Raw genomic sequence first — 51,955 nt, forward strand, 5'->3', positions numbered from 1 at the left:
CGGTCATCGGCTCGCTGGTCAGCGGCATGGACCGCAGCTGGTCCGGGTCCGCCTCCGTCCGGTAGGCGAAGGCCAGGTCCAGGCGTCCCGCCGCGACCTCCTCCGCCAGCGCCGCGGAGCCCCACTGCCGCAGCCGGATCTCCACGTCCGGGTGGAGCCGCCGGAACGCGGCGAGCAGCTCCGCCACGTTCACCCCGGCGATGCACTGCTCGGTCCCCACCGCGAGGGTGCCGCGCAACACGCCCTGCACCGCGGCCACCGCCTCGTGCGCCGCCCGCACCTGGGCCAGGACGCGCTCGGCCTCCGCCAGCAGCGCCCGCCCGGCCTCGGTGAGCGTCACCCTGCGGGTCGTCCGGACGAACAAGGGCGTCTGCAGCTCCCGCTCCAGGGCGCGGATGGACGCGGACAGACCCGACTGGGAGACCATCAGCCGCTCCGCCGCGCGGGTGAAGTGCTGGTCCTCGGCGACGGCGACGAAGTGCTGGAGGTGGCGCAGTTCCATGATTGAGAACCCTAACCGCTGAATTCCATCGGATTCTTCTGTTGGACCACTGCCCGCAGGTCACGGCAGAGTGGAGCGGTGGTCCAACGGAGCCGCCGAGACCGTGCCAACCCCCTGGAGTCGCGTTGTACACCGCACACCCCGACCGTTACGCGGACATGCCCTACCGGCGCACCGGACGCAGCGGCCTGAAGCTCCCCGCGCTCTCGCTGGGCCTGTGGCACAATTTCGGTCCCGACCGTCCGGCCGAGACCCAGCGCGCCATCCTGCGCCGCGCCTTCGACCTGGGCGTCACCCACTTCGACCTCGCGAACAACTACGGGCCGCCGCCCGGCGCGGCAGAGTCCGCCCTCGGCGAGGCGCTCGAGGCGGACTTCGCGCGCTACCGCGACGAGCTGGTCATCTCCACCAAGGCCGGCTATCTGATGTGGCCGGGCCCGTACGGCGAGTGGGGTTCGCGCAAGTACCTGCTGTCCTCGCTGGACCAGAGCCTGAGCCGCATGGGCCTGGAGTACGTCGACATCTTCTACTCGCACCGCTTCGACCCGGACACTCCCCTGGAGGAGACGATGGGCGCCCTGCACTCGGCGGTCCGGCAGGGCAAGGCGCTGTACGTCGGCGTGTCCAACTACTCCGCGGAGCAGACCCGCGAGGCCGCCCGCATCCTCGCGGAGCTGGGCACCCCGCTGCTGATCAACCAGCCGCGCTACTCGATGCTGGACCGCCGCCCGGAGGACGAGGGGCTGATGGACGCCCTGGACGAGCTCCAGGTCGGCTCCATCGCCTACTCCCCGCTGGAGCAGGGCCTGCTCACCGCCCGCTACCTCGACGGCATCCCCGAGGACTCCCGGGCCGCCAGCGACAGCCCCTTCCTGAACACCGACGCCGTCACCGAGGACCTGGTGGGCCGGCTGCGCACGCTCGACGAGATCGCCTCCTCCCGCGGCCAGAGCCTGGCGCAGATGGCGCTGTCCTGGGTGCTGCGCGGCGGCCGGCTGACCTCGGCCCTGGTCGGCGCGAGCAGCCCGGAGCAGCTTCAGGACAGCGTGGCGGCCACCCGCAACCTCGACTTCACCGACGACGAACTGTCCCGGATCGACGCGGTCGTCAGGCGGTAGGCACGTCGTGGCCCACCGGCGCCGGGTCCCGGTCGCGGCGGCCCGGCGCGCGTTTTCGGCCAGTCGAAGCCGTGAATATGCCAGGAGACTGGCCGGAAACACATGGTGACAGTGTTTCAGCGGTGAACATACTCGACAGCGAGAGCGCTTCACACCGCGCGACGGCGCCCTCACGCACAGCATGCGAGCCACGCACGGGCAGCCGGCCCGTACGGCAGGCGGGCAACGCAGCGGGGGAGGGAACGTGCACGACGAATTCCTGTGCCATGTCACCGCGTACGGAGTCTGCGACGGCCGGCGCATCGGCGTCCCCCTGGGCACCTACCGGGCACCCACCCTCGCCCTCGCCCTGTGGTGGCTGCGCGACCGCGCCTCCTGGATCGCCGAGCGCCTCGACCCGCAGCCCGACGCCGAGCACTTACCACCGGGGGCGCTGGTTCCCGTTTCCGACAGTGTCCCCGACGTACCCGCCGTGCTGCGCACCTGGTGCGGCGACGTCGCCCGGCAGGAAGAGGTGGCCGAGGCACTCGCCGCCGGACGGATGGTGCGCATCGCCACCGGCGACGAGACCACCGAGTACGAACTGCTGGCCGAGTCCGTGGACGCCCTGCGCATGCAGCGCGCCGCCCGTGCGCCCGGCGTCCCCGTCGCCTGACCGTCTCCTCCCGGCCGACCGGTTCAGGGTCTTGTCCCGCCGCCGCGCCGGCGCGCCCAGTGGGCCGCCGCCGCCCCCGCGAAGCCGGTGACCAGCCCCCACAGCAGTGCCAGGCCCAGGGCGCTCCACAGCCGCGGCCTCAGCAGCACCTGCCCGGAGAACCCCTCGCCCAGGTCGCCGACGCCGAGCACGGACAGACCGATCCGCGCGGAGACGTGGGCCACGAGGCAGATCATCAGCACCGTCAGGGTCAGCGCCACCGCCGTGTGCGCGGCGTGCCGTCCCGGCCGGATCCGTGCCGGGGACCGGAACGCCGCCTCGAACGCGGTGGCCGGCAGCAGCACCGCGGCGGCGGCCGGCAACCACCACCACGCCCGGCCGTCGTGCTCGACGAGCGTGCCCAGGTTCAGCGTGGAGAGGTCCGGGGTGCGCAGCACCTCGTCCAGCACACGCGGCATCGGCAGCCCGAAGGGCCCCTCCACCCTGCCCTCCCAGGCGGCGCCGAGACCGATCGTCAGCGCCGGCCAGACCACATTGGGCAGCCCGAGCAGGATCACGGCGAACGTCTCGGCCGGGTGGTCCCGGGTGGCCGCGACGACCAGCGCGACGACGAGACCGACGGCCAGGGACGCGGACAACAGGTGCACCATCGCCCGCGCCGCCGGACGTACCGAGGTCTGCAGGCGCAGCATCCCGGCCGGCAGCGGGGCACCACGGGACAGCAGCAGCGCCACCACCAGCACCCCCGCCAGCCAGACCAGGCCGGTGAGGACGGTCAGCGGCACATCGGCGGAGAACCCGACCACCGGCGTCAGCCCGAACAGGTCGCCGAGGTCGCCGAGCGGCCCGTCGCCGAGGGAGATCTCGAAGGTGCGCCGCGCGGCGAGACCCAGACCGAGGAGCGCGAGCAGCCACAGCACGGCGATCCTCCCCGCCCACCCGGCCAGCCCGGGCACTCCGGCGACGGCCCGGTGACGCAGCGGGCGCAGGAAGCAGCAGGCGACGGCCGACGCCCCCACGAGGGTGACGGACAGCGGAATGACCGTCAGGCCGCCCTCCGTGCCGGCCAGGCCGCCGGCGTCCCCCGAGAGCTCGACCGTGCCGCCGACGGCCATGACCACGGTCGCCGCGAGCACCGGGGCGAAGGACCCCGCCGGCAGGCCCGCGGCACCGGCCGCCCACAGCCCGAGCGCGGCGACCACGCCCATGGCGATCAGGGCGCCGGCCACCGCGACGAGGGCCTGCGGCCAGCCATGACGGGGGAGCGGACGGCCGGAAGGCGTGCGTGGGCTCACGTGTGCACGCTAGACAGCCACGGCCGCCCCTGCCTGCCGGGAGGTCCGTCCGCGTCGCACCGGCACCCGGCCCGCCCGTGCGACGCCCCGGCCGCCCTCTCGCCGCCCGCGCCCGCCGTGCGGCCCGCCGTGCGGCGGACGCGGGCGGGGGAGACGCGATCCGGCCGGGTCCCGCCGTTCGGATCGGGTCGCGGGGAGCGACGGCGTCCCGCCGGCCCCGCGTCCGCGGCGTGATCCGGACGACGGGCTAGCCGTGGCGGTGCCCGGACCGGATCACCAGGGCGTGGTCGCCGAGCCCCAGCAGACGGCCGGCCGGCAGCTCGCCCGACGTCGTCAGCACCGCCTCGACACGGCCGGTGACCGGATCGAACGCGGCGTCGAGCACGGTGCCCCGCTCCTCACCGCACTCCGTGAGCACCCTGCTCCCGATCGGATCACGGGCGGGCGGGGCCCCGGCCCGCCCGCCGGCCGAGCGCACGATCAGCATGTCCGGGCCGACGGCGCGCAGGGCGCTCCAGGCCACCACGGCCTCCCTGCGCAGCCGCCCGCGCCCTATCCGGACGTGCGTCACCGACCCCGACGCCGCGTCGACCGTCAGGGCGCGCACCACCCCGAGACGGTCCGCGTCGCCCGGCGTCAGCACGGGCAGCCCGCGCACCCGCGAGAACAGCATCATCACGCCACCCCCGTGCCGCGCTCGTGGCGGGCGCCGACCCGGGCCACGAAGCCCGGCAGGTCATCGGTGACGTACGTCGTCGCGTGCGCGGGGATCACCAGCGTGCGGCCGGTGACGCTCAGGACCTCGCCCCGCGGCACGTACACGCGGTGCCGGCGGTGCCGGGAGCCGTGCACCAGTTCCCGGTGCGCGGCGAGCCGGAAGGCGACCAGCCGGCCGCTGGTGCCGCCCTCGACCAGGACGTCCAGCACCGTGCCCACCGCGTCGCCGTCGTCGGTCAGCACCTGCGCCCCGAGCAGCCGCCCCCGTACGGCGTCCCGGCGCGCCACCGACACGGGCAGGTCGAACAGCGCCCCCTCGTCGCGCACCATGACCGCGTGCCGCCCGAGGCAGTGCACCGCCGGCCAGGGCAGATCCTGCGGCAGCGGGCCCGACAGCAGGGTCCGGCCGGTGAGGGTGAAGCCGGCGATCCGCACCGCCGACGGGTCGAAGACGGTGTCCTTGACGTGGGCCACCGCGTCTCCGCCCAGCGTCACCACGGGCAGCGTCGTCAGGCTCCGTACCGCCGTCAGTCCGTTCATGGCACGCCCTTCCGCCGGGATCCGGCGGAACCCGGGTTCCCGCCCGGCGAGTGAGGACACCGATCAGGTGGACTGGACCGCGGGACCCGGGGTACGAGGACTGGTGCGGATCGTCCGGACGGCCTGGCTCGCAGAGAGAAACGCATGAACTATCACCTGGACGGGGCAGTGATACCGATCGGTTTCGACGTGCCCGTGGAACCGCTGCGGCGGGCGGCACACTTCACCGGGGAGCCGGGATGCATCGCCGAGGCGCGCGCCTTCGCCGCGCACTTCCTCGAGCAGCTCAGGACCGAGTGGTGCGCCACGGTGGACGAGCGGGCCGACGGTGCCGTCCTGCTGGTGGTGAGCGAACTGGTGACCAACGCGGACCGGCACAGCACCGGGCCGTACATCCTGGAGCTGGAGGGCACGGACACCTCCGTCACGGTGGCCGTCTACGACAGCAGCGCCACCCTGCCCCGCGTCTTCCCCCGTGACCCCGAGCGCATCGGCCGGCACGGCCTGGAGATCGTCCGGGCGCTGGCCCGGAACATCGACGTGGAGCGGGTGCCCGTCGGCAAGCGCGTACGCGCGGTACTGAGCCTCGGCACCGGCTGAACGACTCGGCCCGGCGACGGCTTCGCCGCCCGCCGGGCCTCTCGGGGACCGCCGGTCAGGCGCAGCCGAGCTCGCCCAGCATGCCCTCGCGCAGCCGGGTGATGATCCGCTTGATCAGGCGGGACACGTGCATCTGGGAGCAGCCGAGGCGTTCGCCGATCTCCGCCTGGGTGGCCTCCTCCACGAACCGCATGTGGATGATCTCCCGGTCCCGGTCGCTGAGTTCGGCCATGAGCGGGGCCAGCGAGTGGAAGTCCTCGACGAGCCGCAGCCCTTCCTCCTCGACGCCGATGAAGTCGGCGAGGACGGCCTCGCCGCCCTCGGGACCGTCACCGGTGAGGGCGGCGTCCAGCGACGAGGAGTTGTACCCGTTCGCGGCGATCTGCCCCTCGATCACCTGCTGCTCGGTGATGTTCATCAGCGTGGCCAGCTCGGCGACCGTGGGTTCACGGTCCAGTCGGCTGGCGAGTTCCTCACGGGCCTTGGCCAGCTCCACCCGCAGCTCCTGGAGACGGCGCGGCACGTGCACGGCCCACGTGGTGTCACGGAAGAAACGCTTGATCTCGCCCACGATGTACGGCAGCGCGAAGGAGGTGAACTCGACCTCGCGGGACAGCTCGAACCGGTCGATGGCCTTGATCAGCCCGATCATGCCGGTCTGCACGATGTCGTCCATGTCGTCGCCGCGGCCGCGGAACCGTCCGGCCGCGAACCGGACGAGGGACATGTTCATCTCGATGAGGGTGTTGCGCGCGTACTGGTACTCGTGCGTGCCCTCCTCCAGTTCCGTCAGACGACGGAAGAACTGCCGGGACAGCTGCCTGGCGTCGCGGGGGGCGACGGCACGCGGGTCCACCACGTCCGTCAGGTTCCCGTCGTCCGTCCCGGCCTCGGTGTGCTGATCGACTACCTGCGCCTGCGACCGGATCACGACGGTCTCCATTGCCTCTCCCCACGAACGTCACGGCTGACCCGCGCCCGGGCCCTACGGGCTTGCGTGTACCCAGGTCGCACGGACACATTCACACCCTGCTCCGAGCGGCTGAAAAGGCGCCGCGCGGACGCCGCCCGTACGACCGATGGTACGGGCCGGCGGACCGTGCGGCAGCACGAGCCCGTTCCGGGGCGCCGCACGGGTCCCTTCACTCAGGGCGGAATGCCGCTCCCTTCCGTTCGGGGCCTGATTTCCTAGGCTGAGGTGGTGACCAACGCTGAAGAGGTGACCCACCGAGTGCCCGACCACGCCCGTGTCATCCCCCTGCGATCCGAACCGGCCGCGCCGGCCCCGGCCCCCGCGCCCCGCGAGCCCCTGTGGCGCGACCTCGTCGGCGACGTCCTGCGCCGGGAGCGACTCGCCCAGGAGCGGACGCTGAAGGACGTCGCCGATGCGGCCCGGATCTCCATGCCCTACCTCTCGGAGGTGGAGCGCGGCCGCAAGGAGGCATCCTCGGAGGTCCTCGCGGCCGCCGCCCGGGCGCTCGGTCTCGGTCTCGGCGACCTGCTGTCGCGGGCCCACGGCGAGCTGGCCCGCGTCACCGCCCCCCGGATCGTCACCGCCCCCCGGATCGTCACCGCCCCCCGGACCGGCACCGGCCGCGGGACGGCCGGCTCCGCGCACAACGGGCTGTGCCTGGCCGCCTGACGTCCGCCGATCGCGTGGCCCGGCCGCCTCACATTCCCGTCAGGCGCCGGGTCAGCACCTCGTCGGCCAGGCCGTACGACACGGCCTCCCGGGCGCCGAAGACCTTGTCGCGGTCCATGTCCGCCCGCAGGGTCGCCACGTCGTGACGCGTGTGCCGGGACAGCACCTCCTCCACCTGGGAGCGGATCCGCACCATCTCCTTCGCCCGGAGCGACAGGTCCGAGGCCGTGCCCCGCGCGCCGCCCGTGGCCGGCTGCCCCAGCAGTACGCGCGCGTGCTCCAGCACGAACCGCCGCCCCGGATCACCGCCGGCCAGCAGCACGGCCGCCGTGGACGCCGCCTGCCCGACGCAGAACGTCGAGACGGGCGCCCGGACGAACGTCATCGTGTCGTAGATCGCCATGAGCGAGGTGTACGAGCCCCCGGGCGAGTTGATGTAGATCGCGATCTCGGTGTCCGGCGCCGCCGACTCCAGGTGGAGGAGCTGCGCGATCACCACGTTGGCGACCCCGTCGTCGATCTCCGTGCCCAGGAAGACGATCCGCTCGGACAGCAGCCGGCTGAACACGTCGTAGGACCGCTCGCCCCGAGGCGTGTGCTCGACGACGTTCGGAATCGTGTACGTCCCCCTCACTGCAGCCCCGCCCTGCGCCGTGCGGCGGCCGGGCGGACGTCGGCCAGCGACTCCACCACCCGGTCCACCATCCCGTACTCCCTGGCCTCCTCGGCCGTGAACCAGCGGTCCCGGTCCCCGTCCCGGGAGATGGTCTCGGGGGACTGTCCGGTGTGCTCGGCGGTGATCCGCTCGATGGTCCGCTTGGCGTGCAGCAGGTTGCCGGCCTGGATCTCGATGTCGGCGGTGGTGCCTCCGATGCCCCCCGACGGCTGGTGCATCATGATCCGCGCGTTCGGCAGCGCGTACCGCTTGCCGGCCGCGCCGACGCTCAGCAGGAACTGCCCCATGCTGGCCGCGAACCCCATGGCGAGGGTCGACACGTCGTTCGGGATCAGCCGCATCGTGTCGTAGATCGCCAGACCCGCGTGCACGGATCCGCCGGGGCTGTTGATGTACAGGCTGATGTCGGTGCGCGGGTCCTCGGCGGACAGGATCAGCAACTGCGCGCAGACCCGGTTGGCGGAGACCTCGTCGACCTGGGTGCCGAGCAGCACGATCCGCTGCCCGAGCAACTGGGTGGCGAGGTGGTCGTCGAACCGGTTCGGCGGGGTGTCGCCGTCCTCGGCCCGGGGCAGTGGTGCCGGCCCCGGGCCGGCGGTGAGTGGAGACATCGGCGCTCCTGGTGATCGCTCGTCGGAACGCGGCCGGGAGGACCGCGTTCCTCCACTCTCGACCGGCCGGCGGGGCGGGCGGGGACCTCTCTGCCCGTGGCAGATTCGCCACGGGCGAAGCGCTCACCCGGCCCGCTCCTCCCCCGACTCCCGGAAGGACGCCGGGACATCGCCCGCCACCGGACGCCGACGCGGCCCCGGGCCCCGGCCCGTGGTGCCGCCGTCCGGACCACCGCGCGGCCGCACCGATGAGTTCCGGGGCGCGGACCGGTCGACACCGGTGACAGCGTTCCACGCCCAGGAGGTACTCATGACCACCGATGGATTCACCACGTGTCTCTGGTTCGACGGCCGGGCCGAGGAGGCCGCGAACTTCTACGTCTCCCTCTTCGAGGACTCGAAGCCGGGCCGGATCCTGCGGAACACGGAGTCCGCCCACGGCACGACGGGCTCCGTCCTCACCGTGGAGTTCACGGCCAACGGCCAGAGGTTCGTCGCCCTCAACGGGGGTTCCCGGTTCACGTTCAGTGAGGCGATCTCCTTCCAGATCGACTGCGCGGACCAGGCGGAGGTCGACCACTACTGGGAGAAGCTCGTCGAGGGCGGCGGCGAGCACGGCCCCTGCGGCTGGCTCAAGGACAGGTTCGGCGTCTCCTGGCAGGTCAGCCCGGTGCGGCTGACCGAGATGATCGGCGACCCGGACCGGGAGAAGGCGGACCGGGCGATGAAGGCCATGCTGTCCATGCGCAAGATCGACATCGCCGCGCTGGAGAAGGCGTACGCGGGCGAGTGACGCCCGGCACCCCGGATCCCCCGAACGGACGTGCTCCGCGCTCACCCGGGTGATCTCCCGCGCGATGCGCGGGATCCCGGGTGAGCGGACGGGGCGGGGCCTGCGCCTCCCGGGCTCTCCACCGCGAGGGAGTCCCCCGGGCACAGCACCGCCGGCGGACCCGCGGGGCGGGCGCCGCGCCCGGCCATGGCATGATCGGGCGCATGCGTGAACGTGTTGTGGCCGCGTGCGACGGGGCTTCGAAGGGAAACCCGGGGCCCGCCGGCTGGGCCTGGGTGGTCGCCGACGCGTCCGAGGCGCCGGTCCGCTGGGAGGCGGGAGCGCTCGGCAGGGCCACCAACAACGTCGCCGAACTCACCGCGCTGGAGCGGCTGCTGGCGGCGACCGACCCCGCCGTGCCGCTCGAGGTCCGGATGGACTCGCAGTACGCCATGAAGGCCGTCACCACCTGGCTGCCCGGCTGGAAGCGCAACGGCTGGCGCACGGCGGCCGGCAAACCGGTCGCCAACCAGGAACTCGTCGTACGCATCGACGACCTCCTGCAGAATCGCTCGGTGGAGTTCCGCTACGTCCCCGCCCACCAGGTCGACGGCGACCGGCTCAACGACTTCGCCGACCGCGCGGCCAGCCAGGCGGCCACCGTCCAGCAGGATGCCGGCAGCGAACTGGGCTCGCCCGAGCCGCCGCCCGCCCCGGACCGCCCCGCGGGCACCGCGGCCAGGCGCGCATCCGGTGGTGCCAAGGCGTCCCGGCAGCGCGGCGGCTCCTCCGCCCGCACGATCAAGGCCAAGTTCCCCGGCCGCTGCCCGTGCGGGCGGTCCTACGCGGCCGGCGAACCCATCGCCAGGAACGACAAGGGCTGGGGCCACCCCGAATGCGCCCGGGCGGCCTGAGCCGCGCCGGGGCGCTCACGGGACGGAGCCGCCCGCCGGCCGGTCCCGCCGGATGACAGACTGAGGTCATGGACGAGCGCACATTCGACAGGTCGGGTCAGCACGCCTCCGTGGTCGGTCTCGGCACATGGCAACTGGGGGCGGACTGGGGAGACGTAGACGACAAGGAAGCCCTCGCGGTGCTGGAGACCGCCGCCGAGTCGGGCGTCACCTTCTTCGACACCGCCGACGTCTACGGCGACGGACGCAGCGAACAGACCATCGCCTCCTTCCTGAGCGGCCGGCCCGATCTGCACGTGCTGGTCGCCACCAAGATGGGCCGCCGGGTCGACCAGATCCCCGAGAACTACGTCCTGGACAACTTCCGCGCCTGGAACGACCGCTCGCGCCGCAACCTGGGCGTCGACCGCGTCGACCTGGTCCAGCTGCACTGCCCGCCGACCCCCGTCTACTCCACCGACGAGGTGTTCGACGCCCTCGACACCCTGGTGGCGGAGGAGCGCGTCGCCGCCTACGGCGTCAGCGTGGAGACCTGTGCGGAGGCGCTCACCGCGATCGCCCGGCCGAACGTGGCGAGCGTGCAGATCATCCTCAACCCGTTCCGCATGAAGCCGCTGCGCGAGGTGCTCCCGGCCGCCCGTGCGGCGGGCGTCGGCATCATCGCCCGCGTCCCGCTCGCCTCCGGGCTGCTGTCCGGCAAGTACACGAGGGACACCGTCTTCCCCGAGAACGACCACCGCACCTACAACCGGCACGGCGAGGCCTTCGACCAGGGCGAGACCTTCTCCGGCGTCGACTACGCGACCGGTGTCGAGGCCGCCGCCGAGTTCGCCGCGCTCGCTCCCGAGGGATGCACCCCGGCCCAGCTGGCACTGCGCTGGATCATCCAGCAGCCCGGCGTCACCACCGTCATCCCCGGTGCCCGCTCGCCCGAGCAGGCCCGTGCCAACGCGGCCGCCGCCCGGCTGCCGGAGCTGTCCGGGGCGACCCTCGAGGCGATCGGGGACCTCTACGAGCGGCGGATCAAGGACCAGGTGGAAGCCCGCTGGTAACGGCGGGGAACGCGGCCGGCCCGGGGGAGGACGGCGCCGTTCGGGGCACCCGGGTGTGCGGGCGGAACGATGTCGCACACCCAGGGAGGCGCCGTGCCGGATCCGGAGCGGGGCGAGAGCGGGCGCAGAGGGCGCGACGAGACCGAGGAGGAGAGGGCGGACCGGATGTGGCAGGAGCTCATCCAGGAGATCCGCGTCGCCCAGATGGGCGTTCAGATCCTCTTCGGCTTCCTGCTGACCGTCGTGTTCACCCCGGTCTACGCCACTCTGTCCGACACGGACCGGACGATCTACATCGTGACGGTGGTGGTGGGCGCCTGTGCCACCGGCGCGCTCATCGGCCCGGTGCCGCTGCACCGGCTCGTCGCCGGGCGGCGCATCAAACCGCAGGCGGTGCGGTGGGCCTCCCGGCTCACCCTGCTTGGCCTCCTGCTGCTGCTCGCCACCACCAGCTCCTCGCTCCTGCTCATCCTGCGGGTGGCCACCGACGACGACTTCGTCCCGTACCTGGTGGCCGGCGTGGTGTGCTGGTACCTCCTGTGCTGGCTCGGCCTGCCGATGTGGACCCGCTACCGTCACACGACGCGGTGACGGCGGGCGGGACCGGGGTCAGCTCCCGGCGAGGATGTCCTCGAGGAAGTCGTCGACGCGGACCTTCTCCCGGCCCGGCGGCACCGTCCGGCGGGTTTCGAGCAGGAACTGCCCGACGGTCTCGGCCCACGCGAACACCACCGCGTGGTGCCGGCCGCCGTCGGCGTGCGTCTCGCCGAAGAACTCCATCCGCAGCTCCCGCCCCACACCCCGGGCCTGTGGGCTCAGCCGCACGTCCCCGATCCCGACCGGGCGGACGAGCCCCTCGGTGAGCATCTCCCGGTCCAGCTGCCAGCGCGCGAGGACGCGGCCGTCGTGACTGAAGACGACGGTGACGGCGAACGGATCGGACGGGTCGTAGCTGAGGTGGGCGAGCACGGGAAAGCGTTCCGTGTCGCCCGCCTGGAGCTCCACCACCAGGGTCTTGTGCACGAACGAGCTCACGAGGGGCCTCCGGGAAGTACGGCGTAGAGCCCTCTAGTACCCCCGATCCTCACAAGATGCGCAGTACGCGCGGATGAATCGCCCGCGCTCCACAACCGCCCCGGCGTCAGCCGAACGCCTCCCGCAGGGCCGGGAGCAGTGTCCTCTCCGACCAGTCCAGGTACCGGGGCTGCGACTCGCCGCCGATCTGGACCAGGGCGATCTCGGTGAAACCGGCCTCGGCGTAGGGGCGTACGGCCTCGACGAAGTCCGCCGGGTCGCTGCCGCACGGGATGGATCCGGCGATGTCCTCGGGCCGGACGAAACGGGTCGCCGCCTCGAAGGAGGCCGGATGGGGCAGCTCGGAATTGACCTTCCAGCCGTTGCCGAACCAGCGGAACTGGGCGTGGGCGCGCTCGACGGCGGCGTCCCGGTCGGGGTCGTAGCACACCGGGAGCTGCCCGACCCGCGGTTTGCCCTCCCCGCCGTGCCGGTCGAAGGCGTCGAGCAGCGCGGCCTCCGGCTCCGTGGCGATCACCAGGTCGGCGAGCCGGCCCGCGAGGGCGCAGGAACGCTCCCCGGACACCGCGATGCCGATCGGCGGCGGCCGGTCCGGCAGGTCCCACAGCCGGGCCGACTCGACGTCGAAGTGGGTGCCCCGGTGGTTCACGTGGCCGCCCTCGAACAGGGCGCGGATGATCCCCACCGCCTCCTCGAACATCTCGTGCCGCACGTCCACGGACGGCCAGCCGCCGCCCACCACGTGCTCGTTGAGGTTCTCCCCCGAGCCGAGGCCCAGCCGGAACCGGCCCTCGGACAGCAACTGCACCGTCGCCGCCTTCTGCGCCACCACCGCAGGGTGGTAGCGGAACGTCGGGCACGTCACGTACGTCATCAGAGGGATGCGCGAGGTGGCCTGAGCGGCGGCGCCGAGCACGCTCCAGGCGTACGGCGAGTGCCCCTGCGCGTCCAGCCAGGGGAAGTAGTGGTCCGAGGTCACCGAGAAGTCGAAGCCCGCCGCCTCGGCCCGCACCACATGGTCGACCAGCTCCCGCGGCCCGGCCTGCTCGGTCATCATCGTGTATCCGATACGCACCATGCCGCCCGGGTCCCCGCCCGCGGCCGGGGAAAACGGCGGATCACCCGTCGGGAGGACCGGGCAGGACCCCCGTACGCCCGCCCGCCCGTCCCCCGGGAGGACCGGCGGATGGCGCGGCGGGACCCGCCGAGGTCCGGCGTCCGGGGGCTCAGCGCAGCTCGAAGCGGTCCGTCCAGGCGATCATGTCGCCGGTGGTGGCGTTGCCGCCGCACACCACCAGCCCGAGCCGGGCTTCCCCGCCGACGCGTTCCAGCACCTGCCGCGCGGCGGGCAGCAGACAGCCGGCGGCCGGCTCGGCCCACACCTTGGCGTGGTCCGCGAGGTCCAGCGAGCCGCGCACCGCCTCCCGGTCCGGCACCACCAGCACCTCGGTGACCAGCGCCGAGACATGCTCGTACGTCAGCTGCGACACCGCCGGGGCGCTGAGCGTGGAGACGATCGACCCCAGCTCCACCGGCACCGGGCCGCCCGCCGCCAGCGCCGCCGACATCGCCTGGGCGCCCTCCGTCTCCACGCCCCAGATCCGCACCCCGGGCCGCAGCGCCCGCAGGGCCGCCGCCACACCGGCGATCAGTCCGCCGCCCCCGATGCTCACCAGCACATCGGTCAGTTCACCGGCGTCCGCGGCGAACTCCAGCCCGACGGTGCCCTGCCCGGCGATCACCACCGGGTCGTCGAAGGGGTGCACCAGGGTCAGGCCCTCCTGCTGCAGCCGGGTCATCAGCGCGAAGGCGCCGTCCATGCCGTCGGTCAGCCGCACCGACGCACCGGCGGCCTCCGCGATCTCCACGGCCCGCACGGGCGCCGAACGCGGCATGACCACCGTGGCCTTCACCTCGAGGGCGGCGGCCATGACCGCGAGCGCGATCCCGTGGTTGCCGCCGCTCACCGCCACGACCCCGGCGGCCCGCTCGGCCCCGCTCAGCGACAGCAGCTTCGCCGCCGCACCGCGCACCTTGAACGAACCGGTGCGCTGCAGCAGTTCCAGTTTGGCCGTGACCGGGGCACCGAGCAGTGCCGACAGCCCGGGGCTCGGCACGGTCGGGGTCCGCACCACATGTCCGGCGATCCGCTCGGCCGCGGTCTCGATGCCGGCGATCTCGATCACGACTGCCACCTCTCCGGGCCCGGCGCGGGGCGTGATCCGCGCCGGGACACACCCTGACCCGGGCCGGCGGCCGAGGTCAACACCGTTCCCGACCGGCGGGCCGGCCGGGGTCAGTGCTGCTGGGGCTTCTGCGGTGCCGCCTCGCTGGGCCGGACGACGACGCAGCCCTCACCCCGCAGCACCAGCTGGACGGCCTCCCCCGATCCGCCGCGCAGCATCGACCCCAGCGACTGCGACCGGTGCAGCGAGGTGCTCAGGCCCGCGGTCCAGCCGACGACCGCGTCCGTGTCCACGTGGACCGGGTACTGCGGCGACACCGGAATGACCAGCGGATTTCCCTCGCAGACCAGTCCCAGTCGGCCGTGGCCGGTGAAAACGCTGTTGAACAGGCCGCCTCCGGTGATGCCGGCGCCCTTCACGGTCGCGATGCGGTACGCCAGCGTGGAGTCGAAGCAGAGCACGTTGCGGCCGTTGACGGTGAACTCGTCGCCCGGATCGACCTCGACGACGAAGCAGTTCTGCGCCTCGTGCGCGAACCAGGCCTCGCCCTGTCCGCGCACCGCCATCAGCGGCAGCCCCTCCCCGGTCACCGCGCGTTTGAGCATGCCGCCCACGCCCTGACCCTTGCGCTCGAACTGGAGATCGCCGCGGTAGGCGACCATCGCGCCCTGCCGGGCGAGCATCTCGCCGTCGACCGTGTAACGGAGGCACTTGGCGTTCTCGACCGTCATGCCCGGCGCCGTGGCGGGCCGCACCATGTGCTGACTGGAAAACAGGTCACCCTTCATGGAGGCATCCTCGCCCGGACTCCCCGCCTCCGCCAGGAGCACGGGGGACGGGATCCGGCGGGCCCTGGCCGTCGGGCACCGAAGAGCCGGGTCCGGTACGTGTCGCCGGACCCGCCGCCGGCGGACCCCGGGGGCGGCGCGGGTGAAGGCCGGGTCGCACACGGTGCGGCGGGCCGCTTCATGGCGCAGGCGGTGGCCGGCGAAGCGGGAGACCGCCAGGGGGCCGCGGACGCCGGCTCCCCTCGGGCGTCATGACGGCGGCGTGGGGAAGACTGGACCACGCGAAGCGGACACGACACCGGGAGGAACCGCATGACGCGCCCGATCACGGCAGGGGTCGACGGAACCGGGGAGAGCCTCGCCGCGCTGGCCTGGGCGGCGCGGGAGGCGGTCCGCCGGGACCTGCCGCTCAGGGTGGTGCACGCCTGGCGGTTCGAGGCGCACGACGGGGTGGACACGGGGGACCGGGCCGCGCAGCGGCAGTGGGTGCGCGACGCCGCCGACGAGGCGGCCCGCACCGTCCGCGAGCGGCATCCGAAGCTGGCCGTGACCGTGGACGTGCCGGAGGGCGACGCCGTGGACATGTTGAGCGGTGTCGCCGCGGACGCGGAGATGCTGGTGCTCGGCTCGCGCGGCCACGGGCGGATCATGGGCTTCCTGGTCGGTTCGGTCGGCCAGCAGGTGATCGTCGGGGCGGAGCGCCCGGTGGTCTTCGTGCGGGCCGGGGACCGGCCGTCGAACGAGGTCACCGGGCACGAGATCGTGGTCGGGCAGCAGGGCGACCCGAAGGACAGCGCCGCCGCCCTCGGTCTCGCCTTCGAGACCGCGTCCCGGCGCGGCGCCACCGTGCGCGCCGTGCGGGCCTGGACCCTGCCGCCGGTCTTCTCCTACAGCCCGGCCTCGCTCCGGCTCCTCGACGAGGCCGGGGGCCTGGAGCCGTACGAGCGCAAGGGCCTGGCGGCGGCGCTCGCGCCGTGGCGGGAGCGCTATCCGGACGTGCACGTGGTCGAGCACGTGGAGATGGGCAGCGCCGGCCAGGTGCTGCTGTCGGTGGCGGGCACGGCCCAGCTGATGGTCGTCGGCCGCCGCGCCCACCGCACGGCCGTGGGCGCCCGGATCGGCTCGGTGGCCCACGGTGTCCTGCACCTCGCGGACTGCCCGGTGGCGGTCGTGCCGCCCGCCTGAGCCGCCGGACCGTACCGGGGACCCGCGGGTCAGTCGGCCGTCGGCTGCAGGGACCTGCGGACCTTCGGCAGGATGTTCTCGATGTAGTCCTCCACGGCCGTGTCGAGGCCGATGTCGTGCTGCGCCCGCTCCGACAGGTACCAGCGGTGCTCCAGGAGCTCGTGGTAGATCTCCGCGGCGTCCATCGGGCCGCGCAGGTCCGGCGGCAGGGAACGCACGGTGGGCCGGAACACCTCCCGCACCCAGCGGTGGGCGAGCACCTCGGGACGGGCGCCGTGGGGGTCGTTCGGGGCGTAGTCGTCCTGGGTGGCCATCCAGCTCTCCAGGTCGTTCAGCAGCCGCCTGGCCTGGTTCTCCTCGGCGTCCAGCCCGGTCAGGCGCAGCAGTTGCCGCTGGTGGTGGCCGGCGTCGACGACCTTGGGCACGAAGGTGACCGTGTCGCCGTTGGAGGCGTGCTCGATCTGCATCTCGGCCACGTCGAATCCGAGGTCGTTGAGGCGGCGGATGCGGCGCTCGATGTAGTGGTACTTGCCCGCCGGGTAGACGGAGGTGCGGGTCAGCTCCTGCCACAGGCCCCGGTAGCGGGCGCAGATCTCGGTGCCGAAGTCGATCGGATCGACGGAGGGGTGCAGCGCCCCGGAGGCCTCCAGGTCGAGCAGCTCACCGCTGATGTTGACGCGCGCGAGGTCGAGGTCGTACTCGCGCTGGCCGACGGTCAGTTCCGGGTGCAGGTCGCCGGTCTCGGCGTCCACGAGGTAGGCGGCGTAGGCGCCCGCGTCCCGCCGGAACAGCGTGTTGGACAGCGAGCAGTCGCCCCAGGCGAAACCGGAGAGGTGCAGGCGCACCAGGAGCACGGCGAGCGCGTCCATCAGACGGTGCATGGTCGCCGGGCGCAGCGTCGTCTCGAACATCGACCGGTAGGGGATCGAGCCGCCGAGGTGCCGGGTGATCAGCACGCTCTCCAGCGGCTCACCGGCGGTGTCGGTGCGGCCGGTGACCACGGCGAGCGGGTCCACCGCCGGGATGCCGATCCGGTCCAGGTCGCGCAGCAGCTCGTACTCGCGCAGCGCGGGCCGCCGGGCGAGCTCCTTCACCGCGATCACCTCGTCGCCGGCCCGCGCGTAGCGCACCACGTGCCGGGAGATGCCGCGCGGCAGCGGTACCAGGTACCGGTCCGGCCACTCCTCCAGCGGCAGGTGCCACGGCAGTTCCAACAGGAGCGCGGGATGCTCCGGGTTGGTGGCGTTGATCTGCAGTGCCATGGCGGGGTGTCCTCGTCTCGTGGGCGGTCCTCACCTCACCCTATTGCGCCCGCTATTGCGCTCGCTCCCGGGCCAGCTCCGCCGCGTCCGCCACGGACCCCTCGTGCAGGGGACCGTGGCCGGGCAGCAGCAGGTCGCCGTCCAGCTTCGCCAGTACGTCCAGCGAGCCCAGGGCGGTGCCGCGCTCGTGGTGGAACATGCCGGGCAGCAGCTGCGGTCCCCGGACGCGGGAGGTGGGGTGAGCGCTCACCAGCGCGTCGCCCGACACCACCACCCCGCTGCCGGGGAGGTGGAAGGCACAGTGCCCGTCGGTGTGGCCGGGCGTCGGCACGGGCACGGGCCGGCCGGGCAGATCGAGCACGCCCGGCGCCGGGAACGGCTCGGGCGCGGTGACCGCCGTGTCGGCGGTCCCGCCGGCCCGCAGGGCGTGCACCGCCCAGGGCACCACGCCGGGACGCCAGGCGTTGCGCAGCACCTGCCCGACCCCCACCTGGTGCAGGAAGTCCCGGCGGGCGTGCGGGACTTCGGCCTCGTGGGTGTAGACGGGCGTGCCGTGGGCGGCCCGCAGGTACTCGGCTGATCCCAGGTGGTCGTTGTGGGCGTGGGTGACGAGCACGGCGGTCACCGCCCGGGGAGAACTCCCCACCTGCGCCAGGGAGTCCAGGAGGCGTTCGCGGTCGCCGGGATAGCCGGTGTCGATCAGCGTGACGGCGTCCCCCTCGGTCAGGATCACCCAGTTGGTGCTCGGGCCGTGCACCAGGTAGGTGCCGTCCGCGACGTGCCGCACTTCTGCTCGCATGGTCGTCCCGCGTTCCGTCGTTCCTGTCCGGCCCGTTCGGACCGTCCGGTGGAAGAAGGAAAGCAGGCCGTCGCGCGGGCGCGGACGGCGGGTCAGTTCACGCCGTGCGGGCGGAACTGGACGCTGATGCGCGGTCCGGTGGCGCGGGTGCTCTTGGGAACGGCGTGCTCCCAGGTGCGCTGGCAGGAACCGCCCATCACGACGAGGTCGCCGTGCCCCAGCGGGCGGCGCACCGTGTCCCCGCCGTCCATGGGGCGCAGCAGCAGATCGCGGGGCGCGCCCACGGAGAGGATGGCGACCATCGTGTCCTCTCGCGCGCCCCGCCCGATCCGGTCGCCGTGCCAGGCGACGCCGTCCCGGCCGTCGCGGTAGTAACACAGTCCGGCCGTGGTGAACGGCTCGCCCAGTTCGCCGGCGTAGTGCGCGCCGAGCGCGTCGCGCGCCTCGGTCAGCACCGGGTGCGGCAGCGGTTCGCCGGCGCGGTAGTACGACAGCAGCCGGGGCACGTCCACGACGTGGTCGTACATCTGGCGTCGCTCCGCCCGCCACGGCACCTCCGCGGCCAGGTGCTCGAAGAGCGCGTCGGACCCGCCGAGCCATCCCGGCAGTACGTCGATCCAGGCGCCGTGGCCCAGCCGGGTGCGGCGCAGCCCGTCGAGCGGGCCGAGCCGCAGCTCGTCGGCCTGGTCGAAGAGCGATCCCTGGAGCGCCGGGGGGCGGTGGTGCCTGGTCATGCGGCCAGCGTATCCCTTGATTCGAAAATATGTTCCAGATCGTCCGGCGTGCCGCATCTCCGGCTCCCGGAGCCTGTCGCATGCACCGGTGCATCGGATACGTTCCCGTATCGGACGGGGGAGCGGACATGGCCGTGGGCGGTACGACCGGGCGCGTCACCAGGCGCCGGCTGCACCCGGGGCGCCTTCTCCTCCGACTTCGCCGGCCTGGACGAGCTGTTCTTCGCGCTGTACGCCGAGCGCGCCCGGGCCCGGCCGAAACAACTGCCGAACGCGCTGCTCTCACCCCATGACAGGAAGGGACGGTCGCCATGGACGCCGACGTCATCGTCGTCGGAGCGGGCCTCGCGGGCCTGGTCGCGGCCCACGAACTCACCAGCCGGGGCCGCCGGGTCGCCCTGGTCGACCAGGAGAACGCCGCCAACCTCGGCGGCCAGGCCTTCTGGTCCTTCGGCGGACTGTTCCTGGTGGACTCACCGCAGCAGCGGCGCCTGGGCATCAAGGACTCCTTCGACCTGGCCTGGAGCGACTGGCGGGGCAGCGCGGGCTTCGACCGGCTGGACGACGAGGACAGCTGGGCGGTGCGCTGGGCACGCGCCTACGTCGCATGGGCGGCGGGGGAGAAGCGCTCCTGGCTGGACGGGCACGGCATCACCTTCCTGCCCACCGTCGGCTGGGCCGAGCGCGGAGACCTCCGCGCGGACGGCCACGGCAACACGGTGCCCCGCTTCCACATCGCCTGGGGCACCGGTACCGGCGTCGTCGCGCCCTTCGCCCGCTACGCCCGGCAGGCCGCCCGCGACGGACTGCTCACCTTCCACCACCGCCACCGGGTCGACGAGCTGGTCGTCGAGGGCGGTGCCGCGCGCGGTGTGCGCGGCACCGTGCTGGCCCCGGACGACGCGCCGCGCGGGGTCGCCTCCGGCCGCGAGGCCGCCGGCGAGTTCGAGCTCACGGCCCAGGCCGTGATCGTCACCAGCGGCGGCATCGGCGCCGACCACGACATCGTCCGCCGGTACTGGCCCGAGCGGCTGGGCACCCCGCCGCGCGAGATGGCCACCGGCGTTCCCGCCTACGTCGACGGGCGGATGCTCGACATCAGCGCCCGCGCGGGGGCGCGTCTGGTGAACCGGGACCGCATGTGGCACTACACCGAGGGCCTGCGCAACTGGGACCCGATCTGGCCCGGCCACGGCATCCGCATCCTGCCCGGACCGTCCTCGATGTGGTTCGACGCCCTCGGCCGCCGCCTGCCCGAGCCCTGTCTGCCCGGCTACGACACCCTCGGCACGCTGAGGCACCTGCGCACCACGAAGGACATCGCCGGACACGACCACTCCTGGTTCATCCTCACCCGGAAGATCATCGAGAAGGAGTTCGCGCTGTCGGGCTCCGAGCAGAACCCCGACATCACCGCGCGGGACCGGGCCGGCTTCCTGCGCGAACGCGTGCTGGGCAAGGGCGCCCCCGGGCCGGTGGACGCCTTCCTGCGCAAGGGCGCGGACTTCGTGACCGCCCCGGCCCTCGAACAGCTGGTCGAGAAGATGAACGCCCTCACCGACGAGCCGCTGCTCGACGCGGCCGTCGTACGCCGCCAGATCGAGGCCCGCGACCGGCAGCTGGCCAACGCGTACAGCAAGGACGCCCAGGTGCAGGGCATCCGCAACGCCCGCCGTTACCTCGGCGACCGGCTCGGGCGCGTCGCCGCCCCGCACCGCATCCTCGACCCGGCGGCCGGACCGCTGATCGGTGTCAAGCTGCACATCCTGACCCGCAAGACGCTCGGCGGCATCCAGACCGACCTCGACTCCCGGGCGCTGGGCGCCGACGGGCGGCCGGTCGAGGGCCTGTACGCGGCGGGCGAGGTGGCGGGCTTCGGCGGCGGCGGTGTCCACGGCTACAACGCCCTGGAGGGCACCTTCCTCGGCGGCTGCCTCTTCTCGGGCCGGGCGGCGGGCCGGGCGGCGGCCGACCGGACGGCGTAGGACACGCGGTGCGGCCCGCCCCTCAGTCCTCGAGCAGGCGGGCCGGCACCTCCGCGTGACCGTGCTGCGGTGTCCTGGACGCGGTCAGCAGCGTCACAGGGCCCTCACCGGCCGGTTCACGCACAGGGGCGAGGAGTCCGGCGGCCTCCGGAGCGGCCAGTTCCGCCTCGTGGCGCTCGCGGAACTCCTCGTAGGGCCGGTCCTCCGCGTGGTACCAGCGGCGCAGTCCGGCCGACGGGGTCGGCCCCTTGGGCCACTCGTCGACCCGCGCCGCGTCCTTCGCCGGACCGCGCGGCCACAGCCGGTCGACCGGCACACGGACCCCGCCGTCCGGCTCGGGCGCCTCGTAGGCGCGGCGCACGCGCACGCTCATGACCGGTCCCTCCCGGCGGTGTTCCGCGAGCCTGCCGCGGCGCGCGGGGCCGGGCGCGGCGAGCGCTCAGCCACCGCCGGAGGCCCGCCGGGCCCCGACGCGCCGCTTCAGCGCACGCCGTTCCGTCTCGCTCGTGCCGCCCCACACCCCGATGGACTGCCCCGTGTCGAGCGCCCATTCCAGGCACTGTTCCCGCACGGGGCAGTTCCGGCACACCGCTTTGGCCTGTTCCGTCTGTACCAGGGCCGGTCCTGAGGTGCCGATCGGGAAGAAGAGGTCGGGGTCCTCGGTCCTGCAGGCCGCGCTGCGGCGCCAGTTGTCCATCGAAAGTCACCTGCGATCGGGAGAGGTTGCGCACCCTTGCGGATGCCTGCTCCCTGTCGGGTCACCTGTCGACGCGCGGTGAAACAACGGACCGCACGGGTGCGTCACCGTTCGCGCATGCCCCAGGGGGAGCCGTACGCGGTCGGCGGGCCGGGGGAGGAGGCCCCGGTCGGCGCGCGGGGCGTCCCGCTCCGGTCCGAGCGGTATCCCGCTTCGAGGCGGCTCAGTCCCGCAGGGCCCGGGCGGCCGCTGCCGCGACCGCGTCGGCCACCACCGCCAGGGCGGGGGAGTCCAGCCTCCACTGCTGCCAGTACAGGGACACGTCGACCTCACGGTCCGGGGCGAACACCGTGAGGCGGCCGGCGCGCAGCAGGGGGTCCGCCTGGGCCTCGGGGACCATGCCCCAGCCCAGGCCCGCGGCGACGGCCTCGACGAAACCCTCCGAGGTCGGTACGTGGTGGCGCCGCACGCCCGCCTCGGCGCGTCCGCGGGTGAGCCGGCGCACGAAGCCGTCCTGGAAGTCGTCCCGCCGGTCGAACACCACCACGGGCGCCCCGGGCAGCGCGTCCGGCAGCGGCCCGGTGAGATGCCGCACGGCGAAGTCCGGGTTCGCCACGGGGAGATAGCGCATCCGGCCCAGATGCCGTACGGAGCAGCCCGGCACCGGATCCGGCGACGAGGTCACGGCGGCCATCACCGTGCCCTCCCGCAGCAGGGCCGCCGTGTGGGCCTCGTCCTCCCGGCGCAGTTCGAAGCAGAGCGGCGCCCCGGCCGGCAGACGGGTCAGGGCCCCGAGGAACCAGGTCGCCAGCGAGTCGGCGTTCACCGCCACCGAGACCCGGGTCGGCTCCCCGGCCCCGCTCAGCCCCAGCTCGGCGTACGCGTCCCGCTCCAGCCGGGTGACCTGGCGCGCCAGCCGCACCAGGACCTCGCCCGACTCGGTCGGCCGTACCGGCTTGGTGCGCAGCAGCAGCACCCGCCCCGTGCGCTGCTCCAGCGCCTTGACGCGCTGGCTCACCGCCGAGGGCGTGACGTGCAGAACGGCGGCCGCCGCGTCGAACGTGCCCTCGTCCACCACCGCGAGCAGGGTCCGCACCTGGTCCAAGGGAAGATCCGCCATCACGAGGGCTAAGGGTACGTAAGAATCCTGAGCTGTACTGCACCGTGGTGGGCGCCGTAGCGTCCTCGCCATGACCAGCGCGCTGACCACCGCCGCCGCCGGATTCGGCACCGGCCTCTCCCTCATCGTCGCCATCGGCGCACAGAACGCCTTCGTCCTGCGCCAGGGCGTCCGCCGCGACGCCGTGCTCGCCGTCGTCGGGATCTGCGCGCTGTCCGACGCCGCCCTCATCGCCCTGGGCGTCGGCGGCGTCGGCGCGGTGGTCGTGGCGTGGCCCGGCGCGCTGACGGCGGTCGGCTGGATCGGCGGCGCCTTCCTGCTCGGCTACGGCGCCCTGGCCGCCCGCCGGGTCTTCCGACCGGCCGGCACCGGACTGCGCACGGAGGGCGAGGCGCCGGGCTCCCGCCGCCGGGCCGTGCTCACCTGCCTCGCGATGACCTGGCTCAACCCGCACGTCTACCTCGACACGGTGTTCCTGCTGGGCTCGATCGCCGCCGACCACGGCCCGCTGCGCTGGACCTTCGGCCTCGGCGCGGTGCTGGCCAGCCTCTGCTGGTTCGCCGCGCTCGGCTTCGGCGCCCGTCTGCTGAGCCGCTTCCTGGCCCGCCCCACCGCCTGGCGCGTACTGGACGGGCTGGTCGCCGCCACCATGGTCGTCCTCGGCCTCACACTCGTCGCCGGAACCTGAGACGCGGCTCCCGCCCCGTCCGCCGGTGCTGCGACAGTGAACCCCGACCACAAGATGTACGCACCAAGCAGGACGGTCGTGGACACCAGCGAGAGCGCTCATCCCCGTCATCGGGCTGCCCGAGCCGTATCTCGTCGACGCCCTCGCGCTGTGCGTCACGGTGCGGACCGTGTACCGCCTGCCCGCGCTGCCGGCCGGGGCGGCCGTCAGGGGCGGCAGCGCGGGATCGTGGAGGGCTTCCGCTGCATCCCCGGACACACCGTCCTGCCGCTGTCCTTCCTCGCCGACATCGTCGCCATGGCCCTCGGCATGCCCCGGGCCCTGTTCCCCCAGTTCGCCTCCGAGACCTTCGCCCCCTACGGCGAGGGGTCCGCCCCGGGGCTGCTGTCCGCCGCGACCGACGAGATGCGCGGCCGGACGCAGGGCGTCTTCACCGTCGTCGTGGCCGGCGGGCCCCGTCCGGCCGACGTGCTGCACGGCACCGCGGGCTCCGCCGTCGGCCCCCGCACGGCCGTCGCCGGCGGCGGGATCCTGGTCGTCGTCGTGATGCCGGGCCTCGCCGCCGCGGTGCCCGCACCGCGGCGCTACCGGGTGTGAGGGCGGTTCACGACCCCCCGCCGTTCACAGCCCCCCGCCGCGCCGGCGCACCGTGTACTGCTCCATCAGCTTGCCGCGCGTCGTCTCCAGCCGGTGGGCGAGGACCTCGGCGACGCTGCGCACCAGCGTCAGCCCGAGCCGCGGATCGTCCTCGCACAGCCGGAGCACGGGCGCCGCTGCGAACTCGTAGGCGCGCACCGGGCTGAAGGCCACCGCGCCGAAGTCCCACCGGTGCGGCGGGAACAGCCAGGACCAGCCCAGCAGGTCGCCCGCGCCCAGGCCGGCCACCGTCACCCGGCGCAGGTCGTTCACCCGCTGGTCCAGCGAGACCGCGCCGGAGCGGATCACCCAGAAACGGTCGGCGGTGCCTCCGGCCTCGAAGATCCGGGTGTCCTCGGGGAAGGACACCTCCCGCGCGAGCGCCATCAGGCGCTCACGCTGCGGTGGGGGGAGGGCGGGCAGGAGTTTGATCGCTTCGGTCATGGGGCGGGGCTCCTCGCCGGGCATCGGTTCCGGTGCTTTCCCTACGTTCATTTCAGCCGCTGCCGCCGTCCGGGGCACCTCGGCGGACGGGAACGCCCCGAGCACGAGGAAGCCCCGGCCGGGCGGGGGAAAGCCGTCCATCCCTGCGAAGACCGGCACCGACGGGCCGGTGGTCCCCGGCACCGTCATGCACCCCGGGCGCCCGGCACGCGCCGGCGCCGGTCCGTACGCCTCCCGGGCCCGAGGCGCAACCGCCCGGTCAGTCCTCCGCCGCGTGCCGGCCCGGCGTCAGGATCTCGTCCAGCACCCGCAGCACGACCTCGTAGGCCACCCGGCGCACCTCGGCCTCCCGCTCGGTCCCCCGACCGCCGGGGTCCGCCGGACCCGGCTCGGCGCCCGGGTCCCGCCATGCCCGCTCCTCCTGGGCCGCCCAGGCTCGCGCCCGCTGGATGCGCCGCAACAGTTCACCGGAATCCACCACATCGGTCATACGGTTCCGCCTACCCCGGTGCGCCGTTGGAATGACCGGCATTCCGCATACGGACAGGAGGTTTGGCGTTACCCGGACAGGTGAGCCGAAAAGGGAGGTCCGAGGCATTCCGCATTGACTTGTCACCGAGCAGGGAGCCGCACGATGTGTGAGAAGTACATGACCGGATACGACGTCGAACCGCCGGTCGCCCGCACGGCGGGGCCGCCGTACCCGTCACGCCCGGCCGAGGTGCGCGAGGCCGTCACGCGGGCGGTGAGCGAACGCTGCCGGGCCACCCACACCCGCTGTGACACGGACGCCCTCGCCGACGCCCTGCTCGTCGCCTCCGAGCTCACCACCAACGCGATCCTGCACGGCGGCGGAATCACCGATTTCCAGATCGACGTCAGCGGTCCCGCGGTGCGCCTGTCGGTGAGCGACCGCAGCGGTGAGCTGCCCGTCGCCCTGCCGCCCGCCGACCACCGGGGACGCCGCCGCCCGGGCGGTCACGGCTGGCCCATCGTGTGCCGGCTGTCCCGCGACATCCGGGTGTCCGATCTGCCCGCCGGCGGCAAGTGCATCACCGCCGTCGTACCCCTGGCCTGACCGGCCGGACGGGTTCCCGGCAGATTCCGCGAATAAGCGGAGTTTGTTCCACCGGGAGTGGGGCAATCGGAGTTTCGTGCTTCGGACCGGAGGCGCGCCGGCGGGAGAGGTACGGCCGCTGTGGACCCTCCGGGTGTCCCGGCGGCGACCGCCCCGCGGTAGATCCCCCCAACCACCGTTCGGGAGCGAACCCGCATGCTCATTGACACGCCCACCCATCGTCCCGATTCCTCCGGCACGACGGCCGCCGCGCAGCGCCGGCGGCACGACGACGCCCCCGACACCGCCGTCCTGTTCACCCGGCTGGCGACACTGGAGGACGGCCCCGAGCGGGACGCGGTCCGCGACGAGCTCGTCACCGCCTGGCTGCCCATGGCCCACCGCATCGCCGGCCGTTTCCGCGACCGCGGCGAGTCCGTCGAGGACCTGCGCCAGGTGGCGGCCCTGGGACTGGTGAAGGCCATCGACCGCTTCGACCCGGAGCGCGGAGCCTTCGAGAGCTATGCCGTCCCCACCATCACCGGCGAGGTCAAGCGGCACTTCCGCGACCGGATGTGGGCCCTGCGCGTGCCCCGCCGGGTGCAGGAGCTGCGCAACAAGGTGAGGATGGCCCGGCGCGAACTCACCCAGAACCCCGGCAGTCCCGAGCCGTCCGTCTCGGACATCGCCGCCCACACCGGGCTGACGGAGGAGGAGGTCACCGCCGGGATGGAGGCACTGGAGAGCTTCAGCACCCTGTCCCTGGACGCGGAACTGTCCTCCGACGACGACGGCTACAGCCTCGCCGACACCCTCGGCGCCTCGGACGACTCCTTCGACACCGTGGTGGACCGCGAGTCCGCCAAGGAGGGGCTGCGCCGGCTCCCGGAGCGCGAGCGCGCCATCCTCTACATGCGTTTCTTCGAGGACATGACCCAGAGCCGTATCGCCGACCGGCTGGGGATCTCCCAGATGCACGTCTCCCGCCTCATCAGCCGCAGCTGCGCGCGGGTGCGCGCCGAGGCGATGGGACAGCGGACGGGCCGGCGCGGCACCGGCGGACACTCGGCGACGGCGTGAGAGACGCCCGCCCGGACCAGGAAGCGACCCACATGCTGAAGCCCCACCCCCTCGTGCTGCGCCGCCTCGTCGAGGAGTACGAGGCCCTGACGGCCACCGGGACCGCGATGGCGGGCGGTCCGGCCGCCCGGGACGCGCGGATCCGCGACCTGGCGTACACCCTGTGCGTGTCGACCGGCACCCGGGACGTAGGGCACGCGCTCGGCACCGCACACCGCTGGCTGGCGGGGGCCGGGGCCCACCTGCCCGCGGCCGCCCGCCGCGACGCCGGTACCGGGACACCGGCCGCCGTATGACCCGCGGCGGGCGGGGAACCCGGGTGCCATGAGCGATTCCGAGTTCCCCCCGGAAGACCGGCCCGTGGACGTCTACCTCGACCTGCTGCGCGTCCGGATGGACCGCGAGGACTACCGGCTTCTGCTCCGTGTGGTGGAGCCGGTGCTGAAGGCGATCGACGAACACCGTATGGCCGGCCTGGACCTCGCGCTGGACGACGGCGACGAGGAACTGCCCCAGGAGGTCCGCGACGAGGCCGCCCTCGTCATCGCGACCGCCGTCACCGGCCGCCTGGACAACGAGGTGGTCGAGCTGGAGGTCGACGACTCCGGACCGGTCCGGGTGGTCACCGACGCGGCGACCGCCGCGGACCCCTCCCGCCTGGACGAGATCGCCGACTTCATCAGGGACCGCCACCGGCAGAACGAGGAACTCCGCGGCATCGCGGAGGCCAGCGGCCTGCCGACCGATTTCTGACCGCCCGTCGGCCGGCTTGCAGCACCCGCGCCTTTCCCGAGGACGCGCCGCTCCTTCGGGGAGCGCGCGTCCTTTCGGGACCCGCCCTCTCCAGGACCCGCCGCCGGACACCTCCGCGGCGGGTCCTGGCTCATCGCCCGGGCGTCTTCACCGGCACCCCCAGCGGCCGGGCCAGTCCCACCACGGCCTCGTCCAGGCGTTCCAGATGCCGCAGCACCCGGTCGGTGACGCGGCCGTAGCGGACGCCGCCGTCGTCACCGAGCAGGGAGGCGATGCTCGCGCCCGTCTCCACCGGCACGGTGACGTCCTCGTCCGCGACCCGGGCCGCGATCGTCCGGATGTTGCGCACCGTGCGTCCGGCCGCCCCGCGCAGCCGGGGATCCGCGGCGATCGAGGGGTGGGTCGGCAGCAGCTCGGCCGTCGCCGCCAGCGAGCGCGCGTGGTACGCGCAGGTCTCCAGCAGCGCCACCACGTACCGGGCGGTCGTGCGCCGGGCCCGCAGCGGGGTGACCGGGTGGGTCAGCGGCTGGGTCGCCGCGCGCAGGTCACCCAGCGCCTGGTCCAGCTCCCGTGCCTTGTCCAGCAGCTCGTCGGCGGGACCGCCGCTGAGCTGGCCCACGGCGGCCTCGCTGACCTCCGCGAGCCGCTCCAGCACGGTGACCAGCAGCTCGTTGGTGCGCCGGTCGGTGTTCACCGGCAGCACCAGCGCCGCCGCGACCACCCCGCAGGCCGCGCCCAGCGCCGTCTCCTCCACGCGCAGCACCAGCACCTCCCAGCTGTAGGTGTGCAGCAGGGTGTACAGCAGTCCGAGCATCGCGGTCACGAAGAACGACATCAGCGTGTAGGACAGCGGCGCCGTGTAGAACATCGCGAAGATCAGGACCAGCACCAGGACGAACGCCGTGAGGGTGTGCCCGCCCACCAGGCCGGCCAGCACGATGCCGGCGACGACGCCGAACACCGTGCCCAGCAGCCGCCGGTAGCCCTTGACCAGGATCTCGCCCGTGGAGGCCGTGTTCAGGAACACGATCCAGCAGGTCAGCACCGCCCAGTACCAGCGGTCCGTGGACAGCAGCTCACCGCCGACGATGGCCAGCGTCGACCCCACGGCGACCTGTACGGCAGCGCGCGTGGTGGGCCGTCGCAGCCCGCCCGGCGACTCGTCCGGCGCGCTCTCCCCGCCCGCGTCGATGGCGGCGTCCTCGGCGTCCAGCTCCTCCCGGGAACGAGTCGTCGCCGGAGTGTCGTCCGACTCGTCCTGCGGACCCTCCAGGGCGACACGCAGTCCCATGACGGCGCGGGCGGCCTCGCCGACGGCCCGGAACACGTCGCGCACCGCCGGTGAGGCGGGCGGCAGGTTCTCCTCGTCCCGGTAGCCGAGCAGCCGGTTGCGCACGTGGGCCAGGGCCGTCCCCGCCGCCCCGGTCCGCACCACCAGCGCGCGCAGCGCCGACAGGTCGCGGCGCAGCAGGGCGGTGGCCTCGTCCGGGCCGGCCGGCCGGACGGCCCGCGGGGCGGGCGCTCCGGGCAGATGCAGGGTGAGGGTGTCCGCCCGCTCGGCGCTGCGCGCGGACAGCAGCAGCAGACCGAGCCGCTCGGCGGCGATCTCGGCGTCCGCGACCCGGCGCTGCACCAGCCGGGCCGTCGACTGGTCGGGCGTGCCCTCCTCCAGGCGGGTCTGGATCATCAGGGCGGTCTCGTGCAGCCGGGCGGTGCCCGTCCGTACGTCCTCCAGCGCCTTGTCCACCTCCTCCGGCCCGGCGTCCAGCAGCGCCAGCTGCGCCGAGACGAGCTGGGCCAGCCGGGCCCGGAAGGCCTGGCGCAGCCGCTCGAGCACACCGGCGGGCGTGACGGGGACGACGGCGAACCGCACCAGGGCACTGCACCCGAAGGCGACGGCCAGGGCGGCCCACAGGCCCGGCAGCTGCCCGGCGGAGGCTCCGACGAACAGGGACAGGAAGTAGACCTGGAAACCGATCAGACCGAGCGCGGTCCCGCGATCGCCGAACCGGCGGCCGTAGACCGCGCAGAAGATGAGGACGACGAAGAAGACGTCGCCCAGGACCACCCGCTCGCTGAGCACCGCGCCCACCGACACGGAGACCAGTGCCACCGGCAGGCCGAGGGCCAGCGTGCGCGCCTGGGCGCCGCGCTGCCTCTCGCGGATGGCGAAGGTGGCCGCCATCGCGGCCATGGCCCCCGCCACCAGACGGGTGACGTCCGACCCCAGCGAGCCGAGCACCGCCAGCGTCAGCGCGATGGCCCCCACCGTCCGCAGCCCGGCCGTCAGCCGCAGCAGCCCGGGATCGGACGCCGCCAGGCGGTCCCGCAGCCGTGCCCGCACCAAGCGTCCCGCCCCTCTCACCCCGCCGCACTCTCTCCCGTCACACCCGTCGGCCGGGTCCCGGATCGCACGTCGCGGGCCGGCCCGGACCGCCCGGTCACCGGGCCGCCCGGCCCGCTTCCCCGACGTGCGTGCGCACCTGCTCCGGCGTCAGATACACGTCGCTGAAGTCGAAGTCCCGCAGGTTGCCGGGCTTGTGCGCCTGGAACCCGGTACGGACGAAATCGTCGCCGGCGACCGCGTTCAGCAGCCAGTTGGTCATCACCCGCGTCTTGGCGACGCCGGTGCGCAGCGCCGACCAGTGGTAGCCGCGGGCCACCGCCTGGGCGGGCAGACCGCGCAGTTCCAGGCCGAGCGGCTTGGACACCGCGTCGGTGCCGCCGAGGTCCACCACCAGTCCGAGGTCCCGGTGCACGTACGGCCGCTTCGGCCGGCCGCGCAGGGTCGCGATGACGTTGTCGGCGACGTGCCTGCCCTGCCGCAGCGCGTGCTGCGCGGTCGGCGGGCACACCGCACCGTCACCCTTGGCCTCGTCGGGCACCGCGGCGGCGTCGCCGAGCGCGAACACCCCGTCGTGACCCGGCAGGCACAGGTCCGCGGTGACCGCGAGCCGCCCCCGCACGGTCTCCGCGCCGAGCGTGGCGATGAGCGGACTGGCGACGACCCCGGCGGTCCAGATCAGGGTACGGGTGGGCACCACCCGGCCGTCGGTGAAGGTGACCTCCTCGGGGCCCGCCTTCGCGATGGAGACGCCCAGCGAGATCTCGACGCCCCGCCGGGTCAGGATCTCCTGCGCGCTGCGCCCGAGCTTCTCGCCGAGCTCGGGCATGAGCTTCGGCGCGATGTCGATCAGGTGCCACTTGATCAGCCCCGGGTCCAGCCGGGGGTAGCGCTTGACGGCGGCGTGCGTCAGCCGCTGGAGGCAGGCCGCGGTCTCGGTGCCGGCGTAACCGCCGCCCACCACCACGAACTGCAGCCGCGAGGTCCGCTCGGCCGGATCGTGACTGGCGTCCGCCAGATCGAGCTGCGAGATGACGTGGTCCCGCAGGTAGGCGGCCTCCGCCAGCGACTTCATGCCGAAGGCGTGGTCCGTCAGCCCGGGGATGTCGAAGGTCCGGGTGACACTGCCGGGGGCCAGCACGATGTAGTCGTAGGGCTCGTTGACGGTCTCGCCGTTGATGGCGCGGACGACGCAGACCTTGGACCTCAGATCCACTCCTATGGCCCCGCCCGGGATGATCCGGGTGCGGTACTTCTCGCTGCGCCGCAGCGAGAGCGCGACCGACTGCGGGGTGAGCACCCCGGAGGCGACCTGGGGGAGCAGGGGCAGATAGAGCTGGTAGGAGAACGGCGTCACCAGCGTCAGCTCGGCCTCGTCGGGGGCGAGCTTGCGTTCCAGCCGCCGCACGCACTCCACACCGGCGAAACCTGCGCCCACCACCAGGATCCTTGGTCGTGTCACGGTGTCCATCCCTTCCTGCGGCTCCAGGCGGTCTGCCTCGAACATCGACTCCACACGCGTGCCCCTGTTCGGCACCACGATGCCCGCACCGGCGCGGGAACGCACCGGGAGGCTCCGGGCCGGCCCGCGCGGGAACCGGTCAGCCGCGCAGGTGGCACAGGAGCAGGCAGACGTCGTCGTCGCGCTCGGAGTCGCTCAGCAGCGGATGCAGGATCCGGTCCGCCGCGTCCTCCAGGTCCGCGCCCAGCTCCGTGGAGCCGAACGCCCCGAGGGCCGCCGCGAGCCGCTCGATACCCGGGTCGATGCCCCGGGCCCGCCGTTCGACCAGCCCGTCCGTGTAGAGCGCGAGCGTGGAACCCGGCGCCAGCCGCTCGGTGTGATCGGCTATCTCCTGCCGCAGCGGGATGCCGAGCATGGCGCCCGGCTTGGCGTCCAGGACGCGCACCCGGCCGTCGGGCAGCCGCAGCACCGGCGGGGGATGCCCCGCGGCGGCCCACGTGAGCGTGTGCTCCTCCGGATGGAACCGCGCGATGACGGCGGTGGCGAACAGGTCGGGCTGCAGGTGGTTCAGGAACTCGTGCAGCCGGGTCAGCAGCCGGCCGGGGCTGCCGCCGTCGACGGCGTAGGCGCGCAGCGCGGTGCGCAGCTGGCTCATCATCATCGCCGCGTGCAGCCCGTGTCCGGTCACATCGCCGACGACGGTGACCAGGCTGCCGTCGCGCTGCCGGAACGCGTCGTACCAGTCGCCGCCGATGTTCAGTCCGTAGGTGGCCGGCAGATAGCGCGCGGCCAGACCCAGGCCCGGCACCGCCGGCAGCTCCGTGAGCAGGGCGCGCTGCAGCGCCTCGGCGATGTCCCGGTTGTGCTCGAAGCGGCGGGCGTTGTCCAGGGCGATGCCGGCCCGCCGGGCGAGCTCGATCAGCATCACCGCGTCGTCCGGGTCCCAGCGCCCGCCGGGCGGCGACAGGGTCAGCACCCCCAGCGGCGCGCGGCGCGTCACCAGCGGGACGCACAGCAGCGGCCGGGCGGGGTCCAGGGGCGACGGCGGCCCGTCGTCCACACCGGGCAGCCCGCCGGGGTGGTCGGCGGCGTACTGCGGACGCCCGGTGCGGGCCGCGCGGACCGCCGCGGCCGGACGGGCCGCGGGCCGGTGCCGCTCGTCCTCGTGGTCGAACAGCCACACGTCGACGCCGCGGGCGTAGCGCGGCACCAGCAGGTCCGGCAGCCGGCGCGCGATCTCCTCGTGGTTCAGCGAGGCGTTCAGGGCGGCGCTCGCGTCCGCGAGGAAGGTCAGTCTGCGGCGCGCGTTCTCCGCCTCGTTGCGCGCGAGGCGCTCGGCGGCGAACGCCTCGCGCTGCGCCCGCCCCGCCGCGTCCAGCTCGGCGTGCAGCGCCAGCACGCCCTGGTTGGTCTGGTGCAGCTCCACCCGGTGGAAGGCGACCAGCTCCTCCTGCTCGGCGAGCCTGTCCAGCACCACGGCCGTGTCCTCGTCGGCGCTCAGCAGCGCCTCGGACAGACCGGCGGGATCATCCGGCACCGTGCCGGTGTCGGACACCCCGTCCGGCTCGGGGCAGGGGACGGTCACCGCCCACGGGGTGCGGTCGGCGGCGCCCTCCGCAGGGGAGGGCGTCAGCACGGCGTGCAGCTCCCCCGCCCCGGCGGGCGGACCGGACGCGGTCAGGGTGAGCACCCAGGTGCCGCCCTTGGCGAGGGACTGCCGCAACCGGCCGCTGAGCGCGGTGGCCAGCCGGGCCCGCTCGACGGTGGGCACCCCGTACGCCGCGGCCGTCCGCGCGACGCCGATACGGGCGCGGGCCGCGTCCGTCACCGTCTCGATCCGCCAGATGCGCGTCATGGGCGCTCCGGCGGTACGGGGGCCAGCACGGCCACGGTGGTGTCGTCCCGCACCGGGCGCGCGGAGCTGCCGGCGTCCCGGACGGTCACGGCGGCCGTCACGGCCGGGTCGGCCGGCGGCCGGTCCAGGTCCGGGGGCGGCGTCCAGCGGCCGGGCAGTCCGTCGGTGTGCAGGACCAGCAGGCTCTCCGCGGTCCAGGCGACCTCCTCCTCGCGCACGGTGTGCGGCCGGTGCACCCCCACGATGCCGGGCCGGGACAGCAGGGACCGCCAGCGGTCGCCCTCCCGCAGCCGGGCCGTCACATTGCCGATCCCCGCGAAGCGGAGCCGGCCGGACCAGATGTCGAGCTGCGCCACGGCGACGGCCGCGCCCCGGGTGCCGACGAGGGCCGAGTGGAGCCTGCGCAGCGACTCGGCGGGCGGGAGAGCGGCCCAGTGGCGCAGCGCCTCGGCCGCCGCGGTCGAGGCGCGGGCCGCCTCGCTCCCGTGGCCCAGGCCGTCGGCCACCATCAGGGTCAGCCGGTCGCCGGACCTCACCCAGGCCCAGGCGTCCCCGGAGAAGTCCGCGCCGGCGAACGGGACGTTGACCGCGCCGGCGCGCACCCCGGGCGCCGGCGACGAGCCGTCCACGCGGGCCGCGTCGTCGGCGGCGGGGCCGACGCGGGCCACCGCCACGGTGCCACGGCCGGGCACGCTGTGCACGTCGAAGTCGTCGGCGAGGCGCCGGCAGGTGCCGAGGCCCGCGCCGAGCGAGCCGGCCGTGGAGAAGCCGTCCCGCCGCGCGCCGGCCACGTCGGCGATGCCCGGTCCGTGGTCGATCGCCGTGATCTGCACGACCCGGCCCGGGTCTCCCTCCCGCGGCACGGCCGGATCCACGACGTCGACGAGGACCTCGCCGGCCCGCGCGTGCTTGAGGAGATTGGTGGCCAGCTCGGTCGCGACCAGCGAGACGGCGGCGGTGCGCCGCTCGTCCAGGACGGCCAGGGCCGCGGCGTCCTCCGCCGCGACCCGGACGTCGCGCACCCGGGTGGAGTCCTGCACCGGCACGTCCCAGACCCTGGGCATCACACGCCCCCGCGCTGCCGGGGCGGCCGGGAGACCCAGGAGGTCACCCGCACCGTGGTTCCCGCCCCCGGAGCGCTCTCGACCGCGAAGTCGTGCACCAGGCGCCGCGCGCCGCCCAGTCCCAAGCCCAGCCCGCCGCCGGAGGTGTAGCCGTCGCTGAGCGCACGGTCGAGGTCGTCGATGCCCGGTCCCGAGTCGCTGAAGGTCAGCCGCAGTCCGTCGGTCCCGCCGTCGGTGACGTGGGTCACCTCCATCCGGCCGCCGCCGCCGTGCACCAGCGTGTTGCGGGCCAGCTCGCTGGCGGCGGTCACCAGTTTCGTCTGGTCGACCAGACCGAAGCCGAGCAGGGCGGCGGCCTGCCGTACATGCTGGCGCAGCCACATCAGGTCCATGTCCGACCGGATGGGCAGACGGGCCTCGACGCCCGCGGCGGCGTGTGTCACGGACCCTCCTCGCGTCTGCCGCCGGAGCGGGTCGGCACGACGGGCTGCGCGAGGAGTTCCAGCGCCGCCTCGGTGGTCAGGGCGGTCCGCAGCCCCGGCAGGGTCAGACCCAGCTCCACCAGGGTGATGGCGACCGCCGGCCGCATGCCGGCCAGCACGGTCCGCGCGGCCAGCAGCTCGGTCTGGGCCGCGATCTCGGCCAGCACCCGCCCGAGGAAGGAGTCGACGATCTCCACGCCGGAGATGTCGATCACCACACCCGCCACCCCGCTGCGGGCGATGGTCTCGGCGAGATCGTTCTGGAGCTGGTGGGCCGTGCTGTCGTACAGGTCTCCCTGCAGGGTGACCAGCAGCACGTCGCCGAGTCTGAGGACCGGCACGTGTCCCGCGACCGGGCGGGCGACGTCCTCGCTCACCGGCGGACCGCACCGTCGGGCGCCGCGTTCACGATGTTCGCCCCCAGCTCGTGCAGGCAGTACCCGAGCGCGTCGGCGAGCGTCGCGCGGGTCTTCACCGTGCCGAGGTCCAGACCCAGGTGCACCATGGTCTGCGCGATCGCCGGACGGATGCCGGACACCACGCACTCCGCGCCCATCAGCCGGGCCGCGGCGACCGTCTTCATCAGGTGCTGGGCCACCAGCGAGTCGACCGTCGGCACACCGGTGATGTCGAGGATCGCGAACCGGGCGTGCTGGTCGACGACCGCGTCCAGCAGGGTCTCCATCACCCCCTGGCTGCGGGCGCTGTCCAGCGTCCCGATCAGCGGGACCGCCACGATGCCGTCCCACAGCTTGATCACCGGGGTCGCCACCTCCAGCAGCTGGAGCCGCTGGCGGTCGATCATGGCCTGTACCTCGCTCAGCGCCGTCTGCATGGTCACCAGACGCAGCGTGCCCATCAGCACGTTGAGTGTCGTCGCGCACTTCCGCAGCCGCTCGGGGGGCTCCGTCCCGAGATCGGCGACCAGGAGATTCTCCACCGGCGCGGTCAGCGCGGCCAGTTCGGCCGACACCTGGGTGGTCGACAGCCCGGCACGGGCGCGGGCCGCTCCCATCCGGGCCAGCTGCTCGCGCACACCGGTGAAGCCCGCGGCGTCAGGATCCTCGACCCGCTCGGAGTCGGCGACCAGGGCCAGCGCGTCGACGACCTCCTTGCCCGCCTCCACCGCTTCGTCGCGCGAGAGCGTGAAGACGGTACGGAACAGGGGCTCGTCCGCCCATCGTTGGGCTATCTGCTCGCGCCGGCGCCGCAGGAAGTCCCTGACCGCGTGCGTCGGTGTTCCGGTCGATCCGCCTTCTTCGTGCTCCGGCACCTGTCGTTCTCCTCCTCGTCGTCCCTGCCGCGTCGCGCCGGGTCCGCCCGGCCGCGGGATCGCGCGTTCCGTTCAGGCTTCCGGTCCGGCGGGATCCTCCGCCGGCCGGTCGACGCGCTCCAGCGCCTCGTCGAGGCTCTCGGAGACGGGGACGGTGATGCTCACGCCCGTCAGGTCGAGGATGCGGCGCACCGCGGGGACGGGGGAGATGATGTGCACGCTCCCCGGCAGATCCCGCGCCTGCTGGTAGACCCGGAGGATGATGTTCATGCCGGACGAGTCCATGAAGGGGACCGCCCGCAGATCGAGCAGGAAGTGCCGGCGGCCGTGATGGAGCTGGTTCGCCAGGTGGTGCTGGAACTCGGTCGCCGTATCGACGTCCAAGTACCCCTCCACCGTGAGCAGGGCCACATCCTCACGCGGAAGGGTCACCTCGACGGACAACGGGTCCTGGGCAATGGGCACGAGTACCTCCAACACGGTGATCAAGCTCTTCGTCGCGCAGCCGCGCGTACCCCCGAATCGCCCGTTCATGCCTGGCCCGTGCCCGCGACGGTGCTTCTCCTCCCAGTCGGCTCCTAGTCCACCCGGATCCCCACGATGCAGGTGTCGTCGTCCGTGTCCGACCTGCTGTACGTGAGCAGCCGGTCCAGCCGCTGGTCGAGCGTGCCCGGAGCGTCGGCGGCGGTGGTGAGCAGATGGGTCAGGGACTCCTCCACGGAGCGGTCCCGGCGCTCGATCAGACCGTCCGTGTACATCAGCAGGTTGTCCCCGGGGGCCAGTCGCAGCTCCCCCTCCTCGTACGCCGCCTCCGGTACGGCACCGAGCAGCAGCCCCCGCACCAGGGGCAGCGCGGCGGCCTCGGAACCCCGCACCAGCACCGGCGGCAGATGACCCGCCCGGGCCCACCGCAGCGTGTGCGAGGCCGGGTCGTACAGGGCGCAGACCGCGGTGGCGGTGACGCCGCCCGTCAGATGGTGCGCCACGATGTTCAGCCACGACAGCAGCTGCCCGGGGCCCGCCCCGGTGACGGCGAGACCGCGCAGCGCGTTGCGCAGCACGACCATGCTGGTCGCCGCCTCTATGCCGTGGCCGGCGACATCGCCCACGCACAGCAGCACCAGCCCGGACGGCAGCACCACGGCGTCGTACCAGTCGCCGCCCACCAGCTGCTCCGCCTCCGCGGGCCGGTAGCGGACGGCCACGTGCAGGTCGGGCACCTGCAACGGCGCCTGGGCGGGCGGCATGATGGCGCGCTGCAACTGCAGTGCCAGCCGGTCGCGCTCACTGGCCTGCTGCTCGGTGTGGGCCAGCTGGTCACGGGTGGCCGCCAGCGCCACCTCCGTCCAGTGCTGGGCCGAGATGTCCTGGTAGGCGCCGCGGGTGGTGAGCAGCCGGCCGTCGGTGTCCAGCACCGGCTCGGCGACGACCCGGATGTGCCGGGTCACCCCGTCGGGCCGTTGCAGCCGGAACGCGGCCGAGGCCGGGCGCCGGTGGTGCAGCAGCGTACGCAGGAAGCGGCCGATGGTGACCGCGTCGTCGGGATGGGCGTGCGCGGGCAGCTCCTCCAGCGGAACCGGAGTGCTGGTCTGCGGGCGTCCGTACAGGTCGAACAGCTGACCGTTCCAGGTGATCTCCCCGGTCAGCAGGTTCTCCTCGAAGCCGCCGATCCGGCCGAGCCGCTGGGCGTGCTGGAGCAGGCTCGCCAGGCGGGCCGTCTCGTCCTCGATGCGCCAGATGAACAGGATGCCCGCGCCGTGCCGGCTCACGCTGATGTCCGCGACCGCCGACAGCGGCACCTGGTCGACGAGCGCGGTCAGGTTCATGCGCCGGGCCCGGAACGGCTCGCCCGTTGCGTACACCCGTTCGATCCGCTGGAACAGCTCGCTGCCCCCGGCGGCCATCGGGTACGCCTCCAGCAGCAGCGCACCGCTGACCATGGCCCGCGGCCGGCCCGCCGGGTCCAGGAAGCGGCTGTTGACGTGCTGGATGCGGAAGTCCACCAGGTTCCCGGAGGCGTCCAGGTGCGGCACGAGGACGAGCGTCGGGTCGTACAGCCCGTCGGCCAGGTCCATGAGTTCCGCGGCGTCCGGCAGCACCCGCGGCGGGTGGTCCGAACCGGCGGGTCCCGTGTTCGTCTCCAGGGTGTGGGCGCACAGCTCCGCCAGGGCCTCCACCTGGCGGACGATCTGCGGGGGCTGCTCCGGCAGCGGCTCGGGCCAGACGATCTCCAGCACGCCGTACACGCGTCCCCCGGTGCCGGCGGGCACGGCCACCCTGCCGCCGTCCGGGTGATGGTGCCGTCCGACGCTGGGCAGGCCCTTGTCGGACGACGACCTGATCCACAGGCCGTCGCGCTCCTCGAGGCCGCACCGGGCCACCGTCGCCACGTCCGGCGGCACGTAGTACCAGCGCGCCGCCTCGGCCGGGGAGAACCCGGCGCTGCCCGCCAGGGTGAGCGACCCGTCGGCGCCGACCGACCAGATCGCCACGGCGACCGCGCCCAGCGGGCGCAGCGCCTGCTCGAGCAGGGACTCCGCCACGGCCTGCGTGTCGTTGGCGGCCAGCGCCCCGCTCTCGGCCGCGCGCAGCCGTACGGCGGCCGGCTCGGCGGCCGGCTCGGTGTCCGGCTCCGGGTTCGCCTCGGCGGCGGCCCGGGTGGCGGCCAGGAAGGCGTCCGTCACCTCCGACATCCGGTCCCGGGCGGCCTGGTTGATGACCTCGACCGCGAACTCCAGCGGGTTCGTCCCCGCCTGCTCGGTCAGTTCGGAGAGCTGGCGCGCGGCCTGCGCGGGACCGCATCCCAGGCGCTCGACGAGGATGCCCTTGGCGAGCTCGATCAGCGCCCGCCCCTCGGCCTCGGCCTGCGCGGCCCGTACCTCACGGCTGAGCCGCTCCACCGTGGCGGCCAGCCTGCCCACGGGGGAGCGGGCGGACACCCCCGCGGGCCCGGCGGAGGAAGGCTCGAGCCGCGACCGGTCCGGATGCTGGTCGACGCTCATGCCGACAGCCAGCGGCGGACGCGGGTGATCAGGTCCTCGGCGTCGACCGGTTTGGTGACGTAGTCACTGGCCCCCGAGGCGAGGCTCTTCTCCCGGTCGCCGGGCATCGCCTTCGCCGTGACGGCGATGATCGGCAGCTCGGCGTACTGCGGCATCGCGCGGATCTCGGCCGTGGCCGCGTAGCCGTCCAGCTCGGGCATCATCACATCCATCAGCACGAGCGCCACGTCCGGGTTGTTCACCAGTGCCTCGATGCCCTTGCGGCCGTCTTCCGCGTGCAGCACGCGGAAGCCGTGCAGTTCCAGGATCCCGCTGAGCGCGAAGAGGTTGCGCGCGTCGTCGTCGACGACGAGGACGGTACGGCCCGAGAACGGGCCGTCCACCACCGTCTCCGGTGCCGCCGACTGCGTCTCGTCCGCCCGCACCAGCGACAGCACGTCGCCGGGCTCCTCGGCGGCGAGGTGCAGCACGATGCGTTCGCGCAGTTCGTCGAGGCTGGAGAGGAACTCCAGCGCCGTGCCCTCGGAGCGGGAGCGCAGGACCTTCTCGACCGCCGCGTCGGCGGGGTGCCCGCTGTGCACCAGCACCGGCACGCTCGCCAGGGCGGCGTCGCCCCGCAGCGCTTCCAGGAAGCGGGTGACCTCCTCCTGCGGCATGCCGAGGTCCAGCACCACGCAGTGGCAGGGATCGGCGGCCAGCGCACCGGCGGCCTCCTGGGCGCCGACGGCGGTGATCACGTCGACCGGGAGCCGGGAGGAAGCGTCGCCCCGGCCGTGCGAGACGTCCTGGACGACGCTCTCCGCGACCAGGGTCAGCAGGCCCCGGGGCCGCTCCTCCAGGACGAGCAGGCGCCGCGGACGCGGTCTGGACCCCGCCCCCGCCTCGATCGCCGGCGGCTGCCCGGAGGGCTCGCCCGGGATCACCTCGCCCGCGATCCGGTCCTGCGCGGGGGCGGGCCGCAGCACGTTCTCGAACTCCGGCCGGGCCACCGGCAGGAACAGCGTGAACGTGCTGCCCTGGCCCGCGACGCTCTCCACCGTGACCGCGCCGCCGAGCAGATGCGCGATCTCCCGGGTGATGGACAGACCGAGCCCCGTACCCCCGTACTTGCGGCTCGTCGTGCCGTCCGCCTGCTGGAACGCGCCGAAGATCGCCTCCAGGTGCTGTTCCGGGATGCCCACACCGGTGTCCCGCACCCGGAAGGCCGCCACCGGCCCGCCACGCAGCACGCCGCCGGGCACCTCGTCGTCCGGCGCGGGTTCGATCCGCAGCTCCACCCCGCCCCGCTCGGTGAACTTGACCGCGTTGGACAGCAGATTGCGCAGCACCTGCCGCAGTCTGGAGTCGTCGGTGAGCAGGTCGGCCGGAGCGCCCGGCGCCGTCGTCACCGTGAAGTCCAGGTTCTTCTGCATCGTCATGGGCCGGAAGGTGGCCTCGACGTACTCGATGAGCCGGCGCAGCTCCACCCGCTCGGGGCTGACGTCCATCTTCCCGGCCTCGACCTTGGACAGGTCGAGGATGTCGTTGATCAGCTGCAGCAGGTCCGAGCCCGCCGAGTGGATGATCTGCGCGTACTCGACCTGCTTGGGGCTGAGGTTGCGCGAGGGGTTCTGGGCGAGCAGCTGGGCCAGGATCAGCAGGCTGTTCAGCGGGGTGCGCAGTTCGTGGCTCATGTTGGCCAGGAACTCCGACTTGTACTTCGAGGCCAGCGACAACTGCTGTGCGCGTGCCTCGAGTTCCTGCCGGGCCTGTTCGATCTGCCAGTTCTTCGCCTCGATGTCCCGGTTCTGCGAGGCCAGCAGCGCCGCCTTGTCCTCCAGCTCGGCGTTGGAGTGCTGGAGTTCCTCCTGCTGGGCCTGCAACTCCGCCGAACGCTGCTGCAGTTCGGCGGTGAGCCGCTGCGACTCGACCAGCAGCTCGTCGGTCCGGGCGTTGGCCACGATGGTGTTGACGTTGACGCCGATGGTCTCCATCGACTGCGCCAGGAAGTCCTGGTGGACCTGGGTGAACGGGGTCACCGAAGCCAGCTCGATGACTCCCAGGACCTGGCCCTCGACCACGATGGGCAGCAGCACCAGCGCGGTCGGCACCACCCGGCCGAGCCCGGAGGAGATGGTCACGTAGTCCGGCGGCAGCTCGTCCACCACGATGGTGCGGCGGCTGCGCGCGGCCTGGCCGACCAGGGTGCGGCCGAAGGCGATCCGGGCGGGACGGTCCTCGTCGTCGGGGTAGCCGTAGGAGCCGACGAGGCGCAGCTCGGGGCCCTTCTCGCCGTCCTCCGCGAGATAGAAGGCGCCGTACTGGGCCGACACCAGCGGCACCAGCTCGTCCATGATCAGCTCGGCGACCACGGGCAGGTCGCGGTGTCCCTGCATCAGCCCGGAGACCCGGGCGAGGTTGGTCTTGAGCCAGTCCTGTTCCTGGTTGGCCCGGGTGGTCTCGCGCAGGGACTCCACCATCGCGTTGATGTTGTCCTTGAGCTCGGCGACCTCGCCGGAGGCCTCCACGTTGACGGACCGGGTCAGGTCGCCCTCGGCGACGGCGCTCGTGACCTCGGCGATGGCCCGGACCTGGCGGGTCAGGTTGCCGGCCAGTTCGTTGACGTTCTCGGTCAGCCGCTTCCAGGTGCCGGAGACCCCCTCGACCTCCGCCTGGCCGCCGAGGCGTCCTTCGGTGCCGACCTCGCGGGCGACGCGGGTGACCTCCTGGGCGAAGGCGGAGAGCTGGTCGACCATCGTGTTGATGGTCGTCTTCAGCTCGAGGATCTCGCCGCGCGCGTCCACGTCGATCTTCTTCGACAGGTCGCCCAGGGCCACGGCGGTCGTCACCAGCGCGATGTTGCGCACCTGGCCGGTGAGGTTGTTGGCCATGGAGTTGACGTTGTCGGTGAGGTCCTTCCAGGTGCCCGCGACACCGGGCACGTGGGCCTGGCCGCCGAGGCGTCCTTCGGTGCCGACCTCGCGGGCGACGCGGGTGACCTCGTCGGCGAACGCCGACAGCGTGTCCACCATCGTGTTGATGACGTCGGCCAGCGCGGCGACCTCACCGGCGGCCTCGACCCTGATCCGCTGCGACAGGTCGCCCCGGCCGACCGCGGAGGCGACCTGGGCGATGGAGCGGACCTGACCGGTCAGGTTGGACGCCATCACGTTGACGTTGTCGGTGAGGTCCTTCCAGGTGCCGGAGACGCCCCGCACCTGGGCCTGGCCGCCGAGGCGTCCTTCGGTGCCGACCTCGCGGGCGACGCGGGTGACCTCGTCGGCGAAGGCGGAGAGCTGGTCGACCATCGTGTTGATGGTGTTCTTGAGTTCGAGGATCTCGCCGCGGGCGTCCACGGTGATCTTCTGCGACAGGTCGCCCTTCGCGACGGCCGTCGCCACCAGGGCGATGTTGCGGACCTGGCCGGTGAGGTTGCCCGCCATGAAGTTCACCGAGTGGGTGAGGTCGCGCCAGGTGCCCTTGACGCCCTGCACATCGGCCTGGCCGCCGAGGCGTCCTTCGGTGCCGACCTCGCGGGCGACGCGGGTGACCTCGTCGGCGAAGGCGGAGAGCTGGTCGACCATCGTGTTGATGGTGTTCTTGAGTTCGAGGATCTCGCCGCGGGCGTCCACGGTGATCTTCTGCGACAGGTCGCCCTTCGCGACGGCCGTCGTCACCTGCGCCACATTGCGGACCTGCGCGGTGAGGTTGCCCGCCATGGCGTTGACCGAGTCCGTCAGATCGGCCCAGGTGCCGGAGACCCCCGGCACGTGCGCCTGCCCGCCCAGCGCTCCCTCGGTACCGACCTCGCGGGCCACGCGCGTCACCTCGGAGGTGAACACCGACAGCTGGTCCACCATGCCGTTGAAGACCTTGGCGATGTCTCCCATGAGGCCGTCCCCGCCGTCCGGCAGCCGGGTACCGAAATCCCCGTCCCGTACGGCGGTCAGCCCCGCCAGAAGTTGCCTCAGCTCCCGGTCCCCCGGAGACGCCTCGGCACCCCTGGTGCTCTTGCTGGTCATGGCACCCTCGTCCCGGCGAAGTCGATGCGCGTTTCCGCAGTTCACGGATCTGCTTGGTAGGAAAATACGTCGAAGGCTAACCCAGGTCGCGGTCGCCCAACAAACACGTGACATCCTGGAGACCGTACGCGAACCCCGCGGCGCGCGATTTCCGGTCCGGGCCTTTCGAATGCGCCCGTCCCTGACGGGTATGTGCTGCTGTGGAGCCGGACGGGCCCGGACACGGACCCCTCCCGCTCCGGGATCCGTCGTTCACCGGGAAGGCAAGGAGCAGTGCCCATCGACAGCATCTGGTCGTACGCGCCGGACCTGGTCCACATGGAGGGCCGGGACCTGACGGGCTACACCGTCGTCGCGAGTGACGGCACCATCGGCCACGTGGACCGCCAGGCCGGCCACCACGGGATGCGGCACCTCGTCGTGGACACCGGTGTGTGGGTGTTCGGGCGCAGCATCCTGGTGCCGGTCGGCGTCGTCGAGGCCGCCGACGCCGCGGAGCGGAAGCTGACGGTGTCCTGCAGCAGGGCCGAGGTGAAGGCGGCGCCCCGGTTCCACACCGACAGCGAGACCATGGACCCCGCCTATCTGACCGCGGTCGGTGACTACTACCACCGGCTGCCGCCGCGCGGGGGCAGCACCGGGTGAGCACCGCGCCGACGGACCGGACGCCGGACACGAAGGCCGACACACCCGCCGGCGCACGGGCGCACGCCGAGGCCGTGGTGCGCGCCCGATGGGGGGCCGAGGGCCGCACCCCCCACCACCAGGACATGATCGACCTCGCGCTCGTCGTCTCGGAGCTGGTCACCAACGCGATCCGGCACGGCGCCGGACTGGCCGGCTTCGACGCCCGCCCGACGGACGAGGGGGTGCTGATCGCCGTGCACGATCACAGCGACGTGGTCCCCGAGGCCGCCGGCGGAACCGCCTCCCTGCCCGTCGTCCACCACGGCAGCGGTTACGGCTGGCCCCTCGTGACCAGACTGGCGCGGGACGTCGGCATCAGCCCCCGCCCCGGGGGCGGCAAGACGATCAGCGTGCTGGTCCCTCTGCGCGACGCCCCCGTGCCCTGAGCGGCGGGGAACGGCGCGTCACCACGGCAGGAAGACGTGGATGTCCTTGCCGCGATCGTCGGTGACCACACTGACCTGATCGCACAGGGTGTGGATCAGGTGCCAGCCGATACCGCCCGCACCGTGGTTCGGGTGGAAGGGCCGTGGGGCCGGCTCCGTGGTACTGGTGTCGTGCATCACCACATGCACCCCGTCGAACGTCCTGCGCAGACGCAGTTCGAAGGGGCCCGGTGCGTACTGCACCGCATTGGCGGCCAGTTCCGTGACCACCAGGAGTATGTCGTCCCAGTGCTCCGGAGCCGACGGCGCCGCCACACGGGCCAGGTCGAAGAGGAATTCCTCCGCGACCAGGCGCGCCTCCGTCACGTCGTGCAGCTCCCCCGGGAAGCCGGCGACGCGGCTCGTTATCTCCTCGGCAGCCAGTGTCTCGTCCCTACGCGGCTCGGGTGCCATCTCGCCTTCCGGGCCCCGGCATCACGGGGCAGTCGCTGTGTCCTCTGCGTCCCTTCGATGTGTGGGTTCCCGTGCGGCCGGAGCCTACGCGCGCCTGCCCGTGCCCGGCCGGTGACAAACACGTCACGCGCCGGAGGCCGCCGGGACGGTCAGCGGAACACGTTGTCCGTGTCGTCCCAGCCCGGCGGTTCGTCCGGGACCGGCGTGCGCCCCGGACGCGTACGCGACTGGTACATCGCGTCGATCTCCAGCGCGTGGTGCCGCACGATCTCGTCCCGGCGCAGTTTCATCGACGGGGTCAGCAGCCCGTTGGTGACGTCGAACGGCTCGGGCAGCACCCGGAACACCCGGATCGACTCCGAGCGCGACACGCTGCTGTTGGCCGCGGCGACCGCCCGCGCGACCTCCTCGCGCAGCGCGTTCTCCTCCCTCGCCTCCCGGGTCGGCGCGTCGCCGGTCAGGGCCAGCGCCGCCCGCCAGTGGGCCAGGAAATCGGGGTCCAGGGTGATCAGGGCGCCCACACACGGCCGGTTGTCACCCACGACCACGGCCTGATGGACGAGCGGGTGCGCCCGCAGCCGCTGCTCCAGCGCCGCCGGCGCCACGCTCTTGCCGCTGCTGGTGATGATGACGTCCTTCTTGCGGCCGGTGATGCTGAGGTAGCCCTCGGAGTCCAGCCGGCCCAGGTCCCCCGTGGCCAGCCAGCCGCCGCGCAGCGCGGCCCGGGTGGCGGCCTCGTCCCCGACGTAGCCCTGGAACACCGACGGCCCGCGCACCAGGATCTCCCCGTCGTCGGCCACCCGGATCCCGACGCCGGGCAGCGCCCGTCCGACGGTGCCGGACTTCTCCCGTCCGAGCGGCTGCATCGTCACCCCGCCGCTCGTCTCGGTGAGTCCGTAGCCGTCGTGCACGTAGATGCCGATGCCCTCGTAGAAGAGGGAGAGGCCGCGGTCGAGCGGCGAACCGCCCGACGTGGCGCGGCGCACCCGGCCGCCCAGCGCCTGGCGCAGCTTGCGGTAGACGGTGCGCTCGTACAGCGCGTGCTGCAGCCTCAGGTCGAAGCCGGGCCCGGGGCCCCGGCCCAGCCGCTGCCGCTCCAGCGCCGCGGCGAAATCCCGGGCCGTGCCGGCGGCCCGCTCGAACAGGGCGCCGCGGCCCGACCGCTGCGCCGCGCGCAGGAAGTTCTTGTAGATCTTCTCCAGCAGCGAGGGGACGGCGTACAGATAGGTGGGCCGGAAGGTGCGCAGGGCCGAGGACAGGCTCTCCCCGCTGATGTCGGGCTCGTGCCCCATCAGCAGACCGCCCCGTACGCACAGGCCCTGGATCATCAGCCCGTACACATGGGAGAAGGGCAGGAAGGCGAGGACGGCGCCCTGCTCTCCCGGCTCCGCCGCCGTGTGGCCCCAGCCCGCCAGCAGGGTGTCGCAGATGAAGGCCAGGCCGCGGTGGCTCAGGGCGCAGCCCATCGGGCGGCCCGAGGTGCCGGAGGTGTAGGCGACGACGGCCGTGCTGTCCGGCGGCACGATCCGGCGCATCGAGTCGACCGTCGCCGCCGGTATGAACTCACCGCGCGCCACCAGCTGGTCGAGGGCCCCGGCGTCCAGCTGCCAGACGTGCCGCAGCCCGGGCAGCGCGGCGCACACGGACCCGACGGTCATCACCCCCTGCTCGTCCTCCACCAGCACGGCCACACAGCCGGAGTCCCTCAGGATCCACTCCACCTGGTCGCGCGAGGACGTCGGATGGACCGGGACGACCTCGGCACCCACCGTCCACAGGGCATGGCACAGGACCGTCCACTCGTAGCGGGTGCGCGCCATGACGGCGACCCGCACGCCCGGTGAGATCCCGGACGCGATCAGGCCCTTCGCCAGACCGACGACCTCGTCCCGGAACTCCGTGGCGGTGATCTCCTCCCAGGTGGCGGCGGAGGGACCGGTGCGGCGGGCGAGCACCGGCAGGGAGGGGCGCTCGGCGGCCGTCTCGAAGAGGCTGTCGGCGAGGCCGCCGGTCAGGGGCGGGGGAGACGGGGGAGCGAGAGCGAGGTCGCGCATGCACTGCTCCTGAGACGTACGGACTGTGACTCGGCCGACGAGTACGGTCGTCGGCGGTGCCTGAATCTAGCCGAGCCGCAGCGCCCCCGTGCCGGGATCGGGACAAGTGGGTCCGCACCGATGATCCCGGCGCTTCGGGGGACCCGGACGGTATGACTCACATCAGTCCGGATCCCGAACCGGAACGCAGCACAGGCCTCGAGCCCGGGGGCGGCGTGCCCCCGGGCGAAACCCCTCCCGCGGAGAGCAGCATGCCCGAGGCAGGTCCCCGGGAGACCCACAATCCGACCAAGGGCTGGGCCAAGGGACCCCTGACCGCGATCATCACCCTCGCGGTGCTGGTCGCGGCGTTCTTCCTGGCCTACGCCCTGATCCTGATCCTCTGACCCCGCCGCGGCTCACCCCTGGGTGTGCCGTACGCACTCCGTGACGACATCCCTCAGGCTCCCCGTGCGCTCCATCAGCCCCCGCTGGACCTGGGCCCCGTTGCCGTCGCGGAGCAGACGCGCGCAGCCCTCGCGGGCACGCTCCAGGTCACCGTTGGCCTCCAGGGCCTCGCCGACGTGGTCGAGGAAGATGCGCACGACCGCCTCCGCGGGCATGCGGCGCATGGTCTCGGGGTGCAGCAGCTCGCCCGTCAGACCGGAGCGGGCCGCCTGCCAGGCGGCCAGCCGGAGCAGGCTCACACCGGGGTCCAGCGGCTCCCGGCCGGCCTTCCACTCGCCCGCCGCGGTGTCCACCAGCGCGCGGGCCAGGGTGGCGATCAGTCCCGCGGTCTCCGCGTGCAGGCAGACGTCGGAGACACGGATCTCGACCGTCGGGTACTGCTGGGACAGCCGCGCGTCGAAGTAGACCATCTTCTCGTCCAGGATGGACCCGGTGGCCACCATGTCGGCGACCCGCCGGTGGTACCGCTCGGCCGAGCCGAAGATCTCCGTCGGACCGGCGGACGGCCAGCGCTGCCAGACCCGGCTGCGGTAGCTGCTGTACCCCGTCTCCTTGCCCTGCCAGAACGGCGAGTTCGTGCTGATCGCCGCCAGCACCGACAGCCAGGGCCGCAGCCGGTCCACGACGCCGACGCCCTCCTCGTCGGACTCGACGGAGACATGGACGTGGCAGCCCATGACGAGCTGCTCCCGGGTGGCTATGCCGTACTGCTCCTCCATCCACCGGTACCGCCGGTTCATGCCGATCGCGGGACTGACCGGCAGCGGCGAGGTGGCGAGAGCGGCGACCGTGCAGCCGATCTTCTCCGCGTGTCCCGCCGCCTCCTTGCGGCAGCGGACGATCTCCTCGTGCAGGCTCTCCATGGAGGACTGCGGATGCGTGGCGAACTCCAGCATCTGCTCGTGCAGTTCCTTCTCGAAGACGTCCTGTTCCGCGTCCTGCCTGGCCGCGCGGGCCAGCACGGCCGCGGACAGCGCCCGCGGGTCGCCTGTCTCCGGATCGACCAGGAGGAGTTCCTCCTCCACTCCGACGGTGCGCACGTGATGCCGCCTTTCTGTGGCCTGCCGCGACGACGCCGAGATGCCCTCGGTCGTACGACCCCGAATGCCCCGCGCGGGGCAGCGGACACCTGGCGGCGTCGCCGGGCCTCACAGATCGGCCGGCGCCAGCCACACCGTCGCGAGCGGAGGCAGCGTGAGGCGGACGCGGCCGTCCTCGGGCTTGACCGGGTCCGGGTGGGTGACGTCACCGCCGCCGTAGCGCGCGGCGTCGGTGTTGAGGACCTCCCGCCAGGCGATCACGTCGTCCCCGACGCCGAGCGGGTAGTCGTGCCGGACCACGGGGGAGAAGTTCGACACCGCGAGCAGCGGCCGGCCCCCGGCGTCGAACCGCAGGAACGCGAAGACGTTGTCGTCGGCGGCGTCGACCGACACCCACCGGAAACCGGACGGGTCGGTGTCCCGCTGCCACAGCGCCGGGGTCGCCCGGTAGTGCGCGTTCAGGTCGCGGACCAGGTCCCGCACCCCGCGGTGGTCGCCGGCGGAGTGGTATCCGTCGTCGAGCAGCCACCACTCCGGGCCCTGCTGCTCGGACCACTCGGCACCCTGGGCGAACTCCTGCCCCATGAAGAGCAGTTGCTTGCCGGGGTGGGCCCACATGAAGGCGAGGTAGGCGCGGACGGTGGCGCGCCGCTGCCACCAGTCGCCGGGCATCTTCGACACCAGCGCCTGCTTGCCGTGCACCACCTCGTCGTGCGAGACGGGCAGCACGTAGTTCTCGCTGTAGGCGTACACCATCGCGAAGGTCATCTCGTGGTGGTGGTACTTGCGGTGCACCGGCTCGTGGGAGACGTACTCCAGCGTGTCGTGCATCCAGCCCATGTTCCACTTCAGGCCGAACCCGAGACCGCCGGTGTCGGTGGGCCGGGTCACCCCGCCCCACGCCGTCGACTCCTCCGCGATCGTCACCACACCGGGGCAGCGCCGGTAGACCGTCGCGTTCATCTCCTGCAGGAACGCCATCGCCGCCAGGTCCTCCCGGCCGCCGTACGCGTTGGGCTCCCACCGGCCGTCCTCGCGCGAGTAGTCCAGGTAGAGCATGGAGGCGACCGCGTCCACCCGCAGGCCGTCGATGTGGAACTCCTGGCACCAGTAGACGGCGTTGGCGACGAGGAAGTTGCGCACCTCGGTACGGGCGAAGTCGAAGGTGTACGTGCCCCAGTCCGGGTGCTCCGCGCGCCGGGAGTCCCCGGGCTCGTACAGCGGGTCCCCGTCGAACCGGGCCAGCGCCCAGTCGTCCTTCGGGAAGTGCGCCGGCACCCAGTCCATGATCACGCCGATGCCGGCCCGGTGCAGCGCGTCCACCAGGTACCTGAAGTCGTCGGGGGTGCCGAGCCGCGCGGTCGGCGCGTAGAAGCCGGTGACCTGGTAGCCCCAGGACGGGCCGAAGGGGTGCTCGGCCACGGGCATCAGCTCGACATGGGTGAAGCCGAGGTCCGTGACGTACGCGGGCAGCTCGTCGGCCAGCTGACGGTACGTCAGGCCCGGGCGCCAGGACGGCAGGTGCACCTCGTAGACCGAGAACGGCGCCTCGTGCACCGGCACCTCGGCCCGGCGCCGGAGCCATCCGGCGTCGCCCCACTGGTAGTGCGAGGCCGTCACGACGGACGCCGTGTCCGGCGGTGCCTCCGTTCGGCGCGCCATCGGGTCGGCCTTGAGGAACCGGTGGCCGTGGCGGGAGTGGATCTCGAACTTGTAGCGGGTGCCCTCGCCGACGCCCGGCAGGAACAGTTCCCACACCCCGGACGAGCCGAGCGAGCGCATCGGGAACGCCGTGCCGTCCCAGTACGTGAAGTCCGTGGCGAGGCGCACGCCCCGGGCGTTCGGCGCCCACACCGTGAAGCGGGTGCCGGCCACGCCCTGGTGCGTCATGGGGTGCGCGCCGAGCGCCGTCCACAGCTCCTCGTGCCGGCCCTCGGCGATCAGATGCAGGTCGAACTCGCCGAGCGCGGGCAGGAACCGGTACGGATCGTACGTCTCGACGGGCGCGTCGTCCCCGTAGGCGACCGACAGCGTGTACGCGGGGACGGTGTCCAGTGGGAGCACGCCGGAGAAGAGCCCGTCGTCCTCCGGGACGAGCGGGGTGCGCTCGCCGCCGACGACCACGCGCACCTCACGTGCGAACGGGCGCAGCACCCGGAAGGCGATCCCGCCGGGCACCGGATGGGCGCCGAGCAGCGCGTGCGGATCGTGGTGGGCGCCCGCCAGCAGGCGCCCCCTCTCGGCCGGATCGAGGGCGGGCGCGGCCCCCGGGGCATCGGTGGCGGGGGCGGACGGGACGGGCCCGGCCGGTTCGGGAAGCGGGATGTCACGCAGGGCCACGGCTTCAGTCTCCTCTCACGGCGAGGCGCTCGATCGCCGCCATGGGTACGGGCAGCCAGTCGGGTCGGTGCCGGGCCTCGTACAGCACCTCGTACACGGCCCGGTCCGTCTCGTAGGCGCGGAGCAGTCCGTGCTTCTTGCGCGGGTCCCAGCCGGCGCGGGCCGCGTAGCCCGCGCAGTAGGCCTCGCGGCAGCGGCGCGCCCACTCCGGGCGCCAGGGGCGGCGCTGCCGGGCGGCGTAGTCGAAGGAGCGCAGCATCCCGGCGATGTCCCGCACCGGGGAGTGGGCGCTGCGCCGTTCGGTCAGCGGACGGGACGGTTCGCCCTCGAAGTCGATGACGAACCACTCGCGGCCCGCCCGCAGCACCTGCCCCAGGTGCAGGTCGCCGTGGATGCGCTGGGCGGGCGGCCCGGCATCGCAGGTGGCCAGCGCGGCGAAGGCGGCCCGCAGCCCCGGCACGAACGGCTGGAGCGCGGGGACGCAGTGCGCCGCGGCGGTCAGCCGCTCGGTCATCGCCGCGGCCGTCGGCCCGTTCTCGCCGGGCGCGCCCACGGGGAACGCCGAGGAGAGCGCCAGGTGCACGTCCGCGGTCGCCCGGCCGAGGGCGTGCGCCTGCGCGGTGAAGTCGTCACCGGCGGCGAGCGCGTCCAGGGCCAGCGTCCAGCCGTCGGAGGCGTCGCGCAGATACGGCTGGAGCACGCCGAGCGTCGCCGTGAAGGGGTGCGTGGTGCAGAACCAGGCCACCGGGGCGGGGACCCGGTGGCAGCCCTGGCGGGCCAGCGCCCCCGGCACCTCCAGATCCGGGTTGACACCGGGCTGGATGTGCCGGAACACCTTCAGGATGTACTCGTCGCCGTACACCAGCGAGGAGTTGGACTGCTCGGCGTCCAGCAGCCGCGGCACGAGTCCGTAGGGCAGGGACGCCGACGCGTCGCACTCGAAGCGCAGCGGGCCCGCCGTGCCGGGGTGGCGCAGCCGCTCCAGGAGCAGGTGGGAGGCGCGGGGGTCGTGGAGGGCGTCGTAGACCGTCAGGCCGGCCAGCCGGCCGTCCCGCACCCTGCCGATCAGCGCCTTGCCCGGCCGCGGCGAGGGGTGCTCCCGTACACCGAGGAGGAGCTGGTAGCAGTCACCGGCCGGCGGTGTGCCCCCGGGCGCGGGTACGCCTCCGTGACCGGCGTGGACCAGCAGGTGGAGACAGCCGGGGAAGAGCTCCGTCATGGACAGCACGCCGAGGTCGGTGACGGGCCGGTCCTTGCCGGCGAACCAGCGCTGCAGCGGCAGCCACTCGCGCAGCAGCCCGGCGAGTGAGTCCAAGGGCCCGGCGGGCACGCTTCGCGGGCGCAGGAACGCTGTCTTCGTCATGGTGACGCCTCCTTACGCCGGCACACCCTCACAGTCGTCGGCCGATGCGGGACGCGACCCGGGTGAGCCGGAACCAGTAGAAGCCGTGGCCCCCGAGGGTGAGCAGGTACGGCAGTTCGCCGACGGCCGGGAAGCGCACGCCGCCGAACAGCTCGACCG

At 73.4% G+C, this 51,955-nt stretch carries 53 protein-coding genes and 1 pseudogene (1 of these 54 only partly in view); 19 read left to right on the forward strand and 35 right to left on the reverse strand.

The features are described from left to right. A protein-coding gene (locus tag ACF07S_RS11800; protein ID WP_391964008.1) for a LysR family transcriptional regulator crosses the window boundary here: on the reverse strand, positions 1-502 show its 5' portion. Its footprint begins 383 nt before the window's first position; the window shows 502 of its 885 coding nt (coding positions 1-502); its start codon is at positions 500-502; the stop codon falls past the left edge of the window. A gap of 125 nt (positions 503-627) precedes the next feature. Between ACF07S_RS11800 and mgrA the strand changes: the two genes are divergently transcribed. Both mgrA and ACF07S_RS11810 read left to right on the forward strand, forming a co-directional pair. Further along, positions 628-1,620, forward strand: coding sequence for an L-glyceraldehyde 3-phosphate reductase (gene mgrA, locus ACF07S_RS11805; RefSeq protein WP_391964007.1), 993 nt, complete (start codon positions 628-630; stop codon positions 1,618-1,620). Between the two features lie 244 nt (positions 1,621-1,864). Beyond that, a complete protein-coding gene (locus ACF07S_RS11810) occupies positions 1,865-2,275 on the forward strand; it encodes a hypothetical protein (protein ID WP_391964006.1) in 411 nt (136 codons plus the stop codon). 23 nt (positions 2,276-2,298) lie between these two features. Here the strand turns inward: ACF07S_RS11810 and ACF07S_RS11815 are convergent, their stop codons facing one another. The 3 genes from ACF07S_RS11815 to ACF07S_RS11825 all read right to left on the reverse strand — a co-directional run bounded on the left by ACF07S_RS11815 (position 2,299) and on the right by ACF07S_RS11825 (position 4,827). Beyond that, positions 2,299-3,570, reverse strand: coding sequence for a streptophobe family protein (locus ACF07S_RS11815; RefSeq protein ID WP_391974092.1), 1,272 nt, complete (start codon positions 3,568-3,570; stop codon positions 2,299-2,301). Between the two features lie 247 nt (positions 3,571-3,817). Continuing rightward, entirely contained in the window at positions 3,818-4,246 is a 429-nt protein-coding gene (locus ACF07S_RS11820; protein WP_391964004.1) for a PRC-barrel domain-containing protein, read from the reverse strand. Next, positions 4,246-4,827: a PRC-barrel domain-containing protein gene (locus tag ACF07S_RS11825; RefSeq protein WP_391974093.1), complete on the reverse strand. Its 582-nt coding sequence runs from the start codon at positions 4,825-4,827 to the stop codon at positions 4,246-4,248. Before ACF07S_RS11825 ends, ACF07S_RS11820 begins: the two co-directional genes overlap by 1 nt. Before the next feature lie 144 nt (positions 4,828-4,971). Here ACF07S_RS11825 and ACF07S_RS11830 point away from each other — a divergent pair, with 144 nt between their 5' ends. Then, positions 4,972-5,427, forward strand: coding sequence for an ATP-binding protein (locus tag ACF07S_RS11830; protein WP_391964002.1), 456 nt, complete (start codon positions 4,972-4,974; stop codon positions 5,425-5,427). Positions 5,428-5,482: 55 nt separating this feature from the next. Here ACF07S_RS11830 and ACF07S_RS11835 read toward each other — a convergent pair whose 3' ends face one another. Beyond that, a complete protein-coding gene (locus tag ACF07S_RS11835) occupies positions 5,483-6,370 on the reverse strand; it encodes an RNA polymerase sigma factor SigF (protein ID WP_391964001.1) in 888 nt (295 codons plus the stop codon). Positions 6,371-6,646: 276 nt separating this feature from the next. On the opposite strand from ACF07S_RS11835, the gene ACF07S_RS11840 reads away from it, so the two are divergent. Continuing rightward, a complete protein-coding gene (locus tag ACF07S_RS11840; RefSeq protein WP_391974117.1) occupies positions 6,647-7,069 on the forward strand; it encodes a helix-turn-helix domain-containing protein in 423 nt (140 codons plus the stop codon). A gap of 28 nt (positions 7,070-7,097) precedes the next feature. Here ACF07S_RS11840 and ACF07S_RS11845 read toward each other — a convergent pair whose 3' ends face one another. Further along, positions 7,098-7,703 (reverse strand): ClpP family protease, encoded by a 606-nt coding sequence (locus ACF07S_RS11845; RefSeq protein ID WP_391964000.1) that lies wholly within the window; start codon positions 7,701-7,703, stop codon positions 7,098-7,100. Continuing rightward, positions 7,700-8,356: an ATP-dependent Clp protease proteolytic subunit gene (locus ACF07S_RS11850; RefSeq protein WP_391963999.1), complete on the reverse strand. Its 657-nt coding sequence runs from the start codon at positions 8,354-8,356 to the stop codon at positions 7,700-7,702. Before ACF07S_RS11850 ends, ACF07S_RS11845 begins: the two co-directional genes overlap by 4 nt. Before the next feature lie 310 nt (positions 8,357-8,666). On the opposite strand from ACF07S_RS11850, the gene ACF07S_RS11855 reads away from it, so the two are divergent. From ACF07S_RS11855 to ACF07S_RS11870, 4 genes are all read left to right on the forward strand, one after another. Continuing rightward, positions 8,667-9,149, forward strand: a complete 483-nt coding sequence (locus ACF07S_RS11855; protein WP_391974094.1) for a VOC family protein — start codon at positions 8,667-8,669, stop codon at positions 9,147-9,149. 191 nt (positions 9,150-9,340) lie between these two features. Continuing rightward, entirely contained in the window at positions 9,341-10,042 is a 702-nt protein-coding gene (locus tag ACF07S_RS11860) for a ribonuclease H (protein WP_391963997.1), read from the forward strand. A gap of 68 nt (positions 10,043-10,110) precedes the next feature. Further along, positions 10,111-11,094: an aldo/keto reductase gene (locus tag ACF07S_RS11865; protein ID WP_391963996.1), complete on the forward strand. Its 984-nt coding sequence runs from the start codon at positions 10,111-10,113 to the stop codon at positions 11,092-11,094. Positions 11,095-11,163: 69 nt separating this feature from the next. Next, positions 11,164-11,685, forward strand: coding sequence for a DUF6328 family protein (locus tag ACF07S_RS11870; protein ID WP_391963995.1), 522 nt, complete (start codon positions 11,164-11,166; stop codon positions 11,683-11,685). 18 nt (positions 11,686-11,703) lie between these two features. Here ACF07S_RS11870 and ACF07S_RS11875 read toward each other — a convergent pair whose 3' ends face one another. From ACF07S_RS11875 to ACF07S_RS11890, 4 genes are all read right to left on the reverse strand, one after another. Then, positions 11,704-12,129 (reverse strand): SsgA family sporulation/cell division regulator, encoded by a 426-nt coding sequence (locus ACF07S_RS11875; protein WP_391963994.1) that lies wholly within the window; start codon positions 12,127-12,129, stop codon positions 11,704-11,706. Positions 12,130-12,235: 106 nt separating this feature from the next. Further along, positions 12,236-13,207, reverse strand: a complete 972-nt coding sequence (locus tag ACF07S_RS11880; protein ID WP_391974095.1) for an LLM class F420-dependent oxidoreductase — start codon at positions 13,205-13,207, stop codon at positions 12,236-12,238. Positions 13,208-13,355: 148 nt separating this feature from the next. Beyond that, entirely contained in the window at positions 13,356-14,315 is a 960-nt protein-coding gene (locus ACF07S_RS11885) for a threonine/serine dehydratase (protein ID WP_391974096.1), read from the reverse strand. 110 nt (positions 14,316-14,425) lie between these two features. Continuing rightward, positions 14,426-15,103 (reverse strand): AIM24 family protein, encoded by a 678-nt coding sequence (locus tag ACF07S_RS11890; protein ID WP_391963991.1) that lies wholly within the window; start codon positions 15,101-15,103, stop codon positions 14,426-14,428. Positions 15,104-15,415: 312 nt separating this feature from the next. Here ACF07S_RS11890 and ACF07S_RS11895 point away from each other — a divergent pair, with 312 nt between their 5' ends. Then, complete coding sequence (locus ACF07S_RS11895) at positions 15,416-16,288, forward strand: universal stress protein (protein WP_391974097.1); 873 nt, start codon at positions 15,416-15,418, stop codon at positions 16,286-16,288. A gap of 29 nt (positions 16,289-16,317) precedes the next feature. Here the strand turns inward: ACF07S_RS11895 and ACF07S_RS11900 are convergent, their stop codons facing one another. From ACF07S_RS11900 to ACF07S_RS11910, 3 genes are all read right to left on the reverse strand, one after another. Further along, positions 16,318-17,550, reverse strand: coding sequence for a DUF4032 domain-containing protein (locus ACF07S_RS11900; protein ID WP_391963989.1), 1,233 nt, complete (start codon positions 17,548-17,550; stop codon positions 16,318-16,320). Positions 17,551-17,602: 52 nt separating this feature from the next. Continuing rightward, complete coding sequence (locus ACF07S_RS11905) at positions 17,603-18,349, reverse strand: MBL fold metallo-hydrolase (RefSeq protein WP_391963988.1); 747 nt, start codon at positions 18,347-18,349, stop codon at positions 17,603-17,605. A 92-nt stretch (positions 18,350-18,441) separates the two neighbouring features. Then, positions 18,442-19,083, reverse strand: a complete 642-nt coding sequence (locus tag ACF07S_RS11910) for an alpha-ketoglutarate-dependent dioxygenase AlkB (protein ID WP_391963987.1) — start codon at positions 19,081-19,083, stop codon at positions 18,442-18,444. Between the two features lie 311 nt (positions 19,084-19,394). Here ACF07S_RS11910 and ACF07S_RS11915 point away from each other — a divergent pair, with 311 nt between their 5' ends. After that, complete coding sequence (locus ACF07S_RS11915; protein ID WP_391963986.1) at positions 19,395-21,068, forward strand: FAD-binding dehydrogenase; 1,674 nt, start codon at positions 19,395-19,397, stop codon at positions 21,066-21,068. A 22-nt stretch (positions 21,069-21,090) separates the two neighbouring features. On the opposite strand, the gene ACF07S_RS11920 is transcribed toward ACF07S_RS11915, so the two are convergent. The 3 genes from ACF07S_RS11920 to ACF07S_RS11930 form a co-directional block, all read right to left on the reverse strand. Then, complete coding sequence (locus ACF07S_RS11920) at positions 21,091-21,441, reverse strand: DUF488 domain-containing protein (RefSeq protein WP_391974098.1); 351 nt, start codon at positions 21,439-21,441, stop codon at positions 21,091-21,093. Between the two features lie 66 nt (positions 21,442-21,507). Then, positions 21,508-21,765, reverse strand: coding sequence for a WhiB family transcriptional regulator (locus ACF07S_RS11925; protein ID WP_391963984.1), 258 nt, complete (start codon positions 21,763-21,765; stop codon positions 21,508-21,510). Between the two features lie 223 nt (positions 21,766-21,988). Continuing rightward, entirely contained in the window at positions 21,989-22,885 is an 897-nt protein-coding gene (locus ACF07S_RS11930; protein ID WP_391963983.1) for a LysR family transcriptional regulator ArgP, read from the reverse strand. 70 nt (positions 22,886-22,955) lie between these two features. Here ACF07S_RS11930 and ACF07S_RS11935 point away from each other — a divergent pair, with 70 nt between their 5' ends. After that, positions 22,956-23,573: a LysE/ArgO family amino acid transporter gene (locus tag ACF07S_RS11935; RefSeq protein WP_391963982.1), complete on the forward strand. Its 618-nt coding sequence runs from the start codon at positions 22,956-22,958 to the stop codon at positions 23,571-23,573. Positions 23,574-23,661: 88 nt separating this feature from the next. Continuing rightward, positions 23,662-24,170, forward strand: a pseudogene (locus ACF07S_RS11940) (hypothetical protein); the annotation flags it as partial. Between the two features lie 24 nt (positions 24,171-24,194). Here the strand turns inward: ACF07S_RS11940 and ACF07S_RS11945 are convergent. Both ACF07S_RS11945 and ACF07S_RS11950 read right to left on the reverse strand, forming a co-directional pair. Further along, entirely contained in the window at positions 24,195-24,653 is a 459-nt protein-coding gene (locus tag ACF07S_RS11945; protein WP_391963981.1) for a cyclic nucleotide-binding domain-containing protein, read from the reverse strand. Between the two features lie 259 nt (positions 24,654-24,912). Continuing rightward, a complete protein-coding gene (locus tag ACF07S_RS11950; RefSeq protein ID WP_391963980.1) occupies positions 24,913-25,143 on the reverse strand; it encodes a hypothetical protein in 231 nt (76 codons plus the stop codon). 144 nt (positions 25,144-25,287) lie between these two features. On the opposite strand from ACF07S_RS11950, the gene ACF07S_RS11955 reads away from it, so the two are divergent. From ACF07S_RS11955 to ACF07S_RS11970, 4 genes are all read left to right on the forward strand, one after another. Next, on the forward strand, positions 25,288-25,731 hold the full coding sequence (locus tag ACF07S_RS11955) for an ATP-binding protein (protein WP_391974099.1): 444 nt from the start codon (positions 25,288-25,290) through the stop codon (positions 25,729-25,731). Between the two features lie 195 nt (positions 25,732-25,926). Continuing rightward, positions 25,927-26,790 (forward strand): RNA polymerase sigma factor SigF, encoded by an 864-nt coding sequence (locus ACF07S_RS11960; protein ID WP_391963978.1) that lies wholly within the window; start codon positions 25,927-25,929, stop codon positions 26,788-26,790. A gap of 32 nt (positions 26,791-26,822) precedes the next feature. Continuing rightward, positions 26,823-27,086 (forward strand): DUF5133 domain-containing protein, encoded by a 264-nt coding sequence (locus ACF07S_RS11965; RefSeq protein ID WP_391963977.1) that lies wholly within the window; start codon positions 26,823-26,825, stop codon positions 27,084-27,086. Positions 27,087-27,114: 28 nt separating this feature from the next. Continuing rightward, on the forward strand, positions 27,115-27,543 hold the full coding sequence (locus tag ACF07S_RS11970) for a hypothetical protein (protein WP_391963976.1): 429 nt from the start codon (positions 27,115-27,117) through the stop codon (positions 27,541-27,543). Between the two features lie 130 nt (positions 27,544-27,673). Here ACF07S_RS11970 and ACF07S_RS11975 read toward each other — a convergent pair whose 3' ends face one another. From ACF07S_RS11975 to ACF07S_RS12020, 10 genes are all read right to left on the reverse strand, one after another. Next, complete coding sequence (locus ACF07S_RS11975) at positions 27,674-29,908, reverse strand: FUSC family protein (protein WP_391974100.1); 2,235 nt, start codon at positions 29,906-29,908, stop codon at positions 27,674-27,676. A 76-nt stretch (positions 29,909-29,984) separates the two neighbouring features. Beyond that, positions 29,985-31,358 (reverse strand): NAD(P)/FAD-dependent oxidoreductase, encoded by a 1,374-nt coding sequence (locus ACF07S_RS11980; RefSeq protein WP_391974118.1) that lies wholly within the window; start codon positions 31,356-31,358, stop codon positions 29,985-29,987. Positions 31,359-31,488: 130 nt separating this feature from the next. Then, positions 31,489-33,204: a PP2C family protein-serine/threonine phosphatase gene (locus ACF07S_RS11985; RefSeq protein WP_391974101.1), complete on the reverse strand. Its 1,716-nt coding sequence runs from the start codon at positions 33,202-33,204 to the stop codon at positions 31,489-31,491. Further along, a complete protein-coding gene (locus tag ACF07S_RS11990; protein ID WP_391963973.1) occupies positions 33,201-34,268 on the reverse strand; it encodes a SpoIIE family protein phosphatase in 1,068 nt (355 codons plus the stop codon). Before ACF07S_RS11990 ends, ACF07S_RS11985 begins: the two co-directional genes overlap by 4 nt. Next, positions 34,268-34,660 (reverse strand): anti-sigma regulatory factor, encoded by a 393-nt coding sequence (locus ACF07S_RS11995; RefSeq protein WP_391964323.1) that lies wholly within the window; start codon positions 34,658-34,660, stop codon positions 34,268-34,270. The genes ACF07S_RS11990 and ACF07S_RS11995 overlap by 1 nt, the downstream gene beginning before the upstream one ends. Before the next feature lie 47 nt (positions 34,661-34,707). Next, positions 34,708-35,127: an STAS domain-containing protein gene (locus tag ACF07S_RS12000; protein WP_391963972.1), complete on the reverse strand. Its 420-nt coding sequence runs from the start codon at positions 35,125-35,127 to the stop codon at positions 34,708-34,710. Continuing rightward, a complete protein-coding gene (locus ACF07S_RS12005) occupies positions 35,124-36,023 on the reverse strand; it encodes an STAS domain-containing protein (protein ID WP_391974102.1) in 900 nt (299 codons plus the stop codon). The genes ACF07S_RS12000 and ACF07S_RS12005 overlap by 4 nt, the downstream gene beginning before the upstream one ends. Before the next feature lie 72 nt (positions 36,024-36,095). Next, positions 36,096-36,488: an STAS domain-containing protein gene (locus tag ACF07S_RS12010; RefSeq protein ID WP_391963970.1), complete on the reverse strand. Its 393-nt coding sequence runs from the start codon at positions 36,486-36,488 to the stop codon at positions 36,096-36,098. Positions 36,489-36,601: 113 nt separating this feature from the next. Beyond that, entirely contained in the window at positions 36,602-39,025 is a 2,424-nt protein-coding gene (locus ACF07S_RS12015; protein ID WP_391963969.1) for a SpoIIE family protein phosphatase, read from the reverse strand. Further along, entirely contained in the window at positions 39,022-43,026 is a 4,005-nt protein-coding gene (locus ACF07S_RS12020; protein WP_391974103.1) for a HAMP domain-containing protein, read from the reverse strand. Before ACF07S_RS12020 ends, ACF07S_RS12015 begins: the two co-directional genes overlap by 4 nt. Positions 43,027-43,299: 273 nt before the next feature. Here ACF07S_RS12020 and ACF07S_RS12025 point away from each other — a divergent pair, with 273 nt between their 5' ends. Both ACF07S_RS12025 and ACF07S_RS12030 read left to right on the forward strand, forming a co-directional pair. After that, positions 43,300-43,671, forward strand: a complete 372-nt coding sequence (locus ACF07S_RS12025; RefSeq protein WP_391963967.1) for a PRC-barrel domain-containing protein — start codon at positions 43,300-43,302, stop codon at positions 43,669-43,671. Beyond that, the gene (locus tag ACF07S_RS12030) at positions 43,668-44,099 is read left to right on the forward strand and encodes an ATP-binding protein (RefSeq protein ID WP_391963966.1); all 432 of its coding nucleotides are present in this window, start codon (positions 43,668-43,670) and stop codon (positions 44,097-44,099) included. The genes ACF07S_RS12025 and ACF07S_RS12030 overlap by 4 nt, the downstream gene beginning before the upstream one ends. 18 nt (positions 44,100-44,117) lie before the next feature. Here ACF07S_RS12030 and ACF07S_RS12035 read toward each other — a convergent pair whose 3' ends face one another. Next, positions 44,118-44,552, reverse strand: coding sequence for an ATP-binding protein (locus ACF07S_RS12035; RefSeq protein ID WP_391963965.1), 435 nt, complete (start codon positions 44,550-44,552; stop codon positions 44,118-44,120). 149 nt (positions 44,553-44,701) lie between these two features. Then, positions 44,702-46,606 (reverse strand): AMP-dependent synthetase/ligase, encoded by a 1,905-nt coding sequence (locus ACF07S_RS12040; RefSeq protein ID WP_391974104.1) that lies wholly within the window; start codon positions 46,604-46,606, stop codon positions 44,702-44,704. A gap of 152 nt (positions 46,607-46,758) precedes the next feature. Here ACF07S_RS12040 and ACF07S_RS12045 point away from each other — a divergent pair, with 152 nt between their 5' ends. Further along, the gene (locus ACF07S_RS12045) at positions 46,759-46,992 is read left to right on the forward strand and encodes a DUF6480 family protein (protein WP_391963963.1); all 234 of its coding nucleotides are present in this window, start codon (positions 46,759-46,761) and stop codon (positions 46,990-46,992) included. Between the two features lie 12 nt (positions 46,993-47,004). On the opposite strand, the gene ACF07S_RS12050 is transcribed toward ACF07S_RS12045, so the two are convergent. The 4 genes from ACF07S_RS12050 to ACF07S_RS12065 all read right to left on the reverse strand — a co-directional run. Continuing rightward, positions 47,005-48,093: a glutamate--cysteine ligase gene (locus tag ACF07S_RS12050; protein WP_391974105.1), complete on the reverse strand. Its 1,089-nt coding sequence runs from the start codon at positions 48,091-48,093 to the stop codon at positions 47,005-47,007. A 108-nt stretch (positions 48,094-48,201) separates the two neighbouring features. After that, positions 48,202-50,433 carry a 1,4-alpha-glucan branching enzyme gene (gene glgB, locus ACF07S_RS12055; RefSeq protein WP_391974106.1) on the reverse strand — a complete coding sequence of 744 codons (2,232 nt, stop codon included), beginning with the start codon at positions 50,431-50,433 and terminating at the stop codon, positions 48,202-48,204. Positions 50,434-50,437: 4 nt separating this feature from the next. Next, a complete protein-coding gene (locus tag ACF07S_RS12060) occupies positions 50,438-51,796 on the reverse strand; it encodes a maltokinase (protein ID WP_391963960.1) in 1,359 nt (452 codons plus the stop codon). Positions 51,797-51,824: 28 nt separating this feature from the next. Then, a partial coding sequence (locus ACF07S_RS12065; protein ID WP_391964322.1) for an alpha-glucosidase C-terminal domain-containing protein occupies positions 51,825-51,955 on the reverse strand: 131 nt, incomplete at its 5' end.

It is taken from the genome of Streptomyces sp. NPDC016640 (assembly GCF_043076215.1).
In the GTDB taxonomy this organism is placed as follows: domain Bacteria; phylum Actinomycetota; class Actinomycetes; order Streptomycetales; family Streptomycetaceae; genus Streptomyces.

What these genes read in the sequence shown, in the direction of transcription:
- ACF07S_RS11820 (WP_391964004.1), bottom strand. Translation starts at nt 4,246, where the DNA reads ATGATGCTGTTCTCGCGGGTGCGCGGGCTGCCCGTGCTGACGCCGGGC.
- ACF07S_RS11825 (WP_391974093.1), bottom strand. Translation starts at nt 4,827, where the DNA reads ATGAACGGACTGACGGCGGTACGGAGCCTGACGACGCTGCCCGTGGTG.
- ACF07S_RS11830 (WP_391964002.1), top strand. Translation starts at nt 4,972, where the DNA reads ATGAACTATCACCTGGACGGGGCAGTGATACCGATCGGTTTCGACGTG.
- ACF07S_RS11835 (WP_391964001.1), bottom strand. Translation starts at nt 6,370, where the DNA reads ATGGAGACCGTCGTGATCCGGTCGCAGGCGCAGGTAGTCGATCAGCAC.
- ACF07S_RS11850 (WP_391963999.1), bottom strand. Translation starts at nt 8,356, where the DNA reads ATGTCTCCACTCACCGCCGGCCCGGGGCCGGCACCACTGCCCCGGGCC.
- ACF07S_RS11855 (WP_391974094.1), top strand. Translation starts at nt 8,667, where the DNA reads ATGACCACCGATGGATTCACCACGTGTCTCTGGTTCGACGGCCGGGCC.
- ACF07S_RS11860 (WP_391963997.1), top strand. Translation starts at nt 9,341, where the DNA reads ATGATCGGGCGCATGCGTGAACGTGTTGTGGCCGCGTGCGACGGGGCT.
- ACF07S_RS11865 (WP_391963996.1), top strand. Translation starts at nt 10,111, where the DNA reads ATGGACGAGCGCACATTCGACAGGTCGGGTCAGCACGCCTCCGTGGTC.
- ACF07S_RS11870 (WP_391963995.1), top strand. Translation starts at nt 11,164, where the DNA reads ATGTCGCACACCCAGGGAGGCGCCGTGCCGGATCCGGAGCGGGGCGAG.
- ACF07S_RS11880 (WP_391974095.1), bottom strand. Translation starts at nt 13,207, where the DNA reads ATGGTGCGTATCGGATACACGATGATGACCGAGCAGGCCGGGCCGCGG.
- ACF07S_RS11890 (WP_391963991.1), bottom strand. Translation starts at nt 15,103, where the DNA reads ATGAAGGGTGACCTGTTTTCCAGTCAGCACATGGTGCGGCCCGCCACG.
- ACF07S_RS11895 (WP_391974097.1), top strand. Translation starts at nt 15,416, where the DNA reads ATGACGCGCCCGATCACGGCAGGGGTCGACGGAACCGGGGAGAGCCTC.
- ACF07S_RS11900 (WP_391963989.1), bottom strand. Translation starts at nt 17,550, where the DNA reads ATGGCACTGCAGATCAACGCCACCAACCCGGAGCATCCCGCGCTCCTG.
- ACF07S_RS11905 (WP_391963988.1), bottom strand. Translation starts at nt 18,349, where the DNA reads ATGCGAGCAGAAGTGCGGCACGTCGCGGACGGCACCTACCTGGTGCAC.
- ACF07S_RS11910 (WP_391963987.1), bottom strand. Translation starts at nt 19,083, where the DNA reads ATGACCAGGCACCACCGCCCCCCGGCGCTCCAGGGATCGCTCTTCGAC.
- ACF07S_RS11915 (WP_391963986.1), top strand. Translation starts at nt 19,395, where the DNA reads ATGGACGCCGACGTCATCGTCGTCGGAGCGGGCCTCGCGGGCCTGGTC.
- ACF07S_RS11920 (WP_391974098.1), bottom strand. Translation starts at nt 21,441, where the DNA reads ATGAGCGTGCGCGTGCGCCGCGCCTACGAGGCGCCCGAGCCGGACGGC.
- ACF07S_RS11925 (WP_391963984.1), bottom strand. Translation starts at nt 21,765, where the DNA reads ATGGACAACTGGCGCCGCAGCGCGGCCTGCAGGACCGAGGACCCCGAC.
- ACF07S_RS11930 (WP_391963983.1), bottom strand. Translation starts at nt 22,885, where the DNA reads ATGGCGGATCTTCCCTTGGACCAGGTGCGGACCCTGCTCGCGGTGGTG.
- ACF07S_RS11935 (WP_391963982.1), top strand. Translation starts at nt 22,956, where the DNA reads ATGACCAGCGCGCTGACCACCGCCGCCGCCGGATTCGGCACCGGCCTC.
- ACF07S_RS11945 (WP_391963981.1), bottom strand. Translation starts at nt 24,653, where the DNA reads ATGACCGAAGCGATCAAACTCCTGCCCGCCCTCCCCCCACCGCAGCGT.
- ACF07S_RS11950 (WP_391963980.1), bottom strand. Translation starts at nt 25,143, where the DNA reads ATGACCGATGTGGTGGATTCCGGTGAACTGTTGCGGCGCATCCAGCGG.
- ACF07S_RS11955 (WP_391974099.1), top strand. Translation starts at nt 25,288, where the DNA reads ATGTGTGAGAAGTACATGACCGGATACGACGTCGAACCGCCGGTCGCC.
- ACF07S_RS11960 (WP_391963978.1), top strand. Translation starts at nt 25,927, where the DNA reads ATGCTCATTGACACGCCCACCCATCGTCCCGATTCCTCCGGCACGACG.
- ACF07S_RS11965 (WP_391963977.1), top strand. Translation starts at nt 26,823, where the DNA reads ATGCTGAAGCCCCACCCCCTCGTGCTGCGCCGCCTCGTCGAGGAGTAC.
- ACF07S_RS11970 (WP_391963976.1), top strand. Translation starts at nt 27,115, where the DNA reads ATGAGCGATTCCGAGTTCCCCCCGGAAGACCGGCCCGTGGACGTCTAC.
- ACF07S_RS11980 (WP_391974118.1), bottom strand. Translation starts at nt 31,358, where the DNA reads ATGGACACCGTGACACGACCAAGGATCCTGGTGGTGGGCGCAGGTTTC.
- ACF07S_RS11985 (WP_391974101.1), bottom strand. Translation starts at nt 33,204, where the DNA reads ATGACGCGCATCTGGCGGATCGAGACGGTGACGGACGCGGCCCGCGCC.
- ACF07S_RS11990 (WP_391963973.1), bottom strand. Translation starts at nt 34,268, where the DNA reads ATGCCCAGGGTCTGGGACGTGCCGGTGCAGGACTCCACCCGGGTGCGC.
- ACF07S_RS11995 (WP_391964323.1), bottom strand. Translation starts at nt 34,660, where the DNA reads ATGGACCTGATGTGGCTGCGCCAGCATGTACGGCAGGCCGCCGCCCTG.
- ACF07S_RS12015 (WP_391963969.1), bottom strand. Translation starts at nt 39,025, where the DNA reads ATGAGCGTCGACCAGCATCCGGACCGGTCGCGGCTCGAGCCTTCCTCC.
- ACF07S_RS12020 (WP_391974103.1), bottom strand. Translation starts at nt 43,026, where the DNA reads ATGACCAGCAAGAGCACCAGGGGTGCCGAGGCGTCTCCGGGGGACCGG.
- ACF07S_RS12035 (WP_391963965.1), bottom strand. Translation starts at nt 44,552, where the DNA reads ATGGCACCCGAGCCGCGTAGGGACGAGACACTGGCTGCCGAGGAGATA.
- ACF07S_RS12040 (WP_391974104.1), bottom strand. Translation starts at nt 46,606, where the DNA reads ATGCGCGACCTCGCTCTCGCTCCCCCGTCTCCCCCGCCCCTGACCGGC.
- ACF07S_RS12045 (WP_391963963.1), top strand. Translation starts at nt 46,759, where the DNA reads ATGACTCACATCAGTCCGGATCCCGAACCGGAACGCAGCACAGGCCTC.
- ACF07S_RS12060 (WP_391963960.1), bottom strand. Translation starts at nt 51,796, where the DNA reads ATGACGAAGACAGCGTTCCTGCGCCCGCGAAGCGTGCCCGCCGGGCCC.